Source organism: Micromonospora sp. WMMD812, from assembly GCF_027497215.1.
In the GTDB taxonomy this organism is placed as follows: Bacteria; Actinomycetota; Actinomycetes; order Mycobacteriales; family Micromonosporaceae; genus Micromonospora.
This window is the reverse complement of record NZ_CP114904.1, coordinates 4,241,284-4,298,954: the sequence shown is the minus strand read 5'-3', so window position 1 is coordinate 4,298,954 and position 57,671 is coordinate 4,241,284. Positions and strand designations below refer to the sequence as shown.

The following is a 57,671-nucleotide window of genomic DNA, read 5'->3' as shown; positions in this document are numbered from 1 at the left end:
CAACTACGGGCTGGTCCGCACCCGGCTGGACTTCGACGACCTGCTCGCCCAGCGGGCCGTGGCCGCCGGAGCCACGCTGCGGACCGGCGTGAACGTCACCGGGCCGGTGCTCGACGCGGACGGCCGGGTGACCGGCGTCGTGGCCGAGGTCGGTGCGGACAAGGCCCCCGCCGCCTTCCACGCCCCGCTGGTGGTCGCGGCCGACGGTGTCTCCGGTCGCTTCCCGCTCGCGCTCGGGCTCGCCAAGCGGGAGGACCGGCCGATCGGCGTGGCCGTCCGCCGCTACTACCGCTCCCCGGCCAAGCACCAGGACAACTACCTCGAGTCCTGGTTGGAGCTGCGCAGCAAGGACAGCGGTGACAACCTGCTGCCCGGCTACGGCTGGATCTTCGGGCTCGGCGACGGCCGGGTGAACGTCGGCCTCGGCGTGCTCAACTCGTCGTCCGCGTTCGGTAAGACAAACTACCGCCAGCTGCTCACTGACTGGCTCGCCAACACCCCCGTCGACTGGGGGATGACGGACGAGGCGAACGCGGACGGGCCGATCCTCGGCGCCGCCCTGCCGATGGGCTTCAACCGCGTCCCGCACTACACCCGGGGCGTGCTGCTGGTCGGCGACTCCGGCGGCATGGTGAACCCGTTCAACGGCGAGGGCATCGCGTACGCGATGGAGTCCGGCGAACTGGCCGCGGAGATCGCGGTGCAGGCGCTGGCCCGGCCGGCCGGCGTCGAGCGGGAGCGGGCGTTGATGGCGTACCCGCAGGAGCTGAAGGCCCGGTTCGGCGGCTACTACCGGCTCGGCGGGATCTTCGTGAAGCTCATCGGCCGTCCGGAGGTCATGCGGATGGCCACCAAGCACGGGATGCCGCACCCCACGCTGATGCGCTTCGTGCTCAAGCTGCTGGCCAACCTGACCGATCCGCGCGGCGGAGACGCGATGGACCGGGTCATCAACGCGATGACGAAGGTGGCGCCAGCCGTGTAGGACCCGGCCCGCGACCGGCGACGGCAGCGGGACGGAACAAGAGATCGGCCCCCCGACGGCGGTCGTCACGGGGGACGTGAATAGTGTGATTTTCGTCAAGCACGAGGGCAGGGAAGGACGAGCAGGAGAAGAAAATGTCGCTCTCGCCTTACGCACCCATCATCGGGCTGTTCGCCCTCGCCGCGGCGTTCGCGCTGTTCTCCGTGGCCGCCGCCCGCTTCGCCGGTCCCCGGCGCTACAACAAGGCCAAACTCGAGGCGTACGAGTGCGGCATCGAGCCCAGCCCGCAGCCGGTCGGCGGCGGACGGTTCCCGATCAAGTTCTACCTGACGGCGATGCTGTTCATCGTCTTCGACATCGAGATCATCTTCCTCTACCCCTGGGCGGTCTCGTTCGACGCCCTGCCGATCTTCGGCTTCGTGGAGATGGTCCTGTTCATCGTCGCGGTCTTCGTCGCGTACGCCTACGTCTGGCGTCGCGGCGGCCTGGACTGGGACTGAGGAAGGAACGTCAGATGGGCATCGAGGAGAAGCTCCCCGCCGGCGTCCTGCTCACCTCGGTGGAGAAGCTGGTCAACTGGTCCCGGAAGTCGTCCGTCTGGGGCGCCACCTTCGGCCTGGCCTGCTGCGCCATCGAGATGATGGCGGCCGGCGGCCCGCACTACGACATGGGCCGCTGGGGCATGGAGGTCTTCCGGGCCTCGCCCCGGCAGGCGGACCTGATGATCGTCGCCGGTCGGGTGAGCCAGAAGATGGCCCCGGTCCTGCGCCAGATCTACGACCAGATGGCCGAGCCCCGGTGGGTGCTCTCGATGGGCGTCTGCGCCAGCAGCGGCGGGATGTTCAACAACTACGCGATCGTGCAGGGCGTCGACCACGTCGTGCCGGTCGACATGTACCTGCCCGGCTGCCCGCCCCGGCCGGAGATGCTCATCGACGCGATCCTCAAGCTCCGCGAGAAGATCATGCACGAGCCGCTCGGCGCCAACGGCCGCAAGATGCTCGAGGCGCGCAAGGAGCGCGGCGACATCCCGGTCGTCCCCTACGGCTCGATGCCGTCGTCGTACCGCAGTGACAAGGCCCGGCGGGCCGAGTGGACCCAGGCGGTCCGCGAGGGCCGCGAGGAGCAGCTGCGGATCGAGAACTGGATGAACGCCCAGAACCACCTCCACCCGCACGGGGGGATCAAGTGACTGACGACAAGCCGAACGACGGCGGCGTGCCGGTGCCGGTGACCCCGGTCGGCGCGACCAGCGGCGCTCCCGCCGAACACCCGCCGGCCAGCCCGGCCGGCCGCGGCATGTTCGGCAACCAGGGCTCGGGTGACGTCTCCGGCTACGGCGGCCTGGTCCGCCCGCGCCGGCCGATCGAGTCGGCGTCCCGGCCGTTCGGCGGCTACTTCGACGAGGTCCACGACGCGCTGGAGGAGGCCTACCCCGCCTTCGGCGACGCGATCGAGAAGGTCGTGGTGGACCGCGGCGAGCTGACCCTGCACGTCCGCCCCGAGCGGATCGCCGAGGTCTGCCAGGTGATGCGGGACGACCTCGCGCTCCGCTTCGAGCTCTGCTCCTCGGTGTCCGGTGTGGACTACCTCGGCGCGGACGCCCGCCGGCTGCACGTCGTCTACCAGCTGACCTCGATGACGTACCGCCGCCGGGTCCGGCTGGAGGCCGCGGTCTCCGCCGAGGACCCGCACCTGCCCAGCGTGACCGCGGTCTACCCGACCGCGGACTGGCAGGAGCGCGAGGCGTACGACATGTTCGGCATCGTCTTCGACGGCCACCCCAGCCTGACCCGGATCCTCATGCCGGACGACTGGGAGGGGCACCCGCAGCGCAAGGACTACCCGCTCGGCGGCGTGCCCGTCGAGTACAAGGGCGCCGAGATCCCGCCGCCCGACCGGAGGAGGTCGTACCAGTGACCACGTCCAACTACGCCACCGAGCGCGAGACCACCGAGGGCAGGGTCTTCACCGTCACCGGCGGGGACTGGGACAGCGTCGTCTCCGGCACCGACCCGATCAACGACGAGCGCATCGTCGTCAACATGGGCCCGCAGCACCCGTCCACGCACGGCGTGCTCCGGCTGATCCTGGAGTTGGAGGGCGAGACGGTCCGCGAGGCCCGCTCGGTCATCGGCTACCTGCACACCGGCATCGAGAAGAACCTCGAGTACCGCAACTGGGTCCAGGGCAGCACCTTCGTGACCCGGATGGACTACCTCTCGCCGTTGTTCAACGAGACGGCGTACGCCCTCGCGGTGGAGAAGCTGCTCGGCATCACCGACGACGTCACCGAGCGGGCCACCACCATCCGGGTGCTGATGATGGAGCTCAACCGGATCAGCTCGCACCTGGTCTGGCTGGCCACCACCGGTATGGAGTTGGGCGCGATCTCGATCATGCTCTACGGCTTCCGGGAGCGGGAGTACATCCTCGACATCTTCGAGACCATCACCGGCCTGCGGATGAACCACGCGTACGTCCGGCCGGGCGGCGTGGCCCAGGACGTCCCGGACGACGCGATCGTCAAGATCCGCGAGTTCCTGAAGATGATGCCGAAGAAGCTCAAGGAGTACGAGGACCTCCTCTCCGGCCAGCCGATCTGGGTCGAGCGGACGAAGAACGTCGCGGTGCTCGACGTGACCGGCTGCGTCGCGCTCGGCGTGACCGGGCCGGTGCTGCGCTCCGCCGGTCTCGCCTGGGACCTGCGCAAGACCATGCCGTACTGCGGGTACGAGACGTACGAGTTCGACGTCCCGACCCACCCCGACGGCGACGTGTGGGGCCGCTACCAGGTCCGGCTCGCCGAGATCCGGGAGTCGCTCAAGCTGGTCGAGCAGGCGCTGGACCGGCTCGCGAAGCCGGGCCCGGTGATGGTCGCCGACCGGAAGATCGCCTGGCCGGCCCAGCTGGCCATCGGCGTCGACGGGATGGGCAACTCGCTGGAGCACGTCGCCAAGATCATGGGTCAGTCGATGGAGTCGCTGATCCACCACTTCAAGCTGGTCACCGAGGGCTTCCGGGTCCCGCCGGGCCAGGTGTACGTCGGCATCGAGTCGCCCCGCGGCGAGCTGGGCGTGCACGCGGTCTCCGACGGGGGCACCAGGCCGTACCGGGTGCACTACCGGGAGCCGAGCTTCGTCAACCTCCAGGCCCTGCCGGCGATGGCCGAGGGCGGCCTGATCGCCGACGTGATCGCCGGTGGCGCCTCGCTGGACCCCGTGATGGGTGGTTGTGACCGATGACTGTCTTCACCGAAACGACTCGCGAGCGGGCGCGGGAGATCATCGCCCGCTACCCGGCGGACCGGTCCCGCTCGGCGCTGCTGCCGCTGCTGCACCTGGTGCAGGCCGAGGAGGGTTACGTCTCCCCGGCCGGGGTGGAGTTCTGCGCCGAGGTGCTGGGTCTGAACAAGGCCCAGGTGGGCGCGGTGGCCACCTTCTACACCATGTACAAGCGCAAGCCGACCGGTGACTACCTGGTCAGCGTCTGCACCAACACCATGTGCAACGTGCTCGGCGGCCAGGAGGTCTACGACTCGCTCGCCGAACACCTCGGTGTCGGTCACGACGAGACCACCGTCGACGGGAAGATCACCCTGGAGCACGCCGAGTGCCTGGCGGCGTGCGACTACGGGCCGGTCATGACCGTCAACTACGACTTCTTCGACGGCGTCGACCCGCAGACGGCGGTCGGCGTGGTGGACGAACTGCGGGCCGGTGGGCGGCCGATGCCGACCCGGGGCGCCCGGCTCTGCACCCTCAAGGAGATGGCGGTGCAGCTCGCCGGCTTCGCCGACGAGCGCGAGGGCGCGGTCGCCGACGGCGGCCCGGGTGAGCCGAGCCTGCGTGGCCTGCGGCTGGCCCAGCAGCACGGCATCTCGGTGTCGGGCTTCGACCCGAACACCCCCATCCGGAGCAAGGCCGAGGCCGACAAGGCCGCCGCCGAGGCGAAGGCGAAGGCCGAGGCCGCGAAGCCGGCGCCGGCCGAGGCCGTAGCCGCCCCGGTCAAGGGCGGCGACGGGGCGTCCACACCGACCGGTACGTCGGACACTGCCGGCGACGCGCGGGCGGCCGCGGCGGCCGGCGTGGCGGCCAACGCGCCCGCCGCCGACCGTAAGCCCGCCGGCGACGACGCCGGGGCGCAGCAGCGCAACCTCAACGAGGCGAAGGCCGGGACGGACGCCGACGGCGCCAACCCGGGAGACGCGAGCGAGACGGGGGGCCAGAAGTGACCACTCCTCGGCCGGAGACGCTGGCCAAGCTGACGCCGGTGCTGACCAAGCGCTGGCTGTCGCCGGACGCCTGGCGGATCGGCACCTACGAGAAGCTGGACGGCTACGCGGCGCTGCGCAAGGCCCTCAAGGCCCATCCGGACGACCTGATCCAGCTGGTCAAGGACTCCGGGCTGCGCGGTCGCGGGGGCGCCGGCTTCCCCACCGGTCTCAAGTGGGGCTTCATCCCGCAGGGTGACGGCAAGCCGCACTACCTCGTGGTCAACGCCGACGAGGGCGAGCCGGGCACCTGCAAGGACCTGCCGCTGATGACGCACGACCCGCACTCGCTGGTCGAGGGCGTCATCATCGCCTCGTACGCGATCCGGGCCAACCGGGCGTACATCTACATCCGCGGTGAGGCCGTGCACGCCGCCCGGCGGCTGCGCAACGCGGTGCAGGAGGCGTACGCCAAGGGCTACCTGGGCCGCGACATCCTGGGCACCGGCTTCGACCTGGAGCTGGTCGTGCACTCCGGCGCCGGGGCGTACATCTGCGGCGAGGAGACCGCGCTGCTGGACTCGCTGGAGGGCTTCCGGGGCCAGCCCCGGCTCCGCCCGCCGTTCCCGGCGACCCACGGCCTGTACGCCAGCCCGACGGTCGTCAACAACGTCGGCACCATCGCGAGCGTGCCGTACATCGTGCTCGGCGGCGCCGACTGGTGGAAGAGCATGGGCACGGAGAAGTCCTCCGGGCCGATGATCTACTCCCTCTCCGGCCGGGTCGCCAACCCGGGCCAGTACGAGTGCTCGATGGGCGTCACGCTGCGCGAGCTGCTGGAGCTGGCCGGCGGGATGCAGCCGGGGCACAACCTGAGGTTCTGGACTCCGGGTGGCTCGTCCACGCCGCTGCTTGCGGCGGAGCACCTGGACGTGCCGCTGGACTTCGAGGGCGTCGCGGCGGCCGGCTCGATCCTCGGCACCACGGCCACGCAGATCTTCTCCGACCAGGACTGCCCGGTCTACGCGACCTACCGGTGGCTGGAGTTCTACCACCACGAGTCGTGCGGCAAGTGCACCCCGTGCCGGGAGGGCAACTACTGGATGGTCCGGGTGTACCGGCGGATCCTCTCCGGTCAGGGCACCCACGAGGACCTGGAGACCCTGCTCGACACCTGCGACAACATCCTGGGCCGCTCGTTCTGCGGTCTGGGTGACGGCGCGACCAGCCCGGTGACCTCGTCGCTGAAGTACTTCAAGCAGGACTACCTCGACTACATCGAGGGACGTACCGCGCCGAAGCTGTCGGACAAGCAGCTGGTGGGAGCCCACTAATGACCGACGTAGCCAAGCAGACCGAAACCGTCACGCTCACCATCGACGGAGTCGAGGTCACCGCCCCGAAGGGGGCGCTGCTGATCCGGGTCGCCGAGGAGATGGGCACCGAGATCCCCCGGTTCTGCGACCACCCGCTGCTGGCTCCGGCCGGCGCGTGTCGGCAGTGCCTGGTCGAGGTGGAGGGGCAGCGCAAGCCCGTCGCCTCCTGCACCCAGACCGTCGCCGACGGCATGGTGGTCCGCACCCAGCTCACCTCCCCGGTCGCCAAGAAGGCGCAGGAGGGGGTCATGGAGCTGCTGCTGCTCAACCACCCGCTCGACTGCCCGATGTGCGACAAGGGCGGCGAGTGCCCGCTGCAGAACCAGGCCATGTCCACCGGCCGCACCGACTCCCGGTTCCACGAGCACAAGCGGGAGTACCCGAAGCCCCTCCCGATCAGCAGCCAGGTGCTGCTCGACCGGGAGCGCTGCGTGCTCTGCCAGCGGTGCACCCGGTTCTCCGAGGAGATCGCCGGCGACAAGTTCATCGACCTGATGGGGCGGTCGTCCGCCGAGGAGATCAACATCTACCGGGACGACGCGTACGGCGCGGAGGCCGGGGACGACAGCGGGGACGTGCCGTTTAACTCGTACTTCTCCGGCAACACGGTCCAGATCTGCCCGGTCGGCGCGCTGACCGGCGCCCAGTACCGGTTCCGGGCCCGCCCGTTCGACCTGGTCTCCAGCCCGAGCGTCTGCGAGCACTGCTCGGCCGGCTGCGCCCAGCGCACCGACTGGCGACGCGGCAAGGTGCTGCGCCGGCTGGCCGGCGACGACCCGGCGGTGAACGAGGAGTGGAACTGCGACAAGGGGCGGTGGGGCTTCCAGTACACCCGCGCCTTCGACCGGCTCACCACCCCGCTGGTCCGCGACCGGCGGACCGGTGAGCTGCGGGAGGCCTCCTGGAGCGAGGCGCTCGGCGTCGCCGCCGAGGGGCTGCGCGCCGCCCGGGAGTCCGGGCAGGGCACCGCGGTGCTGACCGGCGGTCGGCTGACCGTCGAGGACGCCTACGCGTACGCGAAGTTCGCCCGGGTCGCGTTGAACACCAACGACATCGACTTCCGGGCCCGGCCGGTCTCCCGCGAGGAGGCCGACTTCCTGGCCGCCTCGGTCGCCGGGGTCACCGACGTGACGTACGCCGACGTGGAGAAGGCCCCGGCGGTCGTGCTCGTCGGGCTGGAGCCGGAGGAGGAGTGCCCGGTCCTCTTCCTGCGGCTGCGCAAGGCCTACCTCAAGCGCATCCTCACGGTGTACGCGATCGCCCCGTTCGCCACCCGTGGCCTGGAGAAGCTCGGCGCCAAGCTGGCCCGGGTGGTGCCGGGCGAGGAGGCCAGCGTGCTCGCCGAGCACGCCACGGTCGCCGAGGCGCTGAGCACCGAGGGCGCCATCCTGATCGTCGGCGAGCGGCTTGCCGAGGTGCCTGGCGGCCTCTCCGCCGCCGCGGACATCGCCCGGCGTACCGGTGCGAAGCTGGCCTGGGTGCCGCGGCGCGCCGGCGACCGCGGCGCGGTCGACGCCGGTTGCCTGCCGAACCTGCTCCCCGGTGGCCGCCTGGTCACCGAACCGGCCGCCCGCGCCGAGCTGGGCGAGGCGTGGGACATCCCGGCCGGGGTGATCCCGAGCCAGGCCGGCCGGGACACCGACGGCATCATCGCGGCGGCCGCCGCCGGCCAGCTCGGCGCGCTGGTGGTGGCCGGGGTCGACCCGGCCGACCTGGCCGACCCGCGGCTGGCCGAGAAGGCCCTCGACACGGTGCCGTTCCTGGTCAGCCTGGAGCTGCGCAACAGCGCGGTGTCCCGCCGCGCGGACGTGGTCTTCCCGGTCGCGCCGGTGGACGAGAAGGCCGGCAGCTTCCTCGACTGGGAGGGCCGGCTGCGCACCTTCGAGGCCGTGCTGCGGACCGCCGCGATGACCGACGGCCGGGTGCTGGACGCGCTCGCCGCGCAGCTCGACGTGCGGCTCGGCACGGGCGACGTGCTCAGCGTGCGCCGCGAGCTGGGCGGGCTGCCGGCGTCGCGGACCGACCGCCCGGTCGCGCCGGCGGTGGAGCCGGCCGCGCTGCCACAGCCGGGCGCCGGTGAGGCGGTGCTGTCCACCTGGCACCAGCTGGTCGACCTGGGCAGCCTCACCGACGGCGACGAGCACCTCGCCGGCACCGCCCGCCCGCCGCTGGTGCGGCTGGGCAAGGGCACCGCCGAGGCGCTGGGTGTCGCGGACGGCGACCCGGTCACGGTGGGCACCGACCGGGGCGCGCTCACCCTGCCGGCGGCCATCACGGAGATGCCGGACGGCGTCGTCTGGCTGCCGACCAACTCGCCCGGCTCGACCGTCCGGCGCAGCCTGGGCGCGACCTCCGGCACGGTCGTACGGGTCTCGGCCGCGGCGGTGGCCGCGGACGCCGCCGGCCGTCCGGGCCCGCTCCTCAACACCGGGAGTGTCCAGTGAACCTCTACGTCGTGGCGCAGGATCCGACGCTGGCCGACTTCGGCAAGGATCCGTGGTGGCTGGTCCTCATCAAGGTCGCATTCGCCTTCGTCTTCGCGGTGCTCGCCACCCTGCTCGGCGTCTGGTTCGAGCGGCGCGTGGTCGGCTTCATGCAGGTGCGGCCCGGCCCCAACCAGGTCGGCCCGTTCGGCCTGCTGCAGACCTTGGCCGACGGTCTGAAGATGGCCTTCAAGGAGGACATCCTGCCGCGGGCCGCGGACAAGGTGGTCTACTTCTTCGCGCCGACCGTCTCGGTCATCTGCGCGGTCACCGCGCTGTCGGTGGTGCCGTTCGGGCCGATGGTGAGCATCTTCGGTCACCACACGCCGTTGCAGGTCACCGACGTGCCGGTGGCGGTGCTGGTGCTGCTGGCCTGCTCGTCGATGGGCATCTACGGCATCGTGCTCGGCGGCTGGGCCTCCGGCTCGACCTACCCGCTCCTCGGCGGTCTCCGCTCGAGCGCCCAGATGATCTCGTACGAGGTCGCCATGGGGCTGAGCATCGTGGCGGTCTTCATGACCGCCGGCACGATGAGCACCAGCGGGATCGTCGCCGCACAGGGCGACGCCACCCGGCTGACCGTGTTCGGCACGGAGATCCCGGCTCCCGGCTGGTACGCGATCCTCCTGCTGCCGAGCTTCGTCATCTTCTTCATCTCCACGGTCGCCGAGACCAACCGCGCGCCGTTCGACCTGCCCGAGGCGGAGTCCGAGCTGGTCGCGGGCTTCATGACCGAGTACAGCTCGCTGAAGTTCGCGCTCTTCATGCTCTCCGAGTACGTGTCGATGGTGACCATGTCCGCGGTCACCGTGACGCTCTTCCTCGGTGGCTGGCGGGCGCCCTGGCCGATCACCCTCTGGGAGGGCGCCAACTCCGGTTGGTGGCCGATGCTCTGGTTCTTCGGCAAGGTCATCGCGCTGGTCTTCGTCTTCGTGTGGCTGCGCGGCACGCTGCCCCGCCTCCGCTACGACCAGTTCATGCGGTTCGGCTGGAAGGTGCTGCTGCCGATCAACCTGGTCTGGATCCTGGTGCTGAGCGGGCTGCGCTCGATCGAGGACTGGGACACCCAGGGCAAGCTGATCGCGGTCGGCGTCCCGGCCGGGGCGCTGCTGCTCCTGACGCTCTTCTGGCCGAGCCGGAAGCCGCAGCCGAAGCCGAGCGTCCAGGAGCGGGTCAACAGCCGTCCGCACGGCAGCTTCCCGCTGCCGCCGATGGATCTTCAGGTACCACCGAGCCCGCGCACCAGGCGCGTGGTCGCCGAGCGGGAGCCGGCCAACATCGTCGCCGGCTCGGACTCCAGGGAGGTGTGACGTGGGCGCGATCACCGGAACGTTCAAGGGCTTCGGTGTCACCTTCTCGCACATGTTCAGGAAGGTCGTCACGACCGACTACCCGTTCAAGCCGCCGGTGTCGGCGCCGCGCTACCACGGGCGGCACATCCTCAACCGGCACCCGGACGGCCTGGAGAAGTGCATCGGGTGCGAGCTGTGCGCCTGGGCCTGCCCGGCCGACGCGATCTACGTGGAGGGTGGCGACAACACCGACGAGCAGCGCTTCTCGCCGGGTGAGCGGTACGCCAGCGTCTACCAGATCAACTACGCCCGGTGCATCTTCTGCGGGCTCTGCATCGAGGCCTGCCCGACCCGTTCGCTCACCATGAGCAACGAGTACGAGCTGGCCCGGGACAACCGGCAGGACCTGATCTTCACGAAGGAGCAGCTGCTCGCGCCGCTGCTGCCCGGCATGGAGCAGCCACCGCACCCGATGCGGCTGGGCGAGAGCGAGAAGGACTACTACGTCGGCTCGCTGACCAACCCGGGCACCTCGGCGGGCGCGGAACGCTCCCCGATGGGCCCCGGCCGGTACGCGGTCGAGGAGCACCCCGGCGTGACGTTCCCGGGCGCCGAGCAGGCCGCCCAGCGCGCCGGGGCCGGCAAGGGGGATGGGGCATGACCACGCAGACCGTGCTGGCCGCGGCGGGTGCGGTGTCCGGCGGCGAGGAGGTCACCTTCTGGATCCTCGCCCCGCTCGCGCTGATCGGGGCGATCGGGATGGTGGCCGCCCGCAACGCCGTGCACTCGGCGCTGTTCCTGGTGCTGACGATGCTCTGCCTGGGCGTGTTCTACGTGCTCCAGGCCGGGCCGTTCATCGGCATGGTGCAGATCATCGTCTACACCGGCGCGATCATGATGCTCTTCCTGTTCGTGCTGATGCTGGTCGGGCGGGACGCGTCCGACTCGCTGATCGAGACGCTGCGCGGCCAGCGGGCCGCGGCGGTGCTGCTCGGCCTCGGCTTCGCCGGCCTGGTCGGCGGCGGCATCTACCGGGCGCTGGAGGGCACCACGGCGGTCGGCCTGGACCAGGCCAACGCCGAGGGGAACGTGCAGGGCATCGCCCGGCTGCTCTTCACCAAGTACGTCTTCGCCTTCGAACTCACCTCGGCGCTGCTGATCACGGCGGCGGTCGGCGCGATGGTGCTGGCGCACATCGAGCGGCGCAAGCAGGACAAGGTCGACCAGCCGTCGACCATGCGGGCCCGCTTCCGCCCGGGCAACTACCCCGGCCCGAAGCCCGGCCCGGGTGTCTTCGCCACCTCCTCCTCGGTGGCCACCCCGGCCCGGCTGCCGGACGGGCGGCTCACCGAGCGGAGCACGCCGGACATCCTGCCGGTCCGCGAGCTGACCGCGCAGGAGACCTCGCTGAAGGGCACAGAAAAGTGACTCCTGACTACTACCTGGTGCTCGCGGCGGTGCTCTTCACCATCGGCGCCGCCGGGGTGCTCATCCGCCGGAACGCGATCGTGCTGTTCATGTGCGTCGAGCTGATGCTCAACGCGGCCAACCTGACGCTGGTCACCTTCAGCCGGATCAACGGTGACCTCAACGGTCAGATCATGGCGTTCTTCGTGATGGTGGTGGCGGCGGCCGAGGTCGTGGTCGGGCTCGCGATCATCATGGCGATCTTCCGGACCCGGCGCTCGGCGAGCGTCGACGACGCCAACCTGCTCAAGTACTAAAGGGGCCTGCGGTGGGAGAGATTCTGACGAACGCCCCGGCCGAGCCGGCGGGGGCCGTCACCTATGCGACGGCGGACGGCCTGCTCGGCAGCGTCTGGCTGCTGGTGGCGATCCCGCTGGTCAGCGCGGCGATCCTGCTGCTGCTCGGCCGGCGCGCCGACCGGTGGGGGCACTGGCTCGGAGTTTCCGCGATCGGCGTGTCGTTCGTGCTCGGCCTCGCCTCGTTCTTCCAGCTGCGCGGCCTGGAGAACAGGTCGGTCGAGCTGAGCCTCTGGGACTTCATCTCGGTCGGCGGCCTGCACGTGGACTTCGGCCTGCTCTTCGACCCGCTGGCCGCGGTCTTCGTCCTGCTGATCACCGGGGTGGGTTTCCTCATCCACCTCTACGCGGTCGAGTACATGGCGCACGACGAGGGCCGGCGACGGTTCTTCGGGTACTTCAACCTGTTCGTCGCCGCCATGCTGCTGCTGGTGCTCGGCAACAACTACGTGATGCTCTACTTCGGCTGGGAGGGCGTCGGTCTGGCGTCGTACCTGCTGATCTCCTTCTGGTACGGCCGGCCCAGCGCCGCCACCGCCGGCAAGAAGGCGTTCCTGATGAACCGGGTCGGCGACGCGGGCCTGGCCATCGGCATCTTCATCATGTTCGCCACCCTCGGCACCACGCAGTACGACGAGGTGTTCAACGGGGTCGGCGCGATCGGCGCGACCACGGTGCTCGTGCTCGGCCTGCTGCTGCTGCTCGGCGCGACCGGCAAGTCCGGCCAGTTCCCGCTCCAGGCGTGGCTGCCGGACGCAATGGAGGGCCCGACCCCGGTGTCGGCGCTCATCCACGCGGCCACCATGGTCACCGCCGGTGTCTACCTGATCGCCCGGTCGAACCCGATCTTCTCGGCGAACTCGACGCTCCAGCTCGTGGTGGTCAGCGTCGGCGCGCTCACCCTGCTTATCGGCTGCGTCATCGGCGCGGCCAAGGACGACATCAAGCGGGTGCTGGCCTGGTCGACGGTGAGCCAGATCGGCTACATGTTCCTCGGCGTCGGGCTCGGTGGGGGCGCGTACGCGCTGGCCATCATTCACCTGCTGGCGCACGGCTTCTTCAAGGCCAACATGTTCCTCGGGGCCGGCTCGGTCATGCACGGCATGAAGGACCAGGTGGACATCCGCCGGTTCGGGGCGCTGGCGAAGCACATGAAGGTCACCTGGCTGACGTTCATGATGGGCTGGCTCGCGATCATCGGCATCCCGCCGCTGTCCGGCTTCTTCTCCAAGGAGCCGATCATCGTGGCGGCGTTCGAGCGGGAGGACTGGACCGCCTGGCTCTTCGGCGGCGCGGCCCTGCTCGGCGCCGGGCTGACCGCGTTCTACATGACCCGGCTCTTCGTGCTCACCTTCCACGGCCCGGCTCGCTGGACCGAGGACATCGAGCACCCGCACGAGTCGCCGAAGCTGATGACCGTCCCGCTGGTCCTGCTGGCGATCGGCTCGATCGGGGCGGGCTACCTGCTCTCCACCTCGGTGCCGGACTGGCTCACCGCCACCGCGGGCCTCGGCGGCGAGCACGCGGAGCACCACCCGGTCCTCTCCCACGCCGTGATCACGGTCCTGTCGATCCTGGTCACCGTGCTCGGCGCCGGGCTGGCGTGGTTCCTGTTCCGCAACGGGACGGCCACCGCGCCGCAGCCGGCCGGGGTGCTGGTCACCGCCGCCCGCCGCAACCTCTACACCGACGCCTTCAACGAGGCGATCTTCGAGAAGCCGGGCATCTTCCTCACCCGGGCGCTCGTCTTCCTCGACAACCGGGGTGTGGACGGTCTGGTCAACGGTCTCGCCGCCGCCGTCGGTGGCGGCTCGGGCCGGCTCCGGCGGCTGCAGACCGGCTTCGTCCGGTCGTACGCGACCTCGATCCTGACCGGCGCGCTGCTGGTGGTGGCGGCGTTCCTGGCCGTGCAGGCGGGGTGGCTGGCGTGATCGACCTCTTCCCGGCCGCCCCCGCCGGCGGACCACGCAGTGACGACGGAGGTAAGGCCGCATAATGTCCAACTTCCCGTTCCTCTCGGTGCTCACCGTGGCGCCGCTGGTGGGCGCCCTGGTGGTGGCGCTCCTGCCGCGCCGCCGGCCGGAGCTGGCCAAGCAGGTGGCGTTCGTCTGGTCGCTGCTGGTGCTGGTGCTCGCGGTGGTCATGTGGATCGCCTTCAAGGCCGGCGGTGACCGGTTCCAGTTCCGCGAGTCGTACGCCTGGATCCCGAACTGGGGCGTCAACTTCACCTTCGCCGCGGACGGCATCGCGCTCGTCATGCTGATGCTGATCGCGGTGCTGGTGCCGCTGGTGATCCTGGCGTCCTGGCACGACGCCGAGTCGTCGAAGCGCTCGGTGCCGGTCTACTTCGCCCTGCTGCTCATCCTCGAGTGCACGATGATCGGCGTCTTCGCGGCCGCCGACGTCTTCCTGTTCTACGTGTTCTTCGAGGTCATGCTGGTGCCGATGTACTTCCTGATCGGCAGCTACGGCGGCCACCAGCGGCAGTACGCGGCGGTCAAGTTCTTCCTCTACTCGCTGGTCGGCGGCCTGTTCATGCTCGCCGCGGTGATCGGCCTCTGGGTGGTCGGCGGGAAGACCTTCGACTGGCAGGCGCTCTCCCAGGTGGACATCTCCACCGGCACCGAGCGCTGGCTGTTCCTCGGCTTCTTCGTCGCGTTCGCCATCAAGGCGCCGTTCTTCCCGTTCCACACCTGGCTGCCGGACGCCGGTGGCGCGGCTCCGGCCGGCGCGGCGGCCCTGCTGGTCGGCGTCCTCGACAAGGTCGGCACCTTCGGCATCCTGCGGTACTGCCTGCCGCTCTTCCCGGACGCGGCCAAGTGGTTCGCCCCCTGGGCGCTGGCGCTCGGCCTGATCGGCATCATCTACGCCGCGCTGCTGGCGGTCGGCCAGAACGACCTGAAGCGGCTGGTGTCCTACACCTCGATCGCGCACTTCGGCTTCATCGGGGTGGGCATCTTCGCCTTCACCACCCAGGCCGGCACGGGTGCGGTGCTCTACATGGTCAACCACGGCCTCGCCACCGGCCTGCTCTTCCTCGTGGTGGGCATGCTGATCGCGCGCCGCGGATCGGCCCTGATCAGTGACTTCGGCGGTGCCGGCAAGCTGGTCCCGGTGCTGGCCGGGGTGCTCTTCTTCGCCGGCCTCGCCTCGCTCGCGCTGCCCGGCACCGCGCCCTTCATCTCCGAGTTCCTGGTGCTGATCGGCACCTTCACGGTAAACAAGCCGGTCGCGGTCATCGCCACGGTCGGCATCATCCTCGCCGCGGCGTACGTGCTGTGGATGGTGCAGCGCACCACCCAGGGCACGCTCAACCCGGCCCTGACCGAGGTCGACGGGATGCGCCGTGACCTCAACCTGCGCGAGAAGGTCGTGGTCGCACCCCTGATCGCCCTCATCGTGCTGCTCGGCTTCTACCCGAAGCCGGTCACCGATGTGATCAACCCCGCCGTCCAGGCGACCATGGACGACATCGGCCGGACGGACCCCGCCCCGTCGGTGGACATCGGTGTCCAGGAGGCCAGCCGGTGAGCGCGAGGAGTGAACGAGCGGAGCGAGTGAGCCCCGCAGTCGCGAACGGAAGGTTGGCCCGGTGACCGAACTCAAGCTGCCGTCGATCGACTACGCGGCGCTCGCCCCGATCCTGATCATGTTGGGCGCCGCGCTGGTCGGGGTCCTGGTCGAGGCGTTCGTGCCGCGGCGCCTGCGGCACGTGTTGCAGCTGTCGGTGGCGCTGCTCGCGGTGCTCGCCGCACTGACCATGGTGGTGCTGAACGCCGACGACCGGCTGATCACCGCCGGTTCGGCGATCGCCGTCGACGGCCCGACGCTCTTCCTCCAGGGCGCGATCCTGGTGCTCTCCGCGATGGCGCTGCTGCTGATCGGCGAGCGCGCGGTGGAGCGGGGCGGCGCGTTCGTCGCCCAGGCCGCGGTGACCGCCGAGTCCGTCGACGACCGGCGGCAGGCCGAGGGCGCTGGCGGCGCGACCGAGGTCTACCCGCTGACCTCGTTCGCCATCGGCGGCATGCTGATCTTCGTGGCGGCGAACGACCTGCTGACCATGTTCATCGCCCTCGAGGTCTTCTCGCTGCCGCTCTACCTGCTCTGCGCGCTGGCTCGCCGCCGGCGCCTGCTGAGCCAGGAGGCGGCGATGAAGTACTTCCTGCTCGGCGCGTACGCCTCGGCGTTCTTCCTGTTCGGCGTGGCCCTGATCTACGGCTTCACGGCCGGGATCCCGGGTCGCTCCGCCGGCGTGGACTTCGCCACCATCAACGCGGCGGTGGGCGAGTCGCCGGCCAGCCCGGTGCTGCTTTTCGCCGGCATGGCCCTGCTCGCGATCGGCCTGCTGTTCAAGGCGGCCGCCGCGCCGTTCCACGTCTGGACGCCGGACGTCTACCAGGGCGCGCCGACCCCGGTCACCAGCTTCATGGCCGCCTGTACCAAGGTCGCCGCGTTCGGCGCCCTGCTCCGGGTCTTCCACGTCGCCTTCGCCGGTGCCGCCTGGGACTTCACCCCGGTGCTCGGCGCGGTGGCGGTGCTGACCATGCTGGTCGGCGCGGTGCTCGCGGTGACCCAGACCGACATCAAGCGACTGCTGGCGTACTCCTCGATCGCCAACGCCGGCTACCTGCTGGTCGGGGTGCTGGCGCCGTCGAAGGACGGGCTCTCCGGCACGATGTTCTACCTGGTCGCGTACGGCTTCTCGGTGCTCGCCGCGTTCGCCGTGGTGACCCTGGTCCGGGACGCCGACGGGGAGGCGACCCACCTCTCCCGGTGGGCCGGGCTGGGGCGTCGCTCGCCGTTCTACGCGGGACTGTTCACGTTCATCCTGCTCGCGTTCGCCGGCATCCCGCTGACCAGCGGCTTCACCAGCAAGTTCGCGGTCTTCGGTCCGGCGCTCGCCGAGGGACGCGCGTGGCTGGTGATCGCCGGCGTGCTGACCAGCATGGTGCTGGCCTTCCCGTACCTGCGGGTCGTGGTCATGATGTGGCTGTCCGAGCCGGGCGAGTCCACTCCGACCGTCGCGGTCCCGGGCGCGCTCACCTCGGCCGCGCTGATGATCGGCGTGGTGGCCACGCTGGTCCTCGGCATCGCCCCGGCACCGCTGCTGGACCTGGCCACCGGGGCCGCCGAATTCGTCAGATGACCGACTTTCGGGCCGACGAGGGCCGGTACGCCGTGGCGTGCCGGCCCTCCGCCGTATTCGCTGGCTGGCCTGCACACCCGGCCCGGCGTCGGCACGTCGCCCCCGCCCGGGGCAGGTCGAACGCGTGTGGCATGGTTGAGACGTGGTGAATCCGGCTGGCGAGCGAACAGGTGCCACCGGCTCCGGCGGCCGTCGGAGCCGGCAGAACACGGGTCAGTTCGGGGCGCTCGGCCTCTATCTCGCCGATCCCCAGCTCGAGGCGTCCGTGCTGGCTCTGCTCGACGACGTGGAGGTCGAGCTGCGGGCTAGCGTGTCCAGCGCGGACCCGTTCGTCACGGAGGCCGCCCGGCACCTGGTCGAGGCCGGTGGCAAGCGGTTCCGGCCGCTGCTGGTGGCGCTGTGTGCCCAGTTCGGCGACCCGACCATCGCGCAGGTCGTGCCGGCTGCGGTGGTGATGGAGCTCACCCACCTGGCGACGCTCTACCACGACGACGTGATGGACGAGGCGGCCGTGCGTCGGGGCGCGCCGAGCGCCAACTCGCGGTGGACGAACTCGGTGGCCATCCTGGTCGGTGACTACCTCTTCGCCCGTGCCGCGGACCTCGCGGCCGACCTCGGCACCGAGGCGGTACGCCTCCAGGCGCGCACGTTCGCCCGGCTGGTGCACGGCCAGATCGCCGAGACCGTCGGCCCCCGCCCCGGCGACGACCCGGTGGCGCACTACCTCCACGTGATCGCGGGGAAGACCGGTTCGCTGATCGCCACCTCGGCGCGCTTCGGCGGGATGTTCGGCGGCGCGTCGCCGGAGCACGTCGAGGCGCTCGCCGGCTACGGCGAGACCATCGGCGTCGCCTTCCAGCTCTCCGACGATCTGCTCGACATCGCCTCGGAGTCCGTCCAGTCGGGCAAGACCCCGGGCACCGACCTGCGCGAGGGCGTGCCGACGCTGCCGGTCCTCTACGCCCGGGGCGGCGACGACTCCGACGCCGCGTCGGTCCGGCTCCGCGAGATCCTCGCGGCCGGTGCGGTGACCGACGACGTCCTGCACGCCGAGGCGCTCGGCCTGCTCCGGGAGAGCCCGGCCCTCAAGCGGGCCCGGGAGACCGTGCGCAGCTATGCGGAGGACGCCCGGGCCAAGCTCGCGCCGCTGCCGCACAACCCGGCTCGGCGCGCGCTGGAGTCGCTCTGCGACTTCGTCGCCGACCGCACCAGCTGACCGACCCCGCCTCACCCGCCCCCAAACCGCGGCGCACCGCCGTCCCTCGCCGTTGATCATGAGGTTGACGGCGGTTTCGGAGATCATTCCCGCCGCAAACCTCATGATCAGCGTGAGTGCGGGCGGTGCGCAGGTCCTCAGGGGCGGCTGAGGAGGCGGCTTCCGGTGAGCATGAGGGCGGCGGCCAGCAGCATCGAGACCGCCGCGGTGCTCCACATGGCCGGGTAACCCGCCCGCGCGGCGACCGCGCCGAGGACGAGCGGGCCGAGGCAGCCGCCGGCGTACACCCCGGTCTGCGTGATCGAGGTGGCGGAGGCCGGGGCCTGCGGGTGAAGCCGGACCACGGCGAAGTTCATCAGCCCCGGCCAGGCCCAGCCCAGGCCGAAGCCGAGCACCACGCCGGCCACCAGCGGCACCGGGCCGGCGACCGCGAGCAGCCCGAGCCCGGCCGCGCCGACCACCAGCATGCCGGCGATGAGCGCCACGTGCCCGCCGGGGCGGCGGTCGGCGAGCCAACCGGCGCCGACCCGGGCCGCCACGCAGACGGCGCTGCCGAGGGTCAGGGTCAGGCCGGCCAGGCCCGGCCCCAGCCCACGGCCGACCGAGGAGTCGACCAGGAACGTGCCCAGCGCGTTGGCGGCACCGGCGGCCAGCGTCGCAGCCACCCCGATGACCACGAGGGCGCCCGTGCCCCGGCCGGCCCGAGCGACGCCCGCGCGCCGGCCCGACCGGCCCTCCCGGCGGGGTACGGCCGGCAGCGCGGCCAGCGCGGCGCCGGCGGCGACGACGAACGCCCAGCGCCAGCCGGCGGTGAGCGCGATCGTCGGCACCGCCGCCCCGGCGAGCAGGGTGGAGACGGGGATGGCCGCCTGCTTGACCCCGAACGAGAGCCCCTGTCGTCGCGGTGGCACGTGCCGGGCCAGCGCGGCGTTGCTGGCCAGCTGACCGAGGGCGTTCGCGGTGCCGGCGACCGCCAACAGCACGAGCAGGACCGGGTACGACCGGGCGAGCGTCGCCACGGCGAGCAGGCAGCCGGCGGAGAGCAGGATGCCGGCGCGGGCCACGACGGCGGGCCCGTAGCGCTCGGCGAGGGCGCCGGAGGGCACCGAGGCCAGCGCGCCCACCCCGAAGTAGATCGACACGGCGAGGCCGAGCCCGGCGGGGGAGAACCCGAGGTCGCCCTCGAGTTGCACGGCGAGACCGCCCACCAGGAAAACCGGCAGGACGCAGGCGATGGTGACGGCGATGGCGCTCGCGCTGGCGCGGACCGGCCGGGTGGACGCGGCGGCGGGGGCGGGGGTGAGGGCGGTGTCGGTCATGGCCTGGCAAACCTACGCCAGCTGCCGCGACAACACGGATCGTGTCCGTTGGTGCACGAGCCGTTGATGAGGATCTGGCATCCTCGACCCGAACAGGCGTTTCGCACCGGGCCTGGATTTCATATGGTGTAAGTCCCCGGCGGCGGAGGTGGTTGTGCGCGACCCCCTGGCGGAACCTTCGGACCTGATCCGCAGCGTCTCCCGCGCGCTACGAGTGCTCGAGTCGGTCGGTCGTGCCCCCAAGGGGCTGACCGTCAAGCAGATCGCCCGGCGGTGCGAGCTGACCGTCGCCACCACCTACCACCTGGTCCGCACCCTGGCGTACGAGGGCTACGTGATCCGCCGCGAGGACGGCACGTACATCGTCGGCTTGGAGGTCGCCGACCGCTATCGCGAGTTGGTGACCGCGTTCCGCGGCCCGCCCGCGGTCGGGGAGACCCTGCGCCGGGCCGCCGTGGACAGCGGCTACAGCCACTACCTGGGCCGCTTCGTGGGCGGCCAGGTGGCGGTGACTGCGGTCGCCGAGGGGCCGCGTTCGCCGTACCTGGAGGATCTGGTCCCCGGCTTCGACGAGGGGGCGCACGCCACCGCGCTCGGCAAGAGCCTGCTCGCCACGCTCACCGCCGAGCAGCGCTTCCGCTACCTGCGCGAGTACGGCATGCGGCCGTTCACCACCGCCACGCTGACCACGTCGGAGGCGTTCGAGGCGGACCTGGCCGCCGGCGACCGGCGCGGCATGCAGTTGGAGCTGGGGCAGTTCCGGCAGGGGGTGGCCTGTGCGGCGGTGCTGGTCAGCCCCGACAAGGACATGGAACGCCGGGTGGTGCTCGCCTGCGCGCTGCCGGCCAGCGAGATGATGACGTCCGCCCGGGTGGTCCGGGCGAAGCTGCTCACCGTGGCCCGCGCGGTCGCCGACGGCATAGCCGCCGAGCACTGACCGACGGCCCGGGCCGCCGCGGTGCTGACCGGCGGCCCGGCCCGCCGCGCGCTGACCGACGGCACCCCGTCGCGCGCTGACCGGCGGCTCAGGTCGCAGATGCCACGGGGCCCTCTCCCGGGCTGGGAGAGGGCCCCGCGGTGCGGTCCAGCGCCGGACCGCCGGAGGAACGTCAGCTGCCCACCGGGCCGCCGTCGAGACGCCAGGTGACCACGACGCCGGGCTTGGCGTAGTCGCCGTCCGGCCAGTTCGAGGCCGGCTTCTCGACCGAGGCGCCGGTGATCTCACCCGGGTGCTGCACGGCCACGAAGACCGAGCGGTTGTCCCCGGTGATGAACGGGCCGCAGGTCTCCGCGCCCAGCGGCACGGTCAGGAACTGCTTGAGGTGACCCCGCTCCGGGCCCTCCAGCGCCGTCGCGAAGAGGCCGTCGTTGCTGCCCAGCGCGTTGCCGTCGGTGGAGATCCAGAGGTTGCCGGTGGCGTCGAAGGCCACGTTGTCCGGGCAGGAGATCGGGGAGACCTGGGTCTTGTCGTAGCCGGCGAAGTAGGTCGACGCGTCGGCCGGGTCGCCGCACACGATCGGCAGCGACCAGGCGAAGGTCTCGGCGGTGTTGTCGCCGCGGTCCTCCACCAGCTCCAGGATCTGCCCGTGCTTGTTGGCGTTACGCGGGTTGGCCTCGTCCGCCTTCGGGTTGCTGCCGACGCCCCGGTTGGTGTTGTTGGTCAGCGCCACGTACACCTTGCCGGTGAGCAGGTTCGGCTCGACGTCCTCCGGACGGTCCATCTTGGTCGCGCCGACCTTGTCACCGGCGAGCCGGGTGAAGGTGAGCACGTCCGCCGCGGTCATCCCGCCGACGTACGAGCGGTTGCCGCTGACCAGCTTGATCCAGCGGCCACGGCCGTTGAACGCCCCGTCCGAGGGGAGCTTGCCCGAGCCGTCGATCTCGCCGGCGCTGGTCTGGTCGAGCTGGGCGACGTAGAGCGTGCCGGACTCCAGCAGGGTCAGGTTGTGCTTGCGGGCAGCCCAGGAATTGCCCTTCATGAACTTCTTGTCCGAGACGAACTTGTAGAGGTAGTCGAACCGCTCGTCGTCGCCCATGTACGCGACCACGTGGCCGTCCTTGGCGACGATGACGTTCGCGCCCTCGTGCTTGAACCGGCCCAGCGCGGTGTGCTTGCGCGGGCGGGCCTCCGGGTCGAACGGGTCGATCTCGACGATCCACCCGAACCGGTGCGCCTCGTTCGGGTTCTTGGCCAAGTCGAACCGCTCGTCCGCGCGGTCCCACTTCCGGCTGCCGCTCGGGTAGCGGGTGGTGGTGGGGATGCCGTAGCGCTCCAGCTTCGCCTTCAGCTCGGCCGGCGCGCCGTCGCCGCCCACGAAGTACTGGTTGAAGTTCTCCTCGCCGGAGAGCACCGTGCCCCACGGGGTCACGCCACCGGCGCAGTTGTTCAGCGTGCCGATGACCGTACGGCCCTTGGGGTCGGCGGCGGTCTTCAGCCAGGCGGCGCCGGCGGCCGGGCCGGTCAGGTCGAACTTGGTGGCCAGCGCGGTGACCCGCCGGTTGTACGGCCGACGGCCGTTGTCGACCGGCCGCCACTGACCGGTGCCGTCGACCCGCTCCAGCTCCACCACGGACATGCCGTGCGCGGCCATCGCGATCCGCAGCTGCTCGGCGGAGAGGTTGTCCAGGCCGGGGAAGGCCGGGAACATCAGGTCCTCGTTGGTGTACTCGTGGTTGACCACGAGCAGCGCGCGCTTGCCCTGCTTGTCCAGCGGCAGCACGCCGACGAAGTCGTTGTTGTAGCCGAACTGCTTGGCCTGCGCGGCGGCGGTCTGCCGGTGGACGTTGAACTCCGGCGCGCCGGGGACGACCTCGTCGCCCCACTTGATGACCACCGCGTGGTCGTAGCCGTTCGGCACCACCAGGGTGTCGAGCTTGTTCGGCGGGATCGGCTTGAACGTCAACGCGCCGTTGCCGATGCCCTGCGGCGGGCGGCCGAAGCCGGCAGCCTCCGGCACCACCGGCGTCTCGGCGGCGGCCGCGGCCGGGGCCGCGCCGGCCAGAGCGCCGGCCGCGGCGCCACCGAAGCCCAGCACCAGCGCGCCGACCGCGCCGGCCCGGACCACGCCGCGCCGGGTGACCTCGCCGCTCACGACGTCACCGAAGTACGCGTTGTCCGAAGTGTTCGGGACCGGGTGGTCGCAGGCGTTGCCACAGCGGTAGAGACAGGTCATGTTGTCACGGCTGCCGTGGCGGGTGGTGCCCAGCAGCGGGAGCAGCCGAGGACGGTCGCTCATGTGGGGGAGCCTCCTGGTTGGAAGTCGGTGGCGCGCCTGACCGTCAGGTCGGGCGTGCATACCCGCCGGACGCTAGGAGGACGCGGTGAGCGATCGTCGGCCGGAGTGTGAACCAGGCGTGAACACCTTGCCTGGGGCGACGGCGTGCAAACCCCCACTGACCTCGGGCTGAACCATTCGGGGTGACGATACGTATTCCCGGTCGAACGCACCGCCGGACTCGCGCCGAGAGCGAGGAGATCGCTATCAGCGACCACGACGCCCACCTGCTCCGCGCGCTGCACGATGAGCACGCGGAGGCGCTGTACGCGCACGCCCTGCGACTGGTCAACGGCGACCGCCAGCGGGCCGAGGACCTGGTGCAGGAGACCCTGCTGCGGGCCTGGCGGCACCCCGAGGCGCTGGACCCGCGACGCGGCTCGATCCGTGCCTGGCTCTTCACCACTGCCCGCAACCTGGCGATCGACGCCTGGCGGCGGCGGGCCACCCGGGTCGGCGAGGTCTACACCGACGAGATGCCGGAGCCGCCCGAGGTGGTGGACGAGGCCGAGCGCGCGGTGGAGGCGTGGACCGTCGCCGAGGCGCTGAACCGCCTCAGCCCGACCCACCGCGAGGTCCTCGTCGAGTGCTTCTACCAGGGTCGGTCGGTGGCCGAGGCGGCCTCCCGACTGGGGGTGCCACCGGGCACGGTCAAGTCCCGGACGCACTACGCCCTGCGCTCACTACGGTTGGTCCTGGCCGAGATGGGGGTGACCGGATGACCCGGTGCGAGTTCGCGCACGACGACGGCGCGTACGTGCTGGGAGCGCTCGCCCCCGCCGAGCGCGCCGCGTACGAGCGGCACCTGGCGGGCTGCGCGGAGTGCCGTGAGGCGGTGGCCGAGATCGCGGTGCTCCCCGGGCTGCTCGGCCGGCTCGACCCGGCGGGGCTGGAGCAGTTCCTCCCGCCCCCGTCGGGGCCCTCGCTGCCGACCCTGCTCGACGAGGCCCGCCAGCGTCGGCGCCGCGAGCGGTCGGCCGCCCGCCGCCGGTACGCGCTGACCACGCTCGCCGCGGCGGCGCTGGCTCTCGTGGTCGGCGTCGGGGTGGCCGCCGTGCTACCTCCGGAGACCGTGCCGCCGCCGGAGCAGGTGCGGATGGTCGCCATGCAGCCGGTGGCCGGGACGGTGCCGGTGCACGCCGAGATCGGCCTGAGCGGCACCGACTGGGGTACCGAGGTGACCATGCACTGCGGCTACGAGGCGCGCACCGGCTACGGCAAGGCGTACACCTTCCGGCTGGTCGCGCACGGCCCGGACGGCGCGACCGAGCAGATCGGCTCCTGGCTGGCCGCGCCCGGCGACGACGTGCGGTTCACCGGCGCGACCCGGTTCACCGACGCGGAGCTGGTCCGGCTGGAACTCCTCCGCGCCGACGGCACCGCCGTGCTGCGCTACGACGTCCGCTGACCCACTCCCGACCTCTGCCCCGCGATCTTGCGCTTTCTGCCCCGACGAATCGGCACGCACGCCGCATGTCGTGGGCCGCAACTGCAAGATCGCGGGGGTGGTGGGGTGGGGGTGGGTTAGCGGGTGGCTAGGGCTGGGTCGGAGGTTGCGGTGCGGGTCTGGGCGCGGGTGCGGCGGGTGTGGCGGACCGCGTCGGCGGTGAAGACGACCAGCGCGAGCCAGACCAGCGCGAAGCCGGCGAGGCGGGCCGGTGGCATCGGCTCGTGGAAGATCAGCACGCCGCAGCCGAGCTGGAGGATCGGTGCGAGGTACTGGATCATGCCGAGGTTCGTGAGCGGCAGTCGGTTGGCGGCGCCCGCGAAGAGCAGCAGTGGGATCGCGGTGGCCGCGCCGGCCAGCACCATCAGGACCGTGTGCCCGGCCGAGGTGTGCCCGAAGGTGGCGCCGCCGGTCGCGGTGAGCCAGACGAGGTAGCCCAGGGCGGGCAGCGCCAGCACCGCGGACTCGACGAAGAGTCCCTCCGCGGCGGGCAGCCCGAGGCGCTTCTTCACCAGGCCGTACCCGCCGAAGCTGAGGGCGAGGGTGAGCGCCAGGTACGGCAGTCGGCCGTAGTCGACGGTGAGCACCACCACGGCCAGGCCGCCGACGCCCAGCGCCGCCCACTGCGCGGGGCGCAGCCGCTCACGCAGCACGGTCACCCCGAGCAGCACGACCACCAGCGGGTTGATGAAGTAGCCGAGTGCGGTCTCCACCACGCGGTCGGAGTTGACCCCGTAGATGTAGGTGCCCCAGTTGACCGCGATCAGCGCCGCGGCGGCGGCGATCGCCGCCAGCGCCCGGGGTCGGCGGGCCAGCGCCCGCAGGAAGCCGATGTTGCGTAGCGCGGCGAGCAGCAGCGCGACGAAGACCACCGACCAGACGATCCGGTGGGCCAGGATCTCCAGCGGCCCGGCCGGCCGCAGCAGCTTGAGGTAGAGGGGAAAGAAGCCCCAGAGCAGGTACGCGCCGAAGCCGTACAGGTATCCCAGGCGGAGCGGAGTCACGCCTCTACCGTAAGGGGTGACTGGCCCGTTGATTCCTTTCCGGTGACCGGCGTCACCGGTGCCACCGGCGGCTCGCGCCGGTCCAGCTCCAGGTACCGGTCCGCGGCCACCGGCGTGAAGCCGACCTTCGTGTACACCCCGTGCGCGTCGAGCGTGGCCAGCAGGATCCGGCGTACGCCGAGCGCGGCGAGGTGGTCGCGGACCGCGCCGGCGAGCCAGGTGCCCAGCCCGTGCCCCCGCTCGGCCGGGTCGACGTAGACGTCGCAGAGCCAGGCGAAGGTGGCCAGGTCGCTGACGACCCGGGCGACGGCGACCTGCCGGCTGTCGCCCGGCCGGTAGACGCCGTAGGAGATCGAGCCGGCGAACGCCCGGTCCAGCGTCTCCCGGTCCCGCCCGAGTGCCCAGTACGCGTCCGTGCACAACCAATGGTGCACCCGGTCCAGGTCGAGGCGGCCGGGATCGGTGCTGATCAGGTAGCCGTCGGCGCGAGTCAGCGTGAACACGCCTGCGACGCTAGCCCCGGCACCCACCGGACGCGCTGGCCAATTCCCGCAATCTGGTCCCCGCGCGGACCCGGGCCGGCGCGCCGCCCGCGCGGGGTCTTGCGGGCGCGCGGGGCCTGCTTCCGGGAAGTAGTGGTGTCACCGCACCGCGGAGGCCACTACTTCCCGGAAACAGCACGATCACGAAGCGGGATCAGGCCCTTGGCGGGACGGTGTGCCGGCGGCCGCCCAGGGGACGGGTGGCCGGCGCGCCGAGTCTCAGTCGCGGTCGAGGACGGCGCCCAGGATCCAGGTGACGACGCTGACGAAGAGCGCGCCCAGCACGGCCGCCGGCCAGAAACCGTCCACCTCGAACGCCAGGCCCGCCTGCTCGGCGATCCAGCTGGTGAGCAGGAAGAGCAGGCCGTTGACCACCAGCGCGATCAGGCCGAGGGTGAGCAGGTAGAAGCCGCAGCCGACGGTCTTGATGACCGGCTGGAGCACGGCGTTGACCACACCGAAGATCGCCGCGACGAGGATCAGCGTGATGATCGTCTGGGTGACGGAGTCCGACTCCAGCCGGATGCCCGGGATGAGCAGGGTGGCCAACCAGAAGGCGAGCGCTGTGATGGCCAGCCGGATCAGCAGGCCTTTCAGGAAATTCATGGCGAGGATCGTGCCACGGACGGATCACCGACGGAACCGGTCGAGATCGACGAATCTGACCGGCCGGGCGATGCGGTGTCGGTCGGCGAGCCGGGCCGGTGGCGGGTGCCAGCGGCGCGGGTTGGCCGGCGGCGTCGGCGGGCGGCGGGGTGCCCGCGACGTGGGCGGTCGCTCAGCGGCGGGACGGCCGGCCGATCAGCTGCGACTCGATCGGGGTGGCGGAGAGCAACGCCCAGCGCAGCGCGCGCCGGTTGACCACCGCGACCATGTCGTCGCGGATCCGGGTCAGCCACACGGCGGACTCACCCAGACCGAGCGCACTGCCCGCCAGCGCGGCCTCGCCCGGCTTGAGCGGTTGCAGCACGGCCAGGTCGGCCCGGCTGAGCGCGTCCGCGTCGGCCGGGGTCAGCTCGTCGCGTACGACCAGAGTGGACCGCCACGGCGGGCCCGGCTCCGGATCGGCCCGCACCGGCCCGACGTCCACGAGAATCAACAGCGGCGAGAGTGGGGTGCCCGGGCCGTCCGGGACCGGCCGGCCGGGCGGTAGCAGCGGTATCTTCCCGCCCGGCGCGCCCACGCCCCGGACGAACGGCTCCCACACGCGCGGGCGGGCCGTCTGCGCCGCCACCCATCCGCCGTCCAGCCGGCGCGCGTCCGCGCCCAGGCCGGTGACCAGTCGGCGCAGCGCCTGGGTCGCCAGGGACAGCTCCGTCGACGAGCGGGCGACCAGGCGTACGGTCAGCTCGGCAGGTGGCGGGCTGTCTCCCGAACGGGGGCCGACGCAGAGCGCGACCGTCTCGCGGTCGCCGGCAGCGCGAGCAGGCTTGGGACGAGTCGCTGCCCGCCGTCGGCCCGGAGACCCGGCCAGCGGGTCACCCGGATCGTGGTCTGAAGCAGGTCACCGGTGCGCACAGCCGGCCAGCTCTCGTGGAGCGGCGCGGTGTCGTGGTGGGCCAGTTCGGCGAGCACGCGCAGCGCCGCGGCCTCGCCGAGCGGACGCGCGGTGAGCGGGCCGAGCCGCCGGACGATCCGGCGCACCGTGCCGGCGAGCGCCCGTCGCACCTCCGCCGCGGACCAGCCGTCGACCCGGAGCACCCGTACGGCGACCACCGCGCGCTCCCACCCGGCCAACCGCCCGTCGGTCAGCTGCCGGTACGACTGCCCACCGTGCCGCCCGCCGTCGGCCCGGGCGCCGGCGACCGGGCGAGCACGAGCTGGACCTGGACGGGTGGCCCGTCCGGCATGGCCGGTGGGAGCAGCGCCGTCGGGGCGGGCAGCGGGTGCGGACCGTCGCCGAGCAGCTCGCCCGGCTCAACGATCTCCAGCAGTGCCGTCGTGCCGGCGGCGTCGTCGACCACCGCGGACGAACGGCCCGCGAGCTCCGCCGGGCGGAGCACGGCGCCCGGGTCGACGAGGTCGAGCAGCGCGGAGGGCCCGGCCGCCGCCGGTAGCGCACGCCGACGGGCCAGGTAGCCGAGCCCGACGGCGGACCACTCGAAGAGCCAGCGCCCGCGCACGTGTGCCCAGGCCAGGGCTAGCAGCAGCGCCGCCACCAGCACCGCGACCGCCATCGCGCCGGCGCCCCGGCCGAGCGCGGCGACGGGCAGCGCCACCGCCACCTGCGCCGCGGCGATCTGGCCGGCGCGGACTCCCTGCGGCCGCCGCCGATCCGCGGTCCACAGTGGTGCCGACGCGGCCGGCGGGCGCGGTGGACGGGGGCCCGGGACTGCGGCCGGAACGCCGGCGACGTCGCCCGCAGGGTCGCCGGGCGGGTGGACGCTGGGTGGTCGTCGCCGTCACCGCACCTCCCGCCCGATCACTGCCTGCTACCTGGCTGCCGCAAATCGTAGGGGAACCGGCGACTCCGCGTTGTCCACAGGGGAGCCGGGCGGGGTAGCAGAACCGCTACCGGACGGCTACCGTCAGCCACGAGTTTCGCCGACCCCGCGCCCGCCGTGCGCGCTCCTCCGCGGCGCGAGCGGCGCGTCATCCCAGGCGGGCGCGCCGACGGCCAGCCACGACCGAGAAAACGAGGTGAGGTCCGGAGTGTCCCAGACCCAGGCGGAAGCCGCGGTGATGCAGCAGACCGCCGCGAAGTTCGAGCAGACCGACCAGTCGCTGCAATCGATGCTCAGCAGCCTGATGGCCGAGCTGGAGGTGTTGCAGCAGGCATGGCGCGGTGACGGTGGGCGGTCGTTCGAGCAGGTCAAGCAGCAGTGGGCGCAGGATCAGGCGGCGTTGCAGCGGGCCCTGCGGGAGACCGCCGGCGCCATCCGCACCGGCGGCCAGCAGTACGACGTCTCGGACACCGAGGCCGCCGGCCGCGTGGCCGGCACCAACCGCGGCGGCATCCAGCTGCCGCTCTGACCGATCGGGTCCAGGGGGAGGGAGACCGCAGGTGGACCACGGTGTGCTGGTCGTCAACTTCGCCGCGCTGCAACAGGCCAGCGCGGATATCCAGAAGGCGTTGAACACACTGCGACTCGCAGCTCGGCCAGCTGGAGCGCGATGCCGCGCCGCTGGTCGCGAGTTGGACGGGTGAGGCCCGGCAGGCGTACGAGCAGCGGCAGTCGCGGTGGCGTGCCGCCTCGCAGGACCTGCAGGCGATGCTGTGCGACAACAAGCTCGCGGTCGACGACTCCGCGGCCGACTATCTCGACACCGAGAAGAAGAACACCGTCCTGTTCCAGTGATCCAGGCCCACCGGGCGGGGCGACCGCCGTCGTGGTGAGCAGATGTCGGCGGTGGCGCCGGCCCGCCCTGGGCCGGCGCCACCGTTGCTGTCTGCCCGGGTCGGGGCCGCCATTGCCGCATACCAGGGTCGGCGCCGCCGTTGCTGTCTGCCCGGGCCGCCGCCGCCGGAACGCTCAGCGAGGATCGGCCGGCCGCCGGCGCGGTCAGTGAGGATCGGCCGGCCGCCAGCGCCGTCGGGCTCCGCCGGGCAGCACGAGGGCGAGCAGCACGGCGGCCCCGGCCACGGCGCCGCCGACACCCGCCAGCGCCACGGCCCGGTCCTGGGCCGCCGCCCGCCGGGCCTGCCGCGCCAGCCGAGTCGGGTCGGCGGGCTCGTCGGCCAGGGCGGCCACGGACGGCCGCCGGGCGCTCTGGGCGTCGCCGGTCTCGGTGACCGCGCGGTACGGGTTGAGCACACCCGCGCCGTACCCGCCACCCCGGCCGGCACCCGGCGCCGGGTCAGCGGTGGCCAACCCGGTGCCGCCCGGAGCGGGGCGAACGGCGGTGGGCCAGCCAGGCCGGCCAGGGACGGGCCCCGGGTCGCCGCGTCCGTTTCGCCCGGCACGCCGCCGGTGAGGCGGGCGGCCGGAACGAGCGGGCCGCCGGTCAGCAGTGCCGCCGTGAGGGCCGCCAGGACCGGGCGTGCCATCGACCGGGACATCGACCGCCTCCGCATCGTGTCGACTCCGGGACGGGATGTTATCTCCTCGACGCCGAGCCGGCGCACCGCCGACGGCCTGCCATTGTGATCTTGTTACTACCTTGTAGGTTGTAGGCGATGCCTGTGGCCTGTTCTCGGGAGGAGAGGTGGCCGTGACCGAATGGGAGCCGGCCACGGAGGCCGAGGCGGCGATGCGTGACGCGCTGCGCGCCGGTGACCAGGAGCTGTACTTCCGGATTCTGGCTCGGACCGAGCTTCTCCTACCGGTCTCCGCGCAGCCGTCGTCGGGGCAGGCCGGCTGGGGCACCTGGACCACCGGCGGTCGCACCCACGTGCTCGCGTTCACCTCCAGCGCCGCCCTGCGGGCCTGTCTCGGCGACAACGCCGGCGCCACCCGCCGCATCCCCTACGCGGAGCTGGCCGCCGGCTGGCCCAACCCGGAATGGTGGCTGGCGGTGAACCCGGGGCTGCCGGTCGAGGGTTACCTGCCGGCCTGGTTCGTCACTCAGCTCTCCCGCGGCGACGTACGGCTGCCCGGCCGCACGCTCGGCGCCCGGGCCCGGCTGGAACGAGCGGAGAGCCTGGCCCGGGCCCGCGCCTCCGGAGCCGGCTCGGGTCGGGATGCGGCGGCCGCGCCGACCGCCGGCCTGCCGGATGCCCCGGCCGCCGGTCGGACGACGTCCCGCGGTGCCTCGGCACAGCCCGCCGACGGCGCGCCGTCGCGGGCGGACGCGAGCGCGCCGGCGGCGCTACCGCGCCGCCCGGCCGATTCGGCCCCCGGCCCGCGACATCCGTCCGAAGCGGCTGGTCCGGCCGCCGGGCGCGGACAGTCTGACCAACCTCACCGGGACAGCCGCCTCGGCGGCCGGGAGTCGACCCGCCTGGCCGGCGCCCGGCCCGCGCCGCCGTCGTTCCTGCCACCCACCCCGGCCGACGCGTCCGCCGATCAGGCCGGGTCCGGCTGGCCGCCGCCCCGCTCCGGTCCGCCCGGCGATCTCGGCAGGTCGAGCGGCGGTCGGGCCGGCGCCGCGACCACGCGTGCCGAGGGCGACGGGAGCGCGCCGGGCACGCCGCGATCCTTCTTCGAACCGGCGTCCGGGCGGGGGCCGGCGTCCGTCCGGGAGCCGGGCCGGTCGGGTGACCGCGCGACGCCACCGTCGCGCTTCGCTCGCGGGGAGCAGCCGTTCCCTCGCCGCCGCCCGTTCGGCGGACCGGCCGGCGGCGAGCCGACGCAGGCCTTCTTCGCGCCCGACCGCGAGCCGACCCCGGCGCCACGGTTTCCGGCGGACGACTCGCGGACGGTTCGGTCCGAGGCGTCCGGCGTCGAGGCGACCCAGCCGCTGCCGCGTCCCGATCCCCGGGCCGACGAGCCGACCCGCGCCTTCCGGTTCCCGACCGGCACGTCACAGCCCTCAAGCCGCGGACAGTGGCCCGAGCAGGACGCCGAGTTGACCCAGCGTTCGGCGCAGCGCCGCACAGACCCGCGTGGTGGTCACGACGTCACCGAGGAGCTGCCCCCGTCCGTCGCGGAGCCGGTCTCCAGCCCGCCCGCGCCCCGCCGTGGCTTCACGCCGATCGTCATCGAGGGCACGATCGTCGAGTCCCGCGACCTGCCCGCTCAGCCGGAGGACGAGACCGCGTCCGGCGTGCGCGGCCCGGTCCGGACGCCTCGGCCCGCGGACCGGCCGTCGTCCGCCCCCGCCGCCGCACCGGCCGACCCGGCGGCCACCCAGAACGGGCGTGCCGACGCCGGCGCGGACCTGTGGGGCGGCCAGCCGGCCGCGCCGCCGCCTCCGTCCACCGAGCCTGAAATCGGGGAGGCGAACGACCCGGCGGGCGCGACAGCCGGTTCGACGGGTGCGGCCGCCACTCCGGGCGACGGCGGGCCGTCCCGCGACACCACGGGTGCGGCGACGGTCCCCGCGCCGCCCGCCGAAGACCCGGTGGCCGACTTCCAGCCGGCCAACGCGGTCGAGGAGGACCTGCTCGGCGCGGCCGGCTCCGGCAGCACCGACACCTTCCTCTCCACGCTGTTGCTGGCCCGGGTCCTGCTGCCGGTGCACCCGGAAGCGGCGTCCGGCAGCCGACCTGGCGATCCCGGCTTCGTGTGGCGTACGGAGGAGTTGGACGGCGAGCGGTTCGTGGTGGTCTACACCTCCCCGGAGCGGATGGCGGACCACGCTGACGGCGAGGTGGAGACGGTCCGGGTCAAGTTCGTCCAGTTGATCCGACGCTGGCCGGACGAGGCGTGGTCGTTCGCGGTCAACCCGGGCACCCCGGTGGGTGCGAAGTTGCCCGGTGAGCAGATCGTCGGTCTGGCCAACTGGGCCGCCGAGGTCGGTCTCGGCGACGACGGGGAGCCCGAGGAGCCACCCGCGGCGGCCGAGCCCGCCGAACGTCCCCGATATACGCCGAAGGCGGTCGATCCGTCGCGCCCGGTCATGATGCAGAAGGCCATCGCCCCGAGCCAGCTCGCCTACTACCTGGAGCGCGGTTACGACCGGGTCTCCGGCTTCGTGCACCGCGCGAACGAACTGGCCCACCTGAACACGCCGGCTCAGCTCTACGATGCGCTCGGGTTGGGCCACCCCGACTCGCCCTTCTCGCCGGACGCCGACGAGATCTACGTGCTGCGCTGGCCAGCGCACCGGCCGAGCCTCTACCGGATCCCCTACGGCGGGCAGAACGAGCCCGCCATGCGGGCCATGGAGGGCTGGGTCATCGAGCGCGCCCCGTTCCGGGGCAACGGCTTCGCCCCGGGGGAGAGCAGCGACGTGGTCGCGGAGTTCAAGGTGGACAGCGCCCGGCTGCCGCACGGCGCGCAGCTCTGGCGGCTCGGTGCGGACGGCAGCGAGCGGGTGGTCGCGAGCCTGGACACCGACGCGCTGCGCTGGCGGGAGGTGCCGGCCGAATGATCCGCGACGGCTACCTGGCCCGCTGGCGGGGCCGGGAGTACCAGGCCAGCCCGGACGGCGAGGACATCCGCCTCTACCAGCCGGAACCCGCCGAGGGCTTCGACGAGGTGCAGCCCGGCAGGTACGTCCGGGTGCTGCCCGCCAGCGAGGTCGAGGACCTCGCGTACGTGCGGACGACCTGCACCTGGCAGGGGCAGCCGTTCATCGTGCTGGGCGAGCACGACGGCTGGCTGCGGGTGGAGTACACCGGCGGGCGGTGGCCGGTGGCCCAGGCGATGCGGCTGGAGGCGTTCGACTTCGGCGTCTACCAGGGCTGGGCGCCCGCCGCCGAGGTCACCGACCTGCGCGAGCAGCGGCTGTAGCCGGCGACGCGGTGGCCTCGGCCGGGCGGGCGGCCGCCCGTGCCGGTCAGGACTTCGTCCAGCGCAGCACCTCGCCGAGCACCACGTCGGGCGCCTCGACGTGCGGGAAGTGGCCGACCCCGTCGAGCAGCCGCCACTCGTACGGGGCGACGACGTAGCGGCCGGAGCCCTGAGCGGTACGCGGCAGGGAGGCGAGGTCGGCCGCGCCGTGCAGTTGCAGGGTGGGCGTGATCAGGGGCTTCTGCATCAGCTTGACGAAGCGGTAGCCGTGCAGTCGCAGCGCCGATCGGAACGCCCACCGGTAGCCCTCCAGCGCGCAGAACGCCGCCTGCGGGATCCGCATCGCCTCCCGGCACCGGCTGGCGTACGGCGCGAAGTCCGGTCCGGCCACCCAGTCCGGCCCGCCCCAGCGGCGCAGCAGCTCCTCCACGGGCGCCGCGGCGTCCCTGGTCAGCACGTGCTCGTACCGGGGGAGCTGGAACTTCAGCGTCGGGGTGGCGGCGGCGAACTGCCCGCGCGGGTCGGCGAAGATGGCGGCGCGCAGCCGCAGCGGGTGGGGCGCGCCGAGCACCACCAGGCGGCGGACCAGCGCGGGGTGGAACGAGGCAACCGTCCAGGCGACCATCCCACCGGCCCCGGTGCCGACCAGGGTCGCCGAGCGCTCGCCGAGGCCCCTGATCAGACCCGCGATGTCGGCGGCGAGGGTGTAGCCGTCGTACCCCCGGGGTGGCTTGTCGCTGGCGCCGTAGCCGCGCAGGTCCACCGCGACCGCCCGGAAGCCGGCGTCGGCGACGGCCGGCAGCATGTCGTGCCACGCCCACCAGTGCTCGGGGAAGCCGTGCAGGAAGAGCACCATCGGCCCGGTGCCGGCCTCGACCACATGGAACCGGCTGCCGTTCGCCCCGACGAACCGGTGCGTCCAGGGCCCTTCGGTGAGGACGCAGGACTCGTCGACGGCCCCGCCGTGCTGGTCGGTCATGCGCTCCAGCCTAGGGCCCCGGCACATCGCGGCTGGTCCGGCCCGTCGGGGCGGGCGGGTGGCGGATGGGGACGTAGCGGTCAGTCCGACACGATGGTCATCGGGATGCCGGGGCCGCAGTCGATCCGGACCCGGGTCGGGGTGAGCCGCAGGGTGACGAAGGTGCCGGCGCGCAACTCACCCGCGTCGGGGCCGTGCAGCGCGTACTCGGTGCCGTCCTCGGCCACCAGGCCGTAGCAGGGGCCGCGGCCACCCCGGGTGATGTGCCCGCTGACCAGGCCGGCGGGCCGCAGGTCGGTGGGCGGGCTCGGCTTGACGACCGGCGGGCGCAGGGTGGGCAGCTCGGTGGCGGACATCGGCGGCCGGGCCGGGGAGCCGGTCGCCCTCGGGGCCGGCGGGGTGGTCGCACCGGGTGTCGGCTCGGTGGCCACCTCCGGTGTCGGCGTGGCGCTCGCCCCGTCGGGGGCCGAGGATGCGGGCGACGCGGGCGGACCCGCGTCACCGGGCCCGGGCCCGGCACAGGCCGACAGGGCCAGCACCAGCACCGGCACGAGGACGGGGGCACCCCGGGAGAACATCACCACGCCTCTTCGACGCACCTGCTCACCGTCTCAGTTCCGACCGCGGCGCACAGATCTTGGTACGGAGTGAACCCCGGAGGGGCCGGAGCTGGCCACGATCTCGGCGGGTCGGAAGAAATGGCCGGAACGACAACGGCGCCCGGGAGATCCCGGGCGCCGCCGTCGTCACCGTGGAGCGATCAGGAAATCTTGATCTTCATCGAGGTGCCGTTCTGCTCGAGCACCTTGATCTTGACACCGGCTGCGGGGAGCTTGACGCCGTGGTTCGGCAGCTCCTCGTAGAAGTACTTCTTGGTGTCGTCGAACAGCGGCTCCGCGGCCTGGCCGCGGATGTACTGCGGCTGGCTGTTCAGGTGCAGGGTGAACGAGTCGGCCTTCTTCAGGCTGAACGGCGCGTCGTACACCTGGACCCGGGCCCGCCACGGCGCGCCGGTGAGGTTGTAGATCGGGCGCGGGTGCGCGTCGATGTACAGGTTCCGGCCCTCACCCGGGTGACCGCCGGGGTTGGTCGGCGACACCGGCGCGGTGTTGTTGTCCGCCCAGCGGGTGTTCCAGTACGAGACGAGCAGGCCCTCCTGGTACGCGTAGTGGTCCACCCAGTCCGGGCGGGTGTTCGCGTAGCCGAAGAAGTACGGGCCGGTCTTCAGGTACTTGTCGTACGAGACGTACGACCGGTTGCCCGCGATGTAGAAGTTGTCGAACAGGCGGGTGTAGGTCGCGCCGACGGCCTCCCAGCCGTCGAGCGCCCAGCCGGCGTCGGTCTCGGCGCCGTCGCTGAACACCGTCTGGCCGTCGGCGGTCACGGTGATCGCGTCACCGAAGAAGCCGCCCTCGGAGACGCCACCGTCGGTGACGTAGTGCAGGCGGATCTGCGCCACCTTGCCGGCGACCGAGTCCAGCGGGATGTTGATGTCCGCCCAGGCGCCGTTGCTGCTGCCGTCGAGGGCCGGGCGGTCGGCGCCGTCGACGCCGATCGGCTCGCCGTTGACGGTGCCGTCCAGGTCGGTCCAGGTCTGGCCGCCGTCGGTCGACGCCTCGAAGTAGAGGTAGTCGTACCCCTCCTCGATCGCGTACTTGCCCTTGAGCGACAGCGCCGCCGACGACTTGCCGGTGAGGTCGAACGTCCTCGTCATGCTGTTGTTGAGGTCGTCCTCGTTGCCGGAGAAGTACTGTTTCGAGCCCGCGAACGGGGCGCCGTAGTTGAAGGTGTACTCCCGTTGGGGCAGCACCACCACCACGCCCTGTGCCTTCTTGGAGTTGTACTCCTGTGGGCCGAGGTCCAGCGTGCGCTGCTGGCCCGCGACGACCACCTCGTAGTCGAGCCAGCCGAGCTGGAGCTTGTTCCACGCGCCCAGGTCGCCACCCCGCTCGCCGATGCCGGCGTCGTTCTTGCCACCGAGCCGGCTCTGGGCCATCAGGGTCCAGTGCTCGTTGCTGTTGTCCGCCGGGCCGTAGTCGTCCGGCAGGCCCAGGTCGTGGCCGTACTCGTGGTAGAAGACGCTGCGGCCACCGTTCTCCGGTTGGATCGTGTAGTCGCGGATCCAGACGCCGGTGTTGCCGATCTCGGTGCCGCCGATCGGGAAGTTCGGCGGGCCGACGGGCGAGCTGTTGAAGGCCGACCAGCGGTGGCTCCAGATGGCGTCCTCACCCTGGTGCGGGTCACCGTCGGCCTGGTCGCCGCCGGAGTGGACGATCTGGAAGTGGTCGATGTAGCCGTCCGACTCGTTGAAGTCGCCGTCGCCGTCGTAGTCGAACCGGTCCCACTGGTCGTAGGACCGCATGTCGGCGGCGATCTGCGCGTCGGTACGGCCCTTCGCCTTCTGGTCGGCCACCCACTGGTTCGCGGCGTCCCGGATCAGCAGCCAGGTGTTCGAGCAGACGTTGTCGCCGCAGACCGCCGGATCGCCGGTCGGGTCGTTGTCGGCCTTCGGGTCGTCGGAGCGACCGTAGCGGGCCTCGTTGTACGGCACCTTGACCCAGTCGGACACCATGCCGTCGACCGTGTAGCGACCCGAGGACTGGGCCTCGTAGTACTGCTTCAGCGACTCGTCGCCCGGGTTCGTGCCGAAGTACAGCTGGCGGAAGTGCTCCGGGCTGAAGTCCGGCTGCCAGACGGTGGAGTTGTCCACCGCCCGGTTGGGCGCCGGGATCTGGTTGTGCAGCGGCCCCTCGAAGGTCGTCGGCCCGGCGATGTCCGGGTTCATGTCCTTGTCCGGGTAGGACGGGTGCCGCTGGTCGCCGAACTCCGCCAGGATCACGAAGATCTTGTCGGTGCGCTCGCGCTTGAGTTCGACGTACTGGTCCTTCTTGCGCTGGTTGCCAGCGAAGGTACGGGCGTTCGTGCCCGTGCCGGTCGTCTCACCGACCTTGACGACCGTGCTTCCGTTGACCTCCATGGGCTTGCTGCGTCCGCTCAGTACGTCACTGAGCCCCTGCTGACGCATCTCGCGACGCTTGTCCTCGAGCTTGTCGGGGAGTTCGTCCTTGAGTGCCTGCGGTTCGGCGGCGGAAGGAGCTGCTGCCGGCAGTTTGGGCTGGGGCGCCGCCGAGGCGGACGGGCCGAAAGCCAGGCCTGTCGCCGTCAGTGAGAGCCCGAGCAGACCCACTGCGACTTTGCGCACGTGGTACCTCCGGTGTGAGGGAACCGGCCCTACTGGGGCAGGGACCGGTGGAGATCGATCCCACAGGTGGGACCAATGGTGAACATAGACACTGGCGGGACGGGTGGGAAGATGGACGCGTCGATTTGTTGCAAGATTTTGTTTGCTTTGTCGTCAGCCGTCACACCCCGAGCACTCCATCACCGTCGATGAGCAGGGCCGGGCCGCGGACCTCGCACGTGCAGCGGTGCATTTCGATCAAATGGTCAGACGTACGAAAAGTGGGGCCGGCGGCGTTTCCGCCACCGGCCCCACGATTGATCGATGGATCAGTTCGTCGCCGGCGTCACGTAGATCGTGGCGGACGAGTTGTCCCGCGCGGTCTTCTTGATCGTGAGCGAGACGCCGAAGTTGACGCCCTGGTCACCCGGGTTGCCGGTGCCCAGCACGATCGCGCCGCCGCCCAGGGTCACCCCGTAGAACTCCGGCGCGGGCGTGCCGTCCGGGTGGGTCACCCGGGTGGTGTACGGCGCGTTGTTCCGCGACGGCAGCACCACCGAGGCGTCGCTGTCCCGGGCGAACGCCGAGCCGTCCCGGATCTCGATGCCCGGGTACCAGCCCTTGGCGTCCGTGAACGCCGGCACCGGCGGCTGCGAGCGGAACTTGGTGCAGTACGCGCTGTACGGCTCACCCGCCGCCTCCAGGCACTCGGTGAAGGGGTACGTCGGCTTCAGCGAGAACGCCGCGTTCGACGACTGCGGACGGCTGGGCAGGTTGTCCGTCACCGACGGGTCCTTCACCGCCGCGGCGCCGGTGCGCCGGTACGGGTCGAAGTGCGGGTCGACGATGAGCAGCCCGCCCTTCGCGCCGTAGCTGGGCAGCGCGGTGAGCTGACCGGTCACGTGGTTGACGTCGCCGAGCTCGGTGTCCCGGTACCAGACCAGCATGCCCGGGGCGTTGTACGCGATCCGGTCGACCTTCCACGCGTCGCGCGAGTAGATCGTGTCGTAGGCGTACTTCAGGCCCTTGTCGAAGCCGTCGAAGTTGCGCCACTCGGCCAGGTAGTAGTGTGCGCTGACCTTGGTGCCGCCGTCGATCTTCCAGCCCGTGCCGGTGGTGTCGACCCAGGTGCCGCCGGTGGCCGTCCAGCCGTTGGCGCCGCCCTCGACGTCGTCGCTCCAGGTGGTGGCACCGCCGCCGGTGACCGCGAAGTCGTCGGCGAACCAGCCCCGCTCCACGAACGCCTCGTCGGTGGCCTGGCGCAGCCGCAGCTGGATCGTCGTACCGGCGAACGCCGACAGGTCGACGTAGTCGTGCCGCCAACCGTTGGTGGTGCCGGTCAGGCCGTACTTCTTGCCGCCGAAGTCGTTCATGCGGCCGTTCGGGTCCGGGTAGTTGTCCGGCGTGGTGACCGGGTTGCCGGCCTCGTCGTACACCTTCTGCTCGGCCCAGGTGGTCCCGCCGTCGGTCGACACCTCGACGAAGCCGTAGTCCCAGTCCGCCTCGATGACGTAGTTGTTCCACATCCAGAACTTGGCGTCCGCCGCCGCCGGCACGGTGACCGAACGGCTCAGCTTGACGTCGGCCCAGTCCTGGTCGTTGCCGCCGTGCCACATGTTCGCGCCACTGTGCGGCGTGGCGAGGGTGGTCACCTTGTCCGGCAGGTCGATCTTGATGCCGTCCTCGGTGCGGACCGGGGTCCGCGAGGTCTGCCCCAACTCGACACTGCGTGAACCGGAGCCGGGCGCCACGGTGAGCGGGTCGGCCCAGCCGAGCACCCACTTGTCCCAGATGCCCATGTGCGTCGGGAGCGCCTGGAAGATCTCACCGGAGTGCGAGCCCGAGGCCATCAGGTCCCAGAAGTCCACGTCCGAGTCGGCGTTGCCGGAGGTGTCGTAGAGGTCGGGCAGGCCGAGGTCGTGGCCGAACTCGTGGGCGAAGACGCCGACACCGGCGTCCTCCGGCTGCACGATGTAGTTCGACACCTGGAGGTTGGTGCCCGGGATGGTGTAGCCACCCACGACCGAGGAGGAGTGCGCCCAGACCGCGTAGACGCCCTGCGCGCCGCCGCCGCTGGACTTGCCCTTGCCGGCGTGCACCAGCACCAGGTGGTCGATCACGCCGTCCGGCTCGAAGAAGTTGCCGTCGCCGTCACGGTCGCCCTGGTCCTCGATGTCGTAGTCGGCCCAGGGGAACCGCGGGTCCTTGGCGGCGAGCGCGTCGATCGCGTCGGTGGCGAGCCGGCCGGCGCCGGCCGGGTTGTCCGGGTGACCGTTCATCGACTGCTGGCGGCCGGCGACCCAGTTGCCGTTCTCGTCCTGGAAGCAGCGGTTCGCCGCGTACCAGGCCTCCGAGTGCGGCACCGTGATCCAGGGGCTGGCCTGGCCGTCCACGGTGTACGCGCCCTTGGACATCTCCAGGTACATGTTGTGCATGGTGCGGCCGGACAGGTCGATGCCCTTCTTGCCGTCCGGACCCCTCAGGTCCTTGCGCACCCGCTCGGTGATGCCCTTCTTGGTGTAGAGCATCTTGTCGTAGTGGGAGGGCGAGAAGTTCGGCACCCACATCGAGTTGTTGTCCTCGTACCCGAGGTTGGCCGGGTTCGGGATGTTGTTGTGCTTCGGCCCGTTCTGCACGGTGCCGGGGACGCAGGTGCGGTCCTCGAACACCGTCCGCGGCACCATGACGTTGGTGAAGTCGTCGTTGGCCTGGTCGTTGAACTCCACGAGCAGGGTGAGCAGCTTCGCCGTCTGGGTGGTGGGGGCCTGCTTGATCTTCCGCGGGTTCTGCTTGGTCCGGATGGACTTCGCCTCGAGCTTGGCCAGCTCCCGCGCGGTCACCGGGTTGCCGCGCGCGTACTTGCGGTCGAACGCCCGCGCCTCGTCGGCCGGCGTGGTGTAGACGCCGTCCTTGCCCTTGACTTCGCGGCCGGTGGTGTCCGGCTGCACCTCGGGCTCGGCGTAGTTGATGTAGTGCTCGTCGGCCCCGATCACGGCGCGCGGAGCGGCGGACGTCTCGGCCGCCGCGCTGCTCGTCACGGTCAGTGACGTGGCCGCGAGGGCAATGGCGGGCAGCGCGACGAGTATGCGTCGGCGCGACCCGGACTTCGGTTTTTTGTTCATGCCGCTCCATTTCTCGGGCATGGCGGAGGAGGGAGTCGGCCGGCCGGCCGTCGAAGTGATACTTGTCGAACCGACACGGCCTGCGTGAACCTAAATCACGACCGACCCGGAGCGACAGGGGTCGAAGCCTGCCTGTGTCCGTTCAGCCGCTCATGGTTCCCCCGACCGACCGATATGACAGAGCGCGTCGATGTGGGTAGCAGATCGTAAGACATGACGGAGGGTGGCGGTCCGCGCGGGACCGCCACCCTCCACGGTGTACGTCAGCCGTCAGTCCTCGTCGGACTTGCCGCCACTCATGCCAGAGGAGATCAGCTCCATCACCGACGAGTCCTGGAGTGTGGTGACGTCGCCGAGCGACCGGTGCTCCGCCACGTCCCGCAGCAGTCGCCGCATGATCTTGCCGGACCGGGTCTTCGGCAGCTCGGGCACGAGCATGATCTGCCGGGGCTTGGCGATCGGGCCGAGCGTCTTCGCCACGTGGTTGCGCAGGTCCGCGATGAGCTGCTCGCCCGCCTCGCCGGCCGTGTCCGCGCTGCCGCGCGGAATGGCGAACGCGACGATCGCTTGCCCGGTGGTCGGGTCGGTCGCGCCGACCACCGCCGCCTCGGCCACCGACGGGTGGGAGACCAGCGCCGACTCGACCTCGGTGGTGGAGATGTTGTGCCCGGACACCAGCATCACGTCGTCCACCCGGCCGAGCAGCCAGATGTGCCCGTCGTCGTCCTTCTTGGCGCCGTCACCGGCGAAGTAGACCCAGTCGCCGCCCGACTCGCCGCTCCCGGCGCCGGCGCCGAACCGCGACCAGTACGTCTCGATGAACCGGTTGTCGTCGCCCCAGATGGTGCGCAGCATCGACGGCCACGGCTCCTTGAGCACCAGGTATCCGCCACCGCCGTTGGGCACCGACTGGCCCTGGTCGTCCACCACGTCGGCGGCGATGCCCGGCAGCGCGGTCATCGCGCTGCCCGGCTTGGCCTCGGTCACGCCGGGCAGCGGGGAGATCATGATGGCGCCGGTCTCGGTCTGCCACCAGGTGTCCACGACGGGCAGCGCGCCCCGCCCGACGTGCTGCCGGTACCAGATCCACGCCTCCGGGTTGATCGGCTCGCCGACGCTGCCCAGCAGCCGCAGCGAGGACAGATCGAACCCGGCCGGGATGTCCTCGCCCCACTTCATCATCGTGCGGATCAGCGTCGGGGCGGTGTAGAGGATGGTGACCTGGTACTTGTCGACGATCTCCCAGAACCGGCCCTTGTGCGGGGTGTCCGGGGTGCCCTCGTACATCACCTGGCTGACGCCGTTGGAGAGCGGCCCGTACACGATGTAGGAGTGCCCGGTCACCCAGCCGATGTCGGCGGTGCACCAGTAGACGTCGGTCTCCGGCTTCAGGTCGAAGACCGCGTGCGCGGTGTACGACGCCTGGGTCAGGTAGCCGCCGGTGGTGTGCAGGATGCCCTTCGGTCGGGCCGTCGTGCCGCTGGTGTAGAGGATGAAGAGCGGGTGCTCGGCGTCGAACGCCTGCGCGGTGTGCTCCGGTGAGGCCGTCTCCACCGTCTCGTGCCACCAGTGGTCCTTCGCCGACCAGGCGACGTCCTCGCCGGTGCGGCGGACGACCAGCACGTGCTCCACCGACGGGCAGTTCGCCACCGCCTCGTCCACGGTGGGCTTGAGCGCCGACGGCTTGCCCCGCCGGTAGCCGCCGTCCGCGGTGATCACCAGCTTGGCGCTGGCGTCCTGGATCCGGTTCGTCAGCGCGTCGGCCGAGAAGCCGCCGAAGACCACGCTGTGCGTGGCGCCGATCCGGGCGCAGGCCAGCATCGCGACCGCGGCCTCCGGGATCATCGGCAGGTAGATCGCCACCCGGTCGCCCGCGGTGACGCCCAGCTCGGTCAGCGCGTTCGCCGCCTGGCAGGTGAGCTTGTGCAGTTCGGCGTACGTGACGGTCCGGGTGTCACCCGGCTCGCCCTCCCAGTGGATCGCCACCTTGTCGCCGCGGCCCGCCTCGACGTGCCGGTCCAGGCAGTTGTAGGCCACGTTGAGCTGGCCGCCGACGAACCACTTCGCGAACGGCGGGTTCGACCAGTCCAACACCTGGTCCCACGGCTTCGACCAGGCCAGCCGTCCGGCCTGCCGCTCCCAGAAGGCCAGCCGGTCGGCCGCTGCCTCGTCGTAGGCGTCGGCCTTGACGTTGGCCTCGGCGGCGAGTTCGGCCGGCGGCGGGAACTGGCGCGTCTCGTTCAGCAGATTGGCCAATGCCTCGCTCATCCGTGACTCCTCGTCGCTCGGGGTGGGGTGACCTGCGTCTCGTCTGGGGGAGAGGTTAGTCGCGACGGCCGGCACGGGCGACCGCCGCCCGCCTCCATCGCGCCGAGCGGCCCGCGTCGCGCGCCAAGCTGCGCACCCGGCACCCGCCGCGACCTGGCGCGTGGTGTCGGTCGCGTTCCCCGCGGCTGGCCGGTGTGCCGGCCGGCCGGCTCGCTACGGTGGCGGGGTGACGACCGATCCGCTCGCCCCGCTGCTCGCGCTCGCCGACGTCGCGCCCGCCGTCGAGAGTGCCCGCGAGCGGTTCGACCAGGCGCTGCGGCACCGCGCGCTGCGGCGGCACGGCGGCCAGGTCGCGGCCGAGGTCAGCCTCCGGTCCGCGGTGGCGAGCGCCGCCCTGGAGGGGTACGCGCACGAACGCGAGGAGGTCCGCGCCGGCACGGTGACCGACCCCGTGCTCCAGGGCGCGCTGCGGGTGGCCGGCGCGCTGCCCGGGCTGACCGAACTGTGGCCGAAGGCGCCCCGGCAGGCGCTGGCCAAGTTGCACGTGCTCGCCGCTCGCGACGTCGTACCCGAGGCGGAGCTGGGGCGGCCGGTGGCCGACCCGGCGGTCGGCGCCCGGCTGGACGGCCTGGCCGCGCTGGCCGCCGGTGGTACGAAGGTCTCCCCGCTGGTGCTCGCCGCCGTGGTGCACGGCGAACTGCTGGCACTGCGGCCGTTCGCCGGGCCGTCCGGCGTGGTGGCCCGCGGGGCGGCGCGGCTCGTGCTGCTCGCCAGCGGCGCCGACCCGCGCGGCCTGCTGGCGGTCGACGTCGGGCACCACGAGCGCGAGCCCGAGTACGTCGGCTCCGCCGGTGCCTTCGCCACCGGTACCCCGGACGGGCTCCGGTCCTGGCTGCGGCACTACATGAGCGCGGTCGAGGTCGGCGCGGACCAGCTCACCCAGATCGGCGACGAGATCCTCGCCGCCGACTGACCGACCGGCCCCCGCGCGAGCCAAGATCCGCGCGCTTTGACCGGCCCCCCGCCGGTCAAGATCGCGCGCCTCCCGGTCCCTCCGCGGGCCAAGGTCCGCGCGTCTTCCGGGCCCCGCCGGCCAAGGTCCGCGCGTCTCCCGGGCCTGCCGGTCAAGATCCGCGCGCTTTCCCGGATGTTGCTGCCTCCTGTCGGTCGGATGCGGCATTTTCCGGGAAGTTGCGGCCTCGACCGGTGCGATCGAGGCGCCGGGTGACGGGTCAGGGGGCGGGCGGCGTGCGGCGGGGGTGAGGGCGGCAGCGCGTCCCGGACCCGGCGGGCGTCAGGCCGTGGTGGTGGAGGCGGCACGGGTCCGGCGGTGCCGGCCGTACCAGGCGATGCCGATCGCCACGCCGACGCCGACCGCGGCCGCCGCCGCGGCCACCGGGACGGCCGGGCGCTCCCGCAGCCGCCGGCCCAGCGGGATCGGATGCCGGAACTCGAGCACCGGCCAGGCGTTCTCCACGGCCAGCCGGCGTAGCTGCCGGTCCGGGTTCACCACGGTCGGGTGGCCCACGCACTCCAGCAGCGGGCGGTCGCTGTACGAGTCGGAGTAGGCGTACGAGTCGGCGAGGTCGTAGCCGCGCGCCTCGGCGAGCTCGCTGACCGCCTCGACCTTGCTCGGGCCGGCAGCGTAGAACTCGACCTCGCCGCTGTAACGGCCGTCCTCCACCGCCATCCGGGTGGCGATCACGTCGGTGATCCCGAGCAGCTCACCGATCGGCCGCACCATCTCCTCGCCGGAGGCCGAGACCAGCACGACGTCCCGGCCCGCGGCCTGGTGCTCCTCGATGAGGGCGGCCGCCTCGGCGTACACGTACGGGTTGATCAGCTCGTGCAGCGTCTCCGCGACGATCTGGCGGACCTGCTCCACCTGCCAGCCCTTGCAGAGTGTGGCCAGGTAGTCCCGGGTGCGAGCCATGGTCTGCTCGTCGGTGCCGCCCAGCCGGAACATCAGCTGCGCGTACGCCGACTTGACCACGTCACGCCGTGTGATCAAGCCGTCCCGGTAGAACGGCCGGCCGAACGCCAGGGCGCTCGACTTGGCGATGACGGTCTTGTCCAGATCGAAGAAAGCGGCACCTCGGCCCACGGCGCGAAAGTCTAGTCGGATGGTCTATGGTCGGCGGGTGCCCGGGGTCGGGGTGATCTCCGGACCTGCGAGTCCGCCCGATCGCCGCCGCTCACAGTGATCGCGATCACACTCTGCGAAAACAAATTCGCAGGGAGTGGAGTGGACACCACTCGACGTAACAGGTCCGCTCAGGCAGACTTGTCCGCACGACGAGTATTCATATCTCGGACAACAAACAGGCCCTCGGCGGTTGCACCCCCCGTGACCGCTGAGTTGGTTCGGCTCGACCCCCCCGGAGCCGAACCTCCCGACGACCCCCGTCTCCCCCCGACGGGGGTCGTCCCTATCTGGGAGCGCTGCCCCGCCGCAGGTCAGGTCGTTCCCGTCGATCTCCGGCGGCGCTCCGCCGCTGGTTCGATCGTTGACGTCAGCGGATCGTCGGCCGGCAGTTCGACGGCTGTCCACGAGTCGAGCCGCGCGATCGTCCGGGACGTGTGTATAACGATTTAGCGTCGTGGGACGCCTGCCCGTGGCCCATGACCCGAGCGAGGGCCGCGGGGCATCAGCCCAGTACGACCTCGCCCGAGTGAACGGCCCGCATGGCGCGCTCGACGGTCTCCTGGTTCTCGCCGACCGGAGCCACGTACCCGATGACGTCGCGCGCGGCGTCCTCGCCGAGCATTCGGGTGATCACCCAGGTCGCGAGATACTGCGACGCCAGGCAGCCGCCCGCCGTGGCGATGTTTCCCTCGGCGTGGAACGGCGCATCCAGCACGGTGACGTCGCAGGCTTCGACAAACGGCCGGCTCTTCAGGTCCGTGCACGCGGGCATGCCGTCGAGCAACCCGAGCTTGGCGAGCACCAGCGCGCCGGAGCACTGCGCGCCGATCAGCTGTCGGGACGGGTCGAGGGGCAACCTGGAGAGCAGCCCCGCGTCGGCGACCACGTCTCGCGCCTTCACACCGCTGCCGATCAGCACGACGTCGGCTTCGGTCACGAACTCCATCGGGCGCTGCCCGGTCACCTCGACGCCGTTCATCGACGTGACGACTGGGGTCGGCGTCGTGATGAAGGCTTCCAAGCCGTCCCTACGGCACCGGTTGATCAGCGCGGAAGCGATGAAACTGTCGAGCTCGTTGAACCCGTCGAACGTGACCACGGCTACCTGCATCACAACTCCCATACGTACGGCACCGACCGCCACTCTCCCCGGCCCGTCGTTCCAGGTCGAGAGCCAATTGTCGACTGACGGCATGCCTACCGGCTCCGCGTTCCGAGTGCGCCCGGGATCCGGCGAAGCGCCACAGCCGGGCGGCGCCGGTCCGTACGCTCGACAACGACCCATCGGGCGCCGATCCGTCCGGCGTCCGGGCACCCGGGCGCCGGCCGCCCCGCGGAGCCCACCGCCGCTGCCCGCGGCCCCGGTCGCGCGACGGAGAGGAGCACGCGGGTGGTCGCCTCGTTCGAGACCCTGCGTACGGAGCTGGCCGACGGCGTCCTGACGGCGACGTTGGACGCGCCGCCGATCAACATGATCGGTCCGGAGTTGGTGCGGGACCTCGTCACCCTGCTCCGCCGACTGACCGGGACCACCGAGGTACGGGTGGTCGTCTTCGACAGCGCCGACCCGGACTTCTTCATCTCGCACGTCGATCTGACCAGGGTCGCCGAGTACTCGGCCGAGGCGGCCAAGGCGGGCGGGGGCCCGCAGGACGCCTTTCTCGGCATCGTGCTGCGCAAGCTGAGCGACGTGCCGGCCGTCACGATCGCGAAGCTGCGGGGACGGGCTCGGGGAGCGGGCAGCGAGTTCGTGCTCGCCTGCGACATGTGCTTCGCGGCGCGGGAGAACGCCCTGCTCGGCCAGCCCGAGTGCGGTTTCGGCGTGGCGCCCGGCGCCGGGGGCGTACAGCACCTGGCGCGCCGTCTCGGCCGTGGACGGGCGCTGGAGATGATCCTCGGCGCGCAGGACGCGGACGCCGACCTCGCGGAGCGGTACGGGTGGATCAACCGGGCGCTACCGGACGCCGAACTCGATGAGTTCGTGGCCACGCTGGCCCGACGGATCGCGTCCTTTCCCCCGGCGGCGATCCAGGCCACGAAGCGGGCGATCAACGAGCTGACGCTGCCGACGGTCGACGCGGTACGCGCCGACGGTCGCCGGTTCCAGGAGTCGGTCGCCGCCCCGGAGGTGCAGGACCGGTCGAGGGAGTTGTTCAGCCGGGGCTTCCAGACCCGGGGCCCGCTCGAACTGGACCTCGGCACACGGATCGCCGACCTGCCGGCCAATGGGTGAATCGCCCGTCGAGCGTGCGCGCTTGCGGCACCGACGGACGGTACGTGGCGAAGTGGCCGGCGCATTTTCCCGGTGCCGGCGGCGGCCGATCGCGGCCTCTGCGACGGAGGTACGCATAGCAGATCGACTGCGGCGGCGGGCGTTGTCCACGGCCGCGTCGTCCACAGGCCGCCCCGGTGGGGCGGCCGCCGGCGTCGACGGCGAGCAGGGTCTCGGTCAGCACCCCGAGCCCGACCGCTGGAGGCCGCGATGCCACTCCTACCTCCGTCCCGTCTCCCGGCCGACGACCGCTGGTCGTCACCGGCGACGGTGTACCTCCTCGACGACCTGCTCCGGCTCGCCGCCGCCGGCGGTGCGGAGGTGGACTCGGCCCCCGACCCGGCGGCGGCCAGGACGCGCTGGCTGCCCGCGCTCCTCGTGCTGGTCGGCGCGGACCAGGCGCAGCCCTGCCTTCGGGCCCGACTGCCACACCGGCCCTCACCCAGAGTGACCGCCAGCCCTGCGGTCCCGACTTGGTGATGGAACGTCTGCATGGACCACGATGCTGCGGGCCTTGTCGACGGACAGTTGACGACCGCCGGCGCGGCGGAGGCTGGCCGAACTCCACCGTCGGCTGCACGCCGTGCCGTTGCCGGGACCTTCGGACTGTGTGTGCCGGTCCGCCCGGACCCCGGCCGCGGTCCGTGACCGCACCGCCACGGTCCCCGCGTTGACGGACCGGCGTCTGCCGGTCCGGGACCAGCGGTCCGGGACCAGCGGTCCGGGACCAGCGGTCCGGGACGGCGGTCCCGCGCTCGTCGGGCTGGTCCGGCAGCCCGGACCGCGGCTCACGCGTTGGCCGCCCACGGTGTCCCGCTGTCCCCGCGAGGCCCTCACCGAGCAGATGCGCGCCGACGGGCACCCGCTGTCCAACGCCACCGCGTCGGCGCTCGTGCGCCTCCTACGCGCCGAGAGACCCCCGCCGCGCCGCCGGTGGCGTCCGGGCGGGCCGGCGTGACGGGACGACGCCCTGCGATGTCTGTCAGGTCCGGACAGGTTCTGTCAGACCTGCGGGCGCTTCCGTTAGAACAGCCGGCGACTGACAGCACCTGACCGACCTGACACCGCCCGCATCCGCCGCCCACGCTGGTTCGCCACTCGGGTGTGGGGGCGCCATCCGGCGCAGCCGAGGCGCGCAACAAAATCCGCGACGACCGGCCCTTCGGCGGGCGGTACGGCCACGGGCGTCGGGCAGGAGACCAGATCGCCGCGGCACAGTCGTCGCGAAGGTGAGCCACCCCAGCAGCAGACGATTAGCACGGCAAACGAAATAGGACGCGATCACAGGGCGGCACTGCCCTCTTTGCTAGTGCGGCCCTGTCCCTGTTGTCCGGGCGCGTTGGGGGCTCGGTTGGGTACTGCGTTGCGGGCTCGTTCGGGGGTGTCCGCGAGACGAGCCCCCAAACGAGCTCTCGCGGCCTGTCCTGTCAGGTGTGTGGCCTGCCCAAACTGCGCCGGACAGCGTCGGCTCAGCATGATCAACCTGGCCCGACTCCCTACGGGATTCTCTCTCCAAGGGCCTATGAGAGTGACCAATGCACGCGCAATCGCGTCTCGCCTGCTATCCACTGCCGCACTGTGCCGTCCCTGGACTTCGCCCCCACGCCGACGACGCCGTCTATGAGTCGCTCTCCCCAAGCGCGGATCCACGACACCAACCAGAAACCGGTGAACGTTGGTGGACAACGCACTAGCCGTCGTCCGGTGCGCTGTCGTCCCGCTCGCCGCGTGCTCAGGAGCCGCCGTCTGGCGCGCGGTGGTACGGCGAGGCGGCGTTCTGGCGGAGGGAGGTGGGGCCAGCGTCTGCCTGCTCGGGATCGGTCTGGTGTTTGTACTGGTGGGGGTCTTCGGGCGGCGGACGTAGCGCGGCAGCAGACCGGGTTGGCGACGGGCTCGCTTGTGAGCGGGTCGCTGACCTCGTGGGCCGTATCGGCGGGCAGGTGGTCGCCTGCCGGCTCGACGGCCTCGGCGTGCTGGTCACGGCGGAGGTGACGGTCACCGCCCGCCAACAGGGGTGCCGCAGGGGCGGATTCCAGCACGGTGACGCACGTTCCGCGCCGGCCCGGACCTCGGCCGAACGCCGGGACGCGGACCCGGCGGTCGGCGTCCCGGACGGTCGGGTCAGCCTGACGTCAGCGGGCCTGGAGGGCGTCCAGGGCGACGGCCATCGCGATGACCACGCGACGGTCGATCTGCGGGTGCTGGATCTCCACCACGTAGCGGTCGCGCAGGCCCCACTTCTTGACCACAGTGAAGACCGGCTGGCCGCCGGCGGTGAAGTCGAAGTGGTACGGCAGCCAGGAGAGCGAGTCGACGAACCGGCGCAGCAGCGCCACCGGGAGGCTGCGCTCCTGGCCGGTGATCTGCGGCAGGCCGTTCTGCTCGACGTGCCAGGTGGAGCGGAGCAGCGACTGGGCGAAGTCCTTGCGGAACAGGCCGATGGGGTTGCCGGCGGCGTCGGTGACGTCGTACGTGGCGCCGAGGTCGATGCGCTGGCGGGCCTTGAAACCGAGCAGCGGCTGCTGCTTGGAGTCGTCGGTGTAGATGGTCACCTGCTCCTTGAAGGCGAGCCGCTTCTGCTGGGCGAAGGCCAGCAGTTCGCCCTCGGAGCCGTCCGGCGCCACCGTGTGGACCTCGTACTGGTTGACCATCATCCGCAGCCGCTGGCGGATGTGGAATCGCTGCTGGGCCTGCAAGATGTCGAGCTGCATCTGTTTCTCCTTGGGGGATCGGTGCGCCGGAGTGTCGCACAGCGGCGTGCCTGCCGCCTGCCCGCACGGCCCGACCTTCCGAATGGCGATCCGCCAGTGTGACCTGCACGCGGAAGACAGCTGACCTGCACGCGGGAGACCGGTCAGGTCGGCAGGTTGGCCAGCACCACGTCGAGCACCCGGATCGCGTCCGGCTTGGAGAGCGGGTTGTTGCCGTTGCCGCACTTCGGCGACTGCACGCAGGACGGGCAGCCGGTCTCGCAGCCGCACTCGGCGATCGCGTCCCGGGTGGCCTTCAGCCAGGACGCCGCGGTGCCGTACGCCCGCTCGGCGAAGCCGGCCCCGCCCGGGTGCCCGTCGTAGACGAAGACGGTCGGCGCCTCGGTGTCCGGGTGCAGGGCGGTGGAGAGGCCGCCGATGTCCCACCGGTCGCAGGTGGCCATCAGCGGCAGCAGTCCGATCGCGGCGTGCTCGGCGGCGTGCAGGCCGCCCGGCACGTCGGCCGTCTCCACTCCGGCGGCGGCCAGCGACTCCGGGGAGAGGGTGAACCAGACTGCGACCGTACGCAGCTCCCGGACCGGCAGGTCCAGCGGCCGGGTGTCGATCACCTCGCCGGTGGCGATACGCCGCCGCTGGTACGAGACCACCTGGCTGGTCACGTCCACCTCGCCGAGGAACATCCCGACCGGCCCGGCGTCGACGTACGAGCGCACCGACACCACCGAGACGTTGGTGACGTCCCGGGCGTGGGTCGACCAGTCCGGCTCCTCGACGTGCACCAGCGCGCAGCCGTCGGCGAGATCCAGGTCGTCCACCACGTACGAGACGCCCTGGTGCAGGTAGACCGCGCCGGGGTGGAGCAGGAAGTGCGACGAGCTGCCGTCCACCGTGCCGAGCAGCCGACCGGTGGCCGCCTCCACTACGACCACCGGCGCCCCGCCCTCGCCGCGCAGGTCCACCTCGGGCCGTTCGCGGTGCCGCCAGTACCAGCCGGTCGGCCGCTGCCGCAGCGCGCCGGCCTCGACCAGTTGCTCGACCGCCTCCTTCGTCCCGTCGCCGAAGAGCACCAGGTCAGCCGGGGTGAGCGGCGCCTCGACCGCGGCGCAGGCGAGCTGCGGGGCGAGCACGTACGGGTTGGCCGGGTCGAGCACGGTCGCCTCCACCGGCCGTCCGAAGACCGCGTCCGGGTGGTGCACCAGGTAGGTGTCCAGCGGGTCGTCCCGGGCCACGAGCACGGCGAGCGCCTCCTGGCCGGAGCGCCCGGCGCGGCCGGCCTGCTGCCAGAGCGACGCGCGGGTGCCCGGATAGCCGCAGATCAGCACCGCGTCCAGGCCGACGAGGTCGACTCCCAGCTCCAGCGCGTTGGTCGAGGCGAGGCCGAGCAGGTCGCCGTGCAGCAGCGCCCGTTCCAGCTCCCGCCGCTCCTCGCGCAGGTAGCCGGCGCGGTAGGCGGCCACCCGGTCGCCGAGCCCGGGCACCGCCTCGTCCAGGGCCCGTCGGGTGTTGGACGCCACCACTTCGGCGCCCTTGCGGGAGCGGACGAAGGCGAGCGTGCGTACCCCGGCGGCGACCGTGTCGGCGAGCAGGTCCGCCGTCTCCCGCAGCGCCGAGCGGCGGACCGGCGCGAGGTCCACCGCGTCGGACGACGTGTCGGCCGAGGGCAGCAGCGGCGGCTCCCAGAGCGCGAAGGTCACCCCGCCGCGGGGCGAGGTGTCCTCGGTGACGGCGGCCACCGGCAGGCCGGTGAGCCGGCCGGCTGCCGTCGCCGGGTCGCCCGACGTGGCGGAGGCCAGCACGAAGACCGGTGAGCTGCCGTAGCGGGCGCACTGGCGGCGCAGCCGGCGCAGCACGTGCGCGACGTGTGAGCCGAACACGCCCCGGTAGGTGTGGCACTCGTCGATCACCACGTACGTCAGCCGGCGCAGGAAGCCCGTCCACTGGGCGTGCCCGGGCAGGATGCCGTGGTGGAGCATGTCCGGGTTGGTCAGCACGAAGCGGGAGTGCCGGCGGATCCACTCCCGTTCGGCGCGTGGGGTGTCGCCGTCGTAGCAGGCGGGGCGTACCTCGTCCAGCTCCAGCTCGGCGACGGCGCGCAGCTGGTCCGCGGCGAGTGCCTTGGTCGGCGCCAGGTAGAGCACGGTGGCCCGGGGGTCGGCGAGCAGGGTGGCCAGCGCCGGCAGCTGGTACGCCAGCGACTTGCCGGACGCGGTGCCGGTGGCCACGACGACGTGCTGCCCGTCGTACGCCAGGCTGGCCGCCTCGGCCTGGTGCCGCCACGGCGCGACCACGCCGCGCCGGGCGAACGCCGCCCGCAGGTCCTCCGGGGCCCACTGCGGCCAGGGTGCCGGCACGCCCGCGCGGGCCGGCACCCGCTCGACGTGGGTGACCGGGTCGGCGTCGCCGCGGGCGCGTAGCCGGACCAGCAGGTCGGCCGGCGAGCGCTGGTGGCCGGGAGCGACGGGGACGGTGGCGACGGACGACGGCTCCAGGTCGTGGCGCGGCGCCGGACGCGCCGAGCTGAAGCCGTCGGAAGTCACGTCCTGCACTCTCGCACTGGTGTTCGGAGATGAAAAGCCGGGCCCCGGGGTAAGGGGGAGCCGCCGCCGGTGACCACAGCGTCTCCCGACGGTAGTGGTTAGATGCCCAGGAGAGTTTACGGCTCTTGCGAGGAGGGACCGATGGAGCTGTCGCTGGCGACCCGCACCGTGGGGGAGCACACGGTGCTCGAGGTCGGCGGTGAGGTGGACGTCTACACGGCACCCCGCCTGCGCGAACGGCTCCTCGAACTGATCGACGGCGGGGCCCGGCACGTGGTGGTCGACCTCGGCCGGGTGGACTTCCTCGACTCCACCGGGCTCGGCGTGCTGGTCGGCGCCCTGAAGCGGCTGCGTTCGGCGGGGGGCACGTTCGCCCTGGTCTGCGACAAGGAGCCGCTGCTCAAGATCTTCCGGATCACCGCGCTCGACCAGGTCTTCCCGCTGCACCCCACGGTCGGCGCGGCGACCGGCGCCGGCGCGTGATGGCGACGGTCCGGCTCTCGTTCTCCCCGGCGCCGGTGCACGTGCGCACCGCCCGCCTGGTCGGCGTCGCGGTCGCCCGCCGGGCCGGGGTCCGCGAGGACCTGCTCGACGAGGTGCGTCTCGCGATCGGCGAGGCGTGCACCCGCGCGGTCGCGCTGCACCGCCAGTACGGCCTGCACGATCCGGTGCTCGTGGAGATGTCCGACTCCGGGCAGTACGCCGTCCGGGTGATCGACCGGGCGCCGATCGAGGCCGGCATCGGTCTCGCCGCGCTGCCCCCCGACGAGTTGGCCAACGAGTCGCTCACCGACGAGGCGCTCACCACCGGTGTGGGCTTCGCCCTGCTCGCCGGCTTCGTCGAGGACCTCCAGGTCCGGCCCGTCGACGAGGGCATCGGCACCGAGGTACGGATGGTCTGGCCGGTCGGCCGCTGACGCCGGCCCCAACGCCGGTCGGCCGCTGACCCCTGCTCCGCCGCTCAGGCCGCGTTCCCACCGGGAGCGCGGCCTACGTGCATGGACCCGTTCCTATATCAGATTTCGGTTCATAACACAGCGACGAAGATCATCGACACGGGGTGCACCCTCGGTGTGACCTCGGACACTGCGGAGGGCTACAGTACCCGGGTTGTCAGCAAGTGATCCATCCCGCAGCCAGCGGGTACGGGAGTTCATCGCTGGTCCGCAGGGGTGGGCTCGGCGGGCGCTTGCGAGTCCGCATCCAGGCGCCGACCGGTGCGTCTCCACCGGCCGACGCGTGTTCGGTACAGGAGGACACAGATGTCCAAGACCTTGGCCGCCGAGGGCGGCGGGCTTTCCCTTGCCGGAGCCAATGTCACGTACGTCGTCATCGCCGCGGTGATCGCGCTGGTGGCGCTCGTCTTCGCCGCCGCCCTGACCAGGGCGGTGCTGGCGGCCGGCAAGGGCACCACCAACATGCAGGAGATCTCCGGGGCGGTCCAGGAGGGCGCCTCGGCGTACCTGCTCCGGCAGTTCCGCACCCTGGCGATCTTCGTCGTCATCGCCGTCGTACTGCTCTTCCTGCTGCCGGTGCACGACACCGACGGCAGCGAGATCGCCGTGAAGATCGGCCGGTCGGCCTTCTTCGTGGTCGGCGCGCTGTTCAGCGCGTTCATCGGCGGCGCCGGCATGTGGCTCGCCACCCGCGCCAACCTGCGGGTCGCGGCCGCCGCCCGGGAGCGACAGGGTGGCCGGGAAGCCGCCATGAAGATCGCCTTCCGGACCGGTGGCGTGGTCGGCTTCCTCACCGTGGGCCTCGGCCTGTTCGGCGCCGCGCTCGTCGTCATCGTCTACCAGGGCGACGCGCCGACCGTGCTGGAGGGCTTCGGCTTCGGCGCCGCGCTGCTCGCGATGTTCATGCGGGTCGGCGGCGGCATCTTCACCAAGGCCGCCGACGTCGGCGCCGACCTGGTCGGCAAGGTCGAGCAGGGCATCCCCGAGGACGACCCGCGCAACGCGGCCACCATCGCCGACAACGTGGGCGACAATGTCGGCGACTGTGCCGGCATGGCCGCCGACCTGTTCGAGTCGTACGCGGTGACCCTGGTCGCCGCGCTGATCCTCGGCCGGGCCGCGTTCGGCGAGGACGGACTGGTCTTCCCGCTGATCATCTCCACGATCGGCGTGCTGGTCGCGATCGTCGGCGTGTTCATCACCCGGCTGCGCTCCACCGACCGCAGCGGCCTGACCGCGATCAACCGGGCCTTCTACGCCTCCGCGCTGATCTCCGCCGTGCTGGTGGCCATCGCCGCGTACGCGTACCTGCCGGCGACCTTCGCCGAGCTGGAGGGCGGGCTCACCGACGTCAACGAGAACCCGCGGATGGTCGCCATCGGCGCCGTGGTCATCGGCATCGTGCTGGCCGCCGCGATCCAGGCGCTGACCGGCTACTTCACCGAGACCAACCGGCGCCCGGTGCAGGACATCGGCAAGAGCTCCCAGACCGGCCCGGCGACCGTCATCCTCGCCGGCATCAGCATCGGCCTGGAGTCGGCGGTCTACTCGGCGCTGCTGATCGGCGCCGGCGTGTTCGGCGCCTTCCTGCTCGGCGGCAGCTCGATCACGCTGTCGCTCTTCGCGGTCGCGCTGGCCGGCACCGGCCTGCTCACCACGGTCGGCGTGATCGTCGCGATGGACACGTTCGGGCCGATCTCCGACAACGCCCAGGGCGTGGCGGAGATGTCCGGCGACATCGACGAGCACGGCGCCCGGACGCTGACCGAGCTGGACGCGGTCGGCAACACCACCAAGGCGATCACCAAGGGCATCGCGATCGCCACCGCGGTGCTCGCCGCGACGGCGCTGTTCGGCTCGTACACCGACACGCTGCGCACCGCGTACTCGGACGCCGGGGTCGGCGACGTCGGGGCGGAGATCCTGAACTCGCTGAACGTGGCCAACCCGCGCAACCTGGTCGGCCTGATCATCGGCGCGGCGGTGGTGTTCCTCTTCTCCGGGCTGGCCATCAACGCGGTCTCGCGTTCGGCCGGCGCGGTGGTGATGGAGGTCCGCCGGCAGTTCCGTGAGCTGCCCGGCATCATGGACCGCACCCAGCGGCCGGAGTACGGCAAGGTGGTCGACATCTGCACCCGGGACGCGCAGCGCGAGCTGATGACCCCGGGTCTGCTCGCCATCCTGGCGCCGATCGCGGTCGGCTTCGGCCTCGGCCCGGGCGCGCTGGCCGCGTACCTGGCCGGCGCGATCGGGGCCGGCACGCTCATGGCGGTCTTCCTGGCCAACTCGGGCGGCGCCTGGGACAACGCCAAGAAGCTGGTCGAGGACGGCGCGTACGGCGGCAAGGGCTCCGAGTCGCACTCCGCCACCGTCATCGGCGACACCGTCGGCGACCCGTTCAAGGACACCGCCGGCCCGGCGATCAACCCGCTGATCAAGGTGATGAACCTGGTCTCGCTGCTGATCGCCCCGGCCGTGGTGGCCTGGAGCGTGGGTGACGACAAGAACACCGGCCTGCGGGTCGGCATCGCGCTGGTGGCCACGCTGATCGTCGTCGCGGCGGTCGTGTTCAGCAAGCGCAAGGGCGTGGCGATGTCCGACTCGGGCGCCGGCGACGGCACCGGTTCGGGCAGCGCGGACCAGCGGCCGGAGACCATTCCGGCCTGACCCGTACCGCACCGGAGCCCCCGGTCGGCGCCTGTCGCCGACCGGGGGCTTCCGCGGTTCCTCGCCCCCGAACCTGAGCGGTGCCAGCGCTCGACAGAGGCCGTACGCTGCAACGCATGCGTACGTGCCGGGCGACTGCCGCCGGAAAGCTCACGGTGGTCCTGGCCACGCTTCTCCTCGTCGCCGCCGGCTGCGGCGGTGGCCCCAGCCCCCGGGCGTGGGCGGCCTCGGTCTGCTCCGCGCTCGCCCCGTGGCGGTCGGAGATCAGCAGGCTGACCAGCAGCACCGACCAGCAGATGACCGCGCAGACGACCCCCGCGCAGGCCAAGGAGAACCTGGTCCGCCTCTTCGGCGGCGCCGAGCAGGCCAGCGAGACGGCCCGACGCAAGGTCGAGGAGGCCGGCGTCCCGGAGACCGACCGCGGCGAGGAGATCTCCGCCGGCTTCCGCGACTCCCTGGCGAAGATGCGGGACGCGTACGGCCGGGCGCGGGACGCCATCGAAGGGCTGGGCACCGGCGAGGCCACCGCCTTCTACGACGGCGTCCGGGCCGCGGTCGACACCCTGAACAAGGAGTACGACGCCAGCGCGCTGGACACCAGCAAGCTCAACTCCGAGGAGTTGAAACAGGCCTTCGACGAGGTGCCGGAGTGTCACTGAACGGGCGCGGCGACCCGTCGGGGGCGGAACTGCTCCCGACGCTCTTCCCGATGCCCGAGGCGACCCCGCAGCCCGAGGCGACCCCGCGGGCCCCGGCCCGCCGCCGTGCCCGCACCCGGCCCGAGCCCGCCGGCGAGCCGCCCGACCCGGCCCGGCCCGATGATGCGGCGGAACCCGGCGCGGCGGAGACCGACCCGGCCCGACCCGGCACCGCCGACGAGGCCCGCCGGCAGCTCGTCTTCTTCGGCGCGGAGACCGCCGAGCCGACGCTGGCCGATCTCGCCGGGCTGCTCGCCGGGCCCGGCGAGGTGGTCCGGATGGGCGGCACCGCGCGGGTCTCGGTGGTGGTCGACGCCGCCTGGCGGGTGCACGTCCTGGCGGCCGAACTGGCCCAGCGGGGGCTGGCGGCGAGCTGGGAGCCGACCGAGGACGCGCGGCACGCGGTCCGCACGTCGTACGCCCGAACCCTGAAGCCGCTCGCGGTCGCCTGGCTGCGCGGAACGGCGAAGCGGCCCCCGGCCGGCTTCCACCTCAACGGCCGGCGGCTGCGGCTCTGGCTGGCCGCGGCCGGGGTGGCCGAGCCGTCCGGGTTCCTGCTCCGGCTGGGCGCGGCGGACCAGGAGTGCTGGGAGCCGGTCGGCCGGGCCCTCGCGACGGTCGGTGTCGGCGGGGATCTGCTGGCACCGGAGGCGGGCGGACCGGCGTACCTCATCACTGGGCGGCGGCGGCTGCGCCGCCTCGCCGAACTGGTGGGGGACCGGCCCGCCGCGGCCCCGGCCCCGGCCTGGCCCGTGCTGGCCTGACGCGCGGGTCGGGGGGCCGCCGGGGTGTCCGG

46 protein-coding genes and 3 pseudogenes (1 of these 49 running past the window's edge) are annotated in these 57,671 nt (G+C 72.1%); 31 read left to right on the top strand and 18 right to left on the bottom strand.

Annotated elements, in window-relative coordinates:
• The 16 genes from O7603_RS19770 to O7603_RS19695 all read left to right on the top strand — a co-directional run.
• Positions 1-985, top strand: partial view of a geranylgeranyl reductase family protein gene (locus tag O7603_RS19770; protein ID WP_281576741.1) — the 3' portion only. It extends 293 nt beyond the left edge of the window; the window shows 985 of its 1,278 coding nt (coding positions 294-1,278); the start codon falls outside the window, past its left edge; it ends in the stop codon at positions 983-985.
• A 134-nt stretch (positions 986-1,119) separates the two neighbouring features.
• Positions 1,120-1,485, top strand: coding sequence for an NADH-quinone oxidoreductase subunit A (locus tag O7603_RS19765; RefSeq protein ID WP_076469129.1), 366 nt, complete (start codon positions 1,120-1,122; stop codon positions 1,483-1,485).
• A 14-nt stretch (positions 1,486-1,499) separates the two neighbouring features.
• Positions 1,500-2,177 (top strand): NADH-quinone oxidoreductase subunit B, encoded by a 678-nt coding sequence (locus O7603_RS19760; protein ID WP_281571284.1) that lies wholly within the window; start codon positions 1,500-1,502, stop codon positions 2,175-2,177.
• Complete coding sequence (locus O7603_RS19755; RefSeq protein ID WP_281571283.1) at positions 2,174-2,905, top strand: NADH-quinone oxidoreductase subunit C; 732 nt, start codon at positions 2,174-2,176, stop codon at positions 2,903-2,905. Before O7603_RS19760 ends, O7603_RS19755 begins: the two co-directional genes overlap by 4 nt.
• Complete coding sequence (locus tag O7603_RS19750; RefSeq protein ID WP_281571282.1) at positions 2,902-4,230, top strand: NADH-quinone oxidoreductase subunit D; 1,329 nt, start codon at positions 2,902-2,904, stop codon at positions 4,228-4,230. The genes O7603_RS19755 and O7603_RS19750 overlap by 4 nt, the downstream gene beginning before the upstream one ends.
• Complete coding sequence (nuoE, locus tag O7603_RS19745; protein WP_281571281.1) at positions 4,227-5,219, top strand: NADH-quinone oxidoreductase subunit NuoE; 993 nt, start codon at positions 4,227-4,229, stop codon at positions 5,217-5,219. Before O7603_RS19750 ends, nuoE begins: the two co-directional genes overlap by 4 nt.
• Complete coding sequence (gene nuoF, locus O7603_RS19740) at positions 5,216-6,532, top strand: NADH-quinone oxidoreductase subunit NuoF (RefSeq protein WP_281571280.1); 1,317 nt, start codon at positions 5,216-5,218, stop codon at positions 6,530-6,532. Before nuoE ends, nuoF begins: the two co-directional genes overlap by 4 nt.
• Complete coding sequence (locus tag O7603_RS19735; RefSeq protein ID WP_281571279.1) at positions 6,532-9,018, top strand: NADH-quinone oxidoreductase subunit G; 2,487 nt, start codon at positions 6,532-6,534, stop codon at positions 9,016-9,018. Before nuoF ends, O7603_RS19735 begins: the two co-directional genes overlap by 1 nt.
• The gene (gene nuoH / locus O7603_RS19730; protein WP_281571278.1) at positions 9,015-10,367 is read left to right on the top strand and encodes an NADH-quinone oxidoreductase subunit NuoH; all 1,353 of its coding nucleotides are present in this window, start codon (positions 9,015-9,017) and stop codon (positions 10,365-10,367) included. The genes O7603_RS19735 and nuoH overlap by 4 nt, the downstream gene beginning before the upstream one ends.
• A 1-nt stretch (position 10,368) precedes the next feature.
• Positions 10,369-11,010 carry an NADH-quinone oxidoreductase subunit NuoI gene (gene nuoI, locus O7603_RS19725; protein ID WP_281571277.1) on the top strand — a complete coding sequence of 214 codons (642 nt, stop codon included), beginning with the start codon at positions 10,369-10,371 and terminating at the stop codon, positions 11,008-11,010.
• Complete coding sequence (locus O7603_RS19720; protein WP_281571276.1) at positions 11,007-11,777, top strand: NADH-quinone oxidoreductase subunit J; 771 nt, start codon at positions 11,007-11,009, stop codon at positions 11,775-11,777. Before nuoI ends, O7603_RS19720 begins: the two co-directional genes overlap by 4 nt.
• A complete protein-coding gene (nuoK, locus tag O7603_RS19715) occupies positions 11,774-12,073 on the top strand; it encodes an NADH-quinone oxidoreductase subunit NuoK (protein ID WP_091593220.1) in 300 nt (99 codons plus the stop codon). The genes O7603_RS19720 and nuoK overlap by 4 nt, the downstream gene beginning before the upstream one ends.
• Before the next feature lie 11 nt (positions 12,074-12,084).
• Positions 12,085-14,043, top strand: a complete 1,959-nt coding sequence (nuoL, locus tag O7603_RS19710) for an NADH-quinone oxidoreductase subunit L (RefSeq protein WP_281571275.1) — start codon at positions 12,085-12,087, stop codon at positions 14,041-14,043.
• Between the two features lie 64 nt (positions 14,044-14,107).
• On the top strand, positions 14,108-15,643 hold the full coding sequence (locus tag O7603_RS19705) for an NADH-quinone oxidoreductase subunit M (protein WP_281571274.1): 1,536 nt from the start codon (positions 14,108-14,110) through the stop codon (positions 15,641-15,643).
• Between the two features lie 61 nt (positions 15,644-15,704).
• Positions 15,705-17,258 (top strand): NADH-quinone oxidoreductase subunit NuoN, encoded by a 1,554-nt coding sequence (nuoN, locus tag O7603_RS19700; protein ID WP_281571273.1) that lies wholly within the window; start codon positions 15,705-15,707, stop codon positions 17,256-17,258.
• Between the two features lie 142 nt (positions 17,259-17,400).
• Positions 17,401-18,474 carry a polyprenyl synthetase family protein gene (locus O7603_RS19695; protein WP_281571272.1) on the top strand — a complete coding sequence of 358 codons (1,074 nt, stop codon included), beginning with the start codon at positions 17,401-17,403 and terminating at the stop codon, positions 18,472-18,474.
• A 137-nt stretch (positions 18,475-18,611) separates the two neighbouring features.
• Here the strand turns inward: O7603_RS19695 and O7603_RS19690 are convergent, their stop codons facing one another.
• Complete coding sequence (locus tag O7603_RS19690) at positions 18,612-19,793, bottom strand: MFS transporter (protein WP_281571271.1); 1,182 nt, start codon at positions 19,791-19,793, stop codon at positions 18,612-18,614.
• A 154-nt stretch (positions 19,794-19,947) separates the two neighbouring features.
• On the opposite strand from O7603_RS19690, the gene O7603_RS19685 reads away from it, so the two are divergent.
• Positions 19,948-20,730 (top strand): IclR family transcriptional regulator C-terminal domain-containing protein, encoded by a 783-nt coding sequence (locus O7603_RS19685; protein WP_281571270.1) that lies wholly within the window; start codon positions 19,948-19,950, stop codon positions 20,728-20,730.
• Between the two features lie 172 nt (positions 20,731-20,902).
• Here O7603_RS19685 and O7603_RS19680 read toward each other — a convergent pair whose 3' ends face one another.
• Positions 20,903-23,029 (bottom strand): PhoX family phosphatase, encoded by a 2,127-nt coding sequence (locus O7603_RS19680; protein WP_281571269.1) that lies wholly within the window; start codon positions 23,027-23,029, stop codon positions 20,903-20,905.
• Between the two features lie 239 nt (positions 23,030-23,268).
• Between O7603_RS19680 and O7603_RS19675 the strand changes: the two genes are divergently transcribed.
• Complete coding sequence (locus O7603_RS19675; protein ID WP_281576740.1) at positions 23,269-23,790, top strand: sigma-70 family RNA polymerase sigma factor; 522 nt, start codon at positions 23,269-23,271, stop codon at positions 23,788-23,790.
• Positions 23,787-24,476 carry a zf-HC2 domain-containing protein gene (locus O7603_RS19670; protein WP_281571268.1) on the top strand — a complete coding sequence of 230 codons (690 nt, stop codon included), beginning with the start codon at positions 23,787-23,789 and terminating at the stop codon, positions 24,474-24,476. Before O7603_RS19675 ends, O7603_RS19670 begins: the two co-directional genes overlap by 4 nt.
• 116 nt (positions 24,477-24,592) lie before the next feature.
• On the opposite strand, the gene rarD is transcribed toward O7603_RS19670, so the two are convergent.
• The 6 genes from rarD to O7603_RS19640 form a co-directional block, all read right to left on the bottom strand.
• On the bottom strand, positions 24,593-25,519 hold the full coding sequence (gene rarD, locus O7603_RS19665) for an EamA family transporter RarD (RefSeq protein ID WP_281571267.1): 927 nt from the start codon (positions 25,517-25,519) through the stop codon (positions 24,593-24,595).
• Entirely contained in the window at positions 25,516-26,022 is a 507-nt protein-coding gene (locus tag O7603_RS19660) for a GNAT family N-acetyltransferase (RefSeq protein WP_281571266.1), read from the bottom strand. The genes rarD and O7603_RS19660 overlap by 4 nt, the downstream gene beginning before the upstream one ends.
• 258 nt (positions 26,023-26,280) lie before the next feature.
• A complete protein-coding gene (locus O7603_RS19655) occupies positions 26,281-26,667 on the bottom strand; it encodes a phage holin family protein (protein ID WP_281571265.1) in 387 nt (128 codons plus the stop codon).
• 172 nt (positions 26,668-26,839) lie between these two features.
• Positions 26,840-27,295, bottom strand: a complete 456-nt coding sequence (locus O7603_RS19650) for a hypothetical protein (RefSeq protein WP_281571264.1) — start codon at positions 27,293-27,295, stop codon at positions 26,840-26,842.
• A 110-nt stretch (positions 27,296-27,405) separates the two neighbouring features.
• Entirely contained in the window at positions 27,406-27,777 is a 372-nt protein-coding gene (locus O7603_RS19645) for a hypothetical protein (RefSeq protein WP_281571263.1), read from the bottom strand.
• A 32-nt stretch (positions 27,778-27,809) separates the two neighbouring features.
• The gene (locus tag O7603_RS19640; RefSeq protein WP_281571262.1) at positions 27,810-28,280 is read right to left on the bottom strand and encodes a hypothetical protein; all 471 of its coding nucleotides are present in this window, start codon (positions 28,278-28,280) and stop codon (positions 27,810-27,812) included.
• A 433-nt stretch (positions 28,281-28,713) separates the two neighbouring features.
• On the opposite strand from O7603_RS19640, the gene O7603_RS19635 reads away from it, so the two are divergent.
• The gene (locus tag O7603_RS19635; RefSeq protein WP_281571261.1) at positions 28,714-29,034 is read left to right on the top strand and encodes a WXG100 family type VII secretion target; all 321 of its coding nucleotides are present in this window, start codon (positions 28,714-28,716) and stop codon (positions 29,032-29,034) included.
• 31 nt (positions 29,035-29,065) lie between these two features.
• A pseudogene (locus O7603_RS19630) lies at positions 29,066-29,360 on the top strand (WXG100 family type VII secretion target).
• A 204-nt stretch (positions 29,361-29,564) separates the two neighbouring features.
• Here the strand turns inward: O7603_RS19630 and O7603_RS19625 are convergent.
• Positions 29,565-29,873, bottom strand: a pseudogene (locus tag O7603_RS19625) (type VII secretion-associated serine protease mycosin); the annotation flags it as partial.
• Between the two features lie 340 nt (positions 29,874-30,213).
• Between O7603_RS19625 and O7603_RS19620 the strand changes: the two are divergent.
• Both O7603_RS19620 and O7603_RS19615 read left to right on the top strand, forming a co-directional pair.
• Positions 30,214-32,976, top strand: a complete 2,763-nt coding sequence (locus O7603_RS19620; protein WP_281571260.1) for an SseB family protein — start codon at positions 30,214-30,216, stop codon at positions 32,974-32,976.
• A complete protein-coding gene (locus O7603_RS19615; RefSeq protein WP_281571259.1) occupies positions 32,973-33,338 on the top strand; it encodes a hypothetical protein in 366 nt (121 codons plus the stop codon). Before O7603_RS19620 ends, O7603_RS19615 begins: the two co-directional genes overlap by 4 nt.
• A gap of 46 nt (positions 33,339-33,384) precedes the next feature.
• Here O7603_RS19615 and O7603_RS19610 read toward each other — a convergent pair whose 3' ends face one another.
• The 5 genes from O7603_RS19610 to acs form a co-directional block, all read right to left on the bottom strand.
• Positions 33,385-34,317, bottom strand: a complete 933-nt coding sequence (locus O7603_RS19610) for an alpha/beta hydrolase (RefSeq protein ID WP_281571258.1) — start codon at positions 34,315-34,317, stop codon at positions 33,385-33,387.
• 80 nt (positions 34,318-34,397) lie between these two features.
• Entirely contained in the window at positions 34,398-34,916 is a 519-nt protein-coding gene (locus O7603_RS19605) for a hypothetical protein (RefSeq protein WP_281571257.1), read from the bottom strand.
• 161 nt (positions 34,917-35,077) lie between these two features.
• Positions 35,078-37,504, bottom strand: a complete 2,427-nt coding sequence (locus tag O7603_RS19600; protein ID WP_281576739.1) for an immune inhibitor A domain-containing protein — start codon at positions 37,502-37,504, stop codon at positions 35,078-35,080.
• A gap of 323 nt (positions 37,505-37,827) precedes the next feature.
• A complete protein-coding gene (locus O7603_RS19595) occupies positions 37,828-40,620 on the bottom strand; it encodes an immune inhibitor A domain-containing protein (RefSeq protein WP_281571256.1) in 2,793 nt (930 codons plus the stop codon).
• Between the two features lie 270 nt (positions 40,621-40,890).
• Positions 40,891-42,888, bottom strand: coding sequence for an acetate--CoA ligase (gene acs / locus O7603_RS19590; protein ID WP_281571255.1), 1,998 nt, complete (start codon positions 42,886-42,888; stop codon positions 40,891-40,893).
• Positions 42,889-43,114: 226 nt separating this feature from the next.
• Between acs and O7603_RS19585 the strand changes: the two genes are divergently transcribed.
• Positions 43,115-43,861 carry an oxidoreductase gene (locus tag O7603_RS19585; RefSeq protein ID WP_281571254.1) on the top strand — a complete coding sequence of 249 codons (747 nt, stop codon included), beginning with the start codon at positions 43,115-43,117 and terminating at the stop codon, positions 43,859-43,861.
• A gap of 321 nt (positions 43,862-44,182) precedes the next feature.
• Here O7603_RS19585 and O7603_RS19580 read toward each other — a convergent pair whose 3' ends face one another.
• Complete coding sequence (locus O7603_RS19580) at positions 44,183-44,992, bottom strand: HAD-IB family hydrolase (RefSeq protein ID WP_281571253.1); 810 nt, start codon at positions 44,990-44,992, stop codon at positions 44,183-44,185.
• Positions 44,993-45,536: 544 nt separating this feature from the next.
• On the bottom strand, positions 45,537-46,145 hold the full coding sequence (locus O7603_RS19575) for a DJ-1/PfpI family protein (RefSeq protein ID WP_281571252.1): 609 nt from the start codon (positions 46,143-46,145) through the stop codon (positions 45,537-45,539).
• A gap of 279 nt (positions 46,146-46,424) precedes the next feature.
• On the opposite strand from O7603_RS19575, the gene O7603_RS19570 reads away from it, so the two are divergent.
• On the top strand, positions 46,425-47,267 hold the full coding sequence (locus O7603_RS19570; protein WP_281571251.1) for an enoyl-CoA hydratase/isomerase family protein: 843 nt from the start codon (positions 46,425-46,427) through the stop codon (positions 47,265-47,267).
• A gap of 290 nt (positions 47,268-47,557) precedes the next feature.
• Positions 47,558-47,741: pseudogene (locus O7603_RS19565) on the top strand (septum site-determining protein minD); the annotation flags it as partial.
• A gap of 1,697 nt (positions 47,742-49,438) precedes the next feature.
• Here O7603_RS19565 and O7603_RS19560 read toward each other — a convergent pair.
• Entirely contained in the window at positions 49,439-50,017 is a 579-nt protein-coding gene (locus O7603_RS19560; RefSeq protein ID WP_281571250.1) for a hypothetical protein, read from the bottom strand.
• A 143-nt stretch (positions 50,018-50,160) separates the two neighbouring features.
• Entirely contained in the window at positions 50,161-52,506 is a 2,346-nt protein-coding gene (locus tag O7603_RS19555) for a DEAD/DEAH box helicase (protein WP_281576738.1), read from the bottom strand.
• Between the two features lie 189 nt (positions 52,507-52,695).
• Here O7603_RS19555 and O7603_RS19550 point away from each other — a divergent pair, with 189 nt between their 5' ends.
• From O7603_RS19550 to O7603_RS19530, 5 genes are all read left to right on the top strand, one after another.
• The gene (locus O7603_RS19550) at positions 52,696-53,037 is read left to right on the top strand and encodes an STAS domain-containing protein (RefSeq protein WP_281571249.1); all 342 of its coding nucleotides are present in this window, start codon (positions 52,696-52,698) and stop codon (positions 53,035-53,037) included.
• Positions 53,034-53,471, top strand: a complete 438-nt coding sequence (locus tag O7603_RS19545; RefSeq protein ID WP_281571248.1) for an ATP-binding protein — start codon at positions 53,034-53,036, stop codon at positions 53,469-53,471. Before O7603_RS19550 ends, O7603_RS19545 begins: the two co-directional genes overlap by 4 nt.
• Positions 53,472-53,816: 345 nt before the next feature.
• On the top strand, positions 53,817-56,177 hold the full coding sequence (locus tag O7603_RS19540; protein ID WP_281571247.1) for a sodium-translocating pyrophosphatase: 2,361 nt from the start codon (positions 53,817-53,819) through the stop codon (positions 56,175-56,177).
• Positions 56,178-56,293: 116 nt separating this feature from the next.
• Entirely contained in the window at positions 56,294-56,836 is a 543-nt protein-coding gene (locus tag O7603_RS19535; protein ID WP_281571246.1) for a hypothetical protein, read from the top strand.
• A complete protein-coding gene (locus O7603_RS19530; protein ID WP_281571245.1) occupies positions 56,827-57,639 on the top strand; it encodes a hypothetical protein in 813 nt (270 codons plus the stop codon). The genes O7603_RS19535 and O7603_RS19530 overlap by 10 nt, the downstream gene beginning before the upstream one ends.
• Positions 57,640-57,671: the final 32 nt, after the last annotated feature.

Coding starts and splice junctions, on each gene's coding strand:
- O7603_RS19765 (WP_076469129.1), top strand. CDS start 1,120: ATGTCGCTCTCGCCTTACGCACCCATCATCGGGCTGTTCGCCCTCGCC.
- O7603_RS19760 (WP_281571284.1), top strand. CDS start 1,500: ATGGGCATCGAGGAGAAGCTCCCCGCCGGCGTCCTGCTCACCTCGGTG.
- nuoE (WP_281571281.1), top strand. CDS start 4,227: ATGACTGTCTTCACCGAAACGACTCGCGAGCGGGCGCGGGAGATCATC.
- O7603_RS19735 (WP_281571279.1), top strand. CDS start 6,532: ATGACCGACGTAGCCAAGCAGACCGAAACCGTCACGCTCACCATCGAC.
- O7603_RS19720 (WP_281571276.1), top strand. CDS start 11,007: ATGACCACGCAGACCGTGCTGGCCGCGGCGGGTGCGGTGTCCGGCGGC.
- O7603_RS19705 (WP_281571274.1), top strand. CDS start 14,108: ATGTCCAACTTCCCGTTCCTCTCGGTGCTCACCGTGGCGCCGCTGGTG.
- O7603_RS19690 (WP_281571271.1), bottom strand. CDS start 19,793: ATGACCGACACCGCCCTCACCCCCGCCCCCGCCGCCGCGTCCACCCGG.
- O7603_RS19680 (WP_281571269.1), bottom strand. CDS start 23,029: ATGAGCGACCGTCCTCGGCTGCTCCCGCTGCTGGGCACCACCCGCCAC.
- O7603_RS19670 (WP_281571268.1), top strand. CDS start 23,787: ATGACCCGGTGCGAGTTCGCGCACGACGACGGCGCGTACGTGCTGGGA.
- O7603_RS19655 (WP_281571265.1), bottom strand. CDS start 26,667: ATGAATTTCCTGAAAGGCCTGCTGATCCGGCTGGCCATCACAGCGCTC.
- O7603_RS19615 (WP_281571259.1), top strand. CDS start 32,973: ATGATCCGCGACGGCTACCTGGCCCGCTGGCGGGGCCGGGAGTACCAG.
- O7603_RS19610 (WP_281571258.1), bottom strand. CDS start 34,317: ATGACCGACCAGCACGGCGGGGCCGTCGACGAGTCCTGCGTCCTCACC.
- O7603_RS19595 (WP_281571256.1), bottom strand. CDS start 40,620: ATGAACAAAAAACCGAAGTCCGGGTCGCGCCGACGCATACTCGTCGCG.
- acs (WP_281571255.1), bottom strand. CDS start 42,888: ATGAGCGAGGCATTGGCCAATCTGCTGAACGAGACGCGCCAGTTCCCG.
- O7603_RS19575 (WP_281571252.1), bottom strand. CDS start 46,145: ATGCAGGTAGCCGTGGTCACGTTCGACGGGTTCAACGAGCTCGACAGT.
- O7603_RS19560 (WP_281571250.1), bottom strand. CDS start 50,017: ATGCAGCTCGACATCTTGCAGGCCCAGCAGCGATTCCACATCCGCCAG.
- O7603_RS19550 (WP_281571249.1), top strand. CDS start 52,696: ATGGAGCTGTCGCTGGCGACCCGCACCGTGGGGGAGCACACGGTGCTC.
- O7603_RS19540 (WP_281571247.1), top strand. CDS start 53,817: ATGTCCAAGACCTTGGCCGCCGAGGGCGGCGGGCTTTCCCTTGCCGGA.
- O7603_RS19535 (WP_281571246.1), top strand. CDS start 56,294: ATGCGTACGTGCCGGGCGACTGCCGCCGGAAAGCTCACGGTGGTCCTG.